The 57,671-nt window shown below is 56.0% G+C and carries 55 protein-coding genes (2 of these 55 cut by a window edge); 30 read left to right on the forward strand and 25 right to left on the reverse strand.

Features of this window, described 5'->3' with window-relative positions:
- From F568_RS0105770 to F568_RS0105795, 6 genes are all read right to left on the reverse strand, one after another.
- Positions 1-1,420, reverse strand: partial view of an ATP-binding protein gene (locus tag F568_RS0105770; RefSeq protein ID WP_019017764.1) — the 5' portion only. Its footprint begins 80 nt before the window's first position; the window shows 1,420 of its 1,500 coding nt (coding positions 1-1,420); the start codon lies at positions 1,418-1,420; its stop codon lies off the left edge, out of view.
- On the reverse strand, positions 1,408-2,124 hold the full coding sequence (locus F568_RS0105775; protein ID WP_026300353.1) for a response regulator: 717 nt from the start codon (positions 2,122-2,124) through the stop codon (positions 1,408-1,410). Before F568_RS0105775 ends, F568_RS0105770 begins: the two co-directional genes overlap by 13 nt.
- Positions 2,125-2,267: 143 nt before the next feature.
- The gene (locus F568_RS0105780; protein WP_156817357.1) at positions 2,268-2,669 is read right to left on the reverse strand and encodes a hypothetical protein; all 402 of its coding nucleotides are present in this window, start codon (positions 2,667-2,669) and stop codon (positions 2,268-2,270) included.
- Positions 2,670-2,866: 197 nt separating this feature from the next.
- On the reverse strand, positions 2,867-3,838 hold the full coding sequence (locus tag F568_RS0105785) for a hypothetical protein (protein ID WP_156817358.1): 972 nt from the start codon (positions 3,836-3,838) through the stop codon (positions 2,867-2,869).
- 338 nt (positions 3,839-4,176) lie between these two features.
- Positions 4,177-4,383 (reverse strand): DUF2795 domain-containing protein, encoded by a 207-nt coding sequence (locus tag F568_RS0105790; protein WP_019017768.1) that lies wholly within the window; start codon positions 4,381-4,383, stop codon positions 4,177-4,179.
- Between the two features lie 115 nt (positions 4,384-4,498).
- Entirely contained in the window at positions 4,499-5,734 is a 1,236-nt protein-coding gene (locus tag F568_RS0105795) for a cation:proton antiporter domain-containing protein (RefSeq protein ID WP_019017769.1), read from the reverse strand.
- Between the two features lie 223 nt (positions 5,735-5,957).
- Here F568_RS0105795 and F568_RS26515 point away from each other — a divergent pair, with 223 nt between their 5' ends.
- A complete protein-coding gene (locus F568_RS26515; RefSeq protein ID WP_083932979.1) occupies positions 5,958-6,293 on the forward strand; it encodes a four-helix bundle copper-binding protein in 336 nt (111 codons plus the stop codon).
- A 69-nt stretch (positions 6,294-6,362) separates the two neighbouring features.
- On the opposite strand, the gene nadE is transcribed toward F568_RS26515, so the two are convergent.
- Complete coding sequence (gene nadE, locus F568_RS0105800) at positions 6,363-7,193, reverse strand: NAD(+) synthase (protein ID WP_019017770.1); 831 nt, start codon at positions 7,191-7,193, stop codon at positions 6,363-6,365.
- Positions 7,194-7,260: 67 nt separating this feature from the next.
- On the reverse strand, positions 7,261-7,767 hold the full coding sequence (locus F568_RS0105805) for a CinA family protein (protein WP_019017771.1): 507 nt from the start codon (positions 7,765-7,767) through the stop codon (positions 7,261-7,263).
- A gap of 789 nt (positions 7,768-8,556) precedes the next feature.
- On the opposite strand from F568_RS0105805, the gene F568_RS22265 reads away from it, so the two are divergent.
- From F568_RS22265 to F568_RS22275, 7 genes are all read left to right on the forward strand, one after another.
- On the forward strand, positions 8,557-10,137 hold the full coding sequence (locus F568_RS22265) for a methyl-accepting chemotaxis protein (protein ID WP_019017773.1): 1,581 nt from the start codon (positions 8,557-8,559) through the stop codon (positions 10,135-10,137).
- Between the two features lie 269 nt (positions 10,138-10,406).
- Entirely contained in the window at positions 10,407-10,925 is a 519-nt protein-coding gene (locus tag F568_RS22270; RefSeq protein ID WP_019017774.1) for a hypothetical protein, read from the forward strand.
- Positions 10,926-11,017: 92 nt separating this feature from the next.
- Positions 11,018-11,452 (forward strand): phage holin family protein, encoded by a 435-nt coding sequence (locus F568_RS0105825; protein WP_019017775.1) that lies wholly within the window; start codon positions 11,018-11,020, stop codon positions 11,450-11,452.
- Positions 11,452-12,516, forward strand: coding sequence for a DUF3618 domain-containing protein (locus F568_RS0105830; RefSeq protein ID WP_019017776.1), 1,065 nt, complete (start codon positions 11,452-11,454; stop codon positions 12,514-12,516). The genes F568_RS0105825 and F568_RS0105830 overlap by 1 nt, the downstream gene beginning before the upstream one ends.
- A gap of 190 nt (positions 12,517-12,706) precedes the next feature.
- Positions 12,707-13,660 (forward strand): glutaminase B, encoded by a 954-nt coding sequence (glsB, locus tag F568_RS0105835; protein WP_019017777.1) that lies wholly within the window; start codon positions 12,707-12,709, stop codon positions 13,658-13,660.
- A gap of 118 nt (positions 13,661-13,778) precedes the next feature.
- The gene (locus F568_RS0105840) at positions 13,779-14,948 is read left to right on the forward strand and encodes a zinc-dependent alcohol dehydrogenase (RefSeq protein ID WP_019017778.1); all 1,170 of its coding nucleotides are present in this window, start codon (positions 13,779-13,781) and stop codon (positions 14,946-14,948) included.
- A gap of 29 nt (positions 14,949-14,977) precedes the next feature.
- Positions 14,978-15,550, forward strand: a complete 573-nt coding sequence (locus tag F568_RS22275; RefSeq protein ID WP_156817359.1) for a hypothetical protein — start codon at positions 14,978-14,980, stop codon at positions 15,548-15,550.
- 80 nt (positions 15,551-15,630) lie between these two features.
- On the opposite strand, the gene F568_RS0105850 is transcribed toward F568_RS22275, so the two are convergent.
- The 5 genes from F568_RS0105850 to F568_RS0105870 all read right to left on the reverse strand — a co-directional run bounded on the left by F568_RS0105850 (position 15,631) and on the right by F568_RS0105870 (position 19,451).
- Positions 15,631-16,233, reverse strand: a complete 603-nt coding sequence (locus F568_RS0105850) for a Yip1 family protein (protein WP_019017780.1) — start codon at positions 16,231-16,233, stop codon at positions 15,631-15,633.
- A gap of 142 nt (positions 16,234-16,375) precedes the next feature.
- Positions 16,376-16,771, reverse strand: a complete 396-nt coding sequence (locus F568_RS0105855) for a hypothetical protein (protein WP_156817360.1) — start codon at positions 16,769-16,771, stop codon at positions 16,376-16,378.
- A gap of 179 nt (positions 16,772-16,950) precedes the next feature.
- Positions 16,951-18,462, reverse strand: a complete 1,512-nt coding sequence (locus tag F568_RS0105860) for a sodium:solute symporter family protein (RefSeq protein WP_019017782.1) — start codon at positions 18,460-18,462, stop codon at positions 16,951-16,953.
- A gap of 10 nt (positions 18,463-18,472) precedes the next feature.
- Entirely contained in the window at positions 18,473-18,643 is a 171-nt protein-coding gene (locus F568_RS25245; RefSeq protein WP_019017783.1) for a hypothetical protein, read from the reverse strand.
- A gap of 139 nt (positions 18,644-18,782) precedes the next feature.
- Complete coding sequence (locus tag F568_RS0105870) at positions 18,783-19,451, reverse strand: GntR family transcriptional regulator (RefSeq protein ID WP_019017784.1); 669 nt, start codon at positions 19,449-19,451, stop codon at positions 18,783-18,785.
- 110 nt (positions 19,452-19,561) lie between these two features.
- Between F568_RS0105870 and F568_RS0105875 the strand changes: the two genes are divergently transcribed.
- From F568_RS0105875 to F568_RS0105900, 6 genes are all read left to right on the forward strand, one after another.
- Complete coding sequence (locus F568_RS0105875; protein ID WP_019017785.1) at positions 19,562-20,131, forward strand: chromate transporter; 570 nt, start codon at positions 19,562-19,564, stop codon at positions 20,129-20,131.
- Positions 20,128-20,658: a chromate transporter gene (locus F568_RS0105880; protein ID WP_019017786.1), complete on the forward strand. Its 531-nt coding sequence runs from the start codon at positions 20,128-20,130 to the stop codon at positions 20,656-20,658. The genes F568_RS0105875 and F568_RS0105880 overlap by 4 nt, the downstream gene beginning before the upstream one ends.
- Before the next feature lie 133 nt (positions 20,659-20,791).
- On the forward strand, positions 20,792-21,769 hold the full coding sequence (locus F568_RS0105885) for a Bug family tripartite tricarboxylate transporter substrate binding protein (protein WP_019017787.1): 978 nt from the start codon (positions 20,792-20,794) through the stop codon (positions 21,767-21,769).
- Positions 21,770-21,840: 71 nt separating this feature from the next.
- Positions 21,841-22,299 carry a tripartite tricarboxylate transporter TctB family protein gene (locus F568_RS0105890; protein WP_019017788.1) on the forward strand — a complete coding sequence of 153 codons (459 nt, stop codon included), beginning with the start codon at positions 21,841-21,843 and terminating at the stop codon, positions 22,297-22,299.
- 16 nt (positions 22,300-22,315) lie between these two features.
- Complete coding sequence (locus F568_RS0105895) at positions 22,316-23,821, forward strand: tripartite tricarboxylate transporter permease (protein WP_019017789.1); 1,506 nt, start codon at positions 22,316-22,318, stop codon at positions 23,819-23,821.
- 23 nt (positions 23,822-23,844) lie between these two features.
- Positions 23,845-25,449 carry a gamma-glutamyltransferase family protein gene (locus F568_RS0105900; protein ID WP_019017790.1) on the forward strand — a complete coding sequence of 535 codons (1,605 nt, stop codon included), beginning with the start codon at positions 23,845-23,847 and terminating at the stop codon, positions 25,447-25,449.
- Positions 25,450-25,522: 73 nt separating this feature from the next.
- Here the strand turns inward: F568_RS0105900 and F568_RS0105905 are convergent, their stop codons facing one another.
- Positions 25,523-25,702: a hypothetical protein gene (locus tag F568_RS0105905; RefSeq protein WP_019017791.1), complete on the reverse strand. Its 180-nt coding sequence runs from the start codon at positions 25,700-25,702 to the stop codon at positions 25,523-25,525.
- A 404-nt stretch (positions 25,703-26,106) separates the two neighbouring features.
- Here F568_RS0105905 and F568_RS0105910 point away from each other — a divergent pair, with 404 nt between their 5' ends.
- Positions 26,107-26,910, forward strand: coding sequence for a class I SAM-dependent methyltransferase (locus F568_RS0105910; protein WP_019017792.1), 804 nt, complete (start codon positions 26,107-26,109; stop codon positions 26,908-26,910).
- Between the two features lie 219 nt (positions 26,911-27,129).
- Here the strand turns inward: F568_RS0105910 and F568_RS25355 are convergent, their stop codons facing one another.
- Entirely contained in the window at positions 27,130-27,285 is a 156-nt protein-coding gene (locus tag F568_RS25355; RefSeq protein ID WP_019017793.1) for a helix-turn-helix domain-containing protein, read from the reverse strand.
- A gap of 290 nt (positions 27,286-27,575) precedes the next feature.
- Between F568_RS25355 and F568_RS0105920 the strand changes: the two genes are divergently transcribed.
- Positions 27,576-29,090 carry an NAD(P)H-dependent oxidoreductase gene (locus tag F568_RS0105920; protein WP_019017794.1) on the forward strand — a complete coding sequence of 505 codons (1,515 nt, stop codon included), beginning with the start codon at positions 27,576-27,578 and terminating at the stop codon, positions 29,088-29,090.
- A gap of 434 nt (positions 29,091-29,524) precedes the next feature.
- On the opposite strand, the gene F568_RS0105925 is transcribed toward F568_RS0105920, so the two are convergent.
- From F568_RS0105925 to F568_RS22285, 8 genes are all read right to left on the reverse strand, one after another.
- Complete coding sequence (locus F568_RS0105925; protein ID WP_019017795.1) at positions 29,525-30,121, reverse strand: HupE/UreJ family protein; 597 nt, start codon at positions 30,119-30,121, stop codon at positions 29,525-29,527.
- A gap of 65 nt (positions 30,122-30,186) precedes the next feature.
- Positions 30,187-30,912, reverse strand: coding sequence for a ribonuclease activity regulator RraA (locus tag F568_RS0105930; protein ID WP_019017796.1), 726 nt, complete (start codon positions 30,910-30,912; stop codon positions 30,187-30,189).
- A gap of 156 nt (positions 30,913-31,068) precedes the next feature.
- A complete protein-coding gene (gene araD, locus F568_RS0105935; RefSeq protein WP_019017797.1) occupies positions 31,069-32,811 on the reverse strand; it encodes an L-arabinonate dehydratase in 1,743 nt (580 codons plus the stop codon).
- 119 nt (positions 32,812-32,930) lie between these two features.
- On the reverse strand, positions 32,931-33,713 hold the full coding sequence (locus F568_RS0105940) for an HpcH/HpaI aldolase family protein (protein ID WP_019017798.1): 783 nt from the start codon (positions 33,711-33,713) through the stop codon (positions 32,931-32,933).
- Positions 33,714-33,749: 36 nt separating this feature from the next.
- Positions 33,750-34,412 carry a nickel pincer cofactor biosynthesis protein LarB gene (gene larB / locus F568_RS0105945; RefSeq protein ID WP_019017799.1) on the reverse strand — a complete coding sequence of 221 codons (663 nt, stop codon included), beginning with the start codon at positions 34,410-34,412 and terminating at the stop codon, positions 33,750-33,752.
- Complete coding sequence (gene larE, locus F568_RS0105950) at positions 34,405-35,223, reverse strand: ATP-dependent sacrificial sulfur transferase LarE (protein WP_019017800.1); 819 nt, start codon at positions 35,221-35,223, stop codon at positions 34,405-34,407. The genes larB and larE overlap by 8 nt, the downstream gene beginning before the upstream one ends.
- Positions 35,223-36,416, reverse strand: coding sequence for a nickel pincer cofactor biosynthesis protein LarC (larC, locus tag F568_RS0105955; protein WP_019017801.1), 1,194 nt, complete (start codon positions 36,414-36,416; stop codon positions 35,223-35,225). The genes larE and larC overlap by 1 nt, the downstream gene beginning before the upstream one ends.
- Positions 36,417-36,452: 36 nt before the next feature.
- A complete protein-coding gene (locus tag F568_RS22285) occupies positions 36,453-37,187 on the reverse strand; it encodes a FadR/GntR family transcriptional regulator (protein WP_019017802.1) in 735 nt (244 codons plus the stop codon).
- A gap of 111 nt (positions 37,188-37,298) precedes the next feature.
- Between F568_RS22285 and F568_RS0105965 the strand changes: the two genes are divergently transcribed.
- The 6 genes from F568_RS0105965 (at position 37,299) to F568_RS0105990 (ending at position 45,990) form a co-directional block, all read left to right on the forward strand.
- Positions 37,299-38,627 (forward strand): nickel pincer cofactor-dependent isomerase, group 22, encoded by a 1,329-nt coding sequence (locus tag F568_RS0105965; protein WP_019017803.1) that lies wholly within the window; start codon positions 37,299-37,301, stop codon positions 38,625-38,627.
- Between the two features lie 46 nt (positions 38,628-38,673).
- A complete protein-coding gene (locus tag F568_RS0105970) occupies positions 38,674-39,642 on the forward strand; it encodes a 2-hydroxyacid dehydrogenase (RefSeq protein ID WP_019017804.1) in 969 nt (322 codons plus the stop codon).
- 174 nt (positions 39,643-39,816) lie between these two features.
- A complete protein-coding gene (locus F568_RS0105975) occupies positions 39,817-40,767 on the forward strand; it encodes a TAXI family TRAP transporter solute-binding subunit (protein ID WP_019017805.1) in 951 nt (316 codons plus the stop codon).
- A 112-nt stretch (positions 40,768-40,879) separates the two neighbouring features.
- Positions 40,880-42,775 (forward strand): TRAP transporter permease, encoded by a 1,896-nt coding sequence (locus F568_RS0105980; protein ID WP_019017806.1) that lies wholly within the window; start codon positions 40,880-40,882, stop codon positions 42,773-42,775.
- Between the two features lie 68 nt (positions 42,776-42,843).
- Positions 42,844-44,526: a thiamine pyrophosphate-binding protein gene (locus tag F568_RS0105985; protein ID WP_019017807.1), complete on the forward strand. Its 1,683-nt coding sequence runs from the start codon at positions 42,844-42,846 to the stop codon at positions 44,524-44,526.
- A gap of 36 nt (positions 44,527-44,562) precedes the next feature.
- Positions 44,563-45,990: an FAD-binding oxidoreductase gene (locus F568_RS0105990; protein ID WP_019017808.1), complete on the forward strand. Its 1,428-nt coding sequence runs from the start codon at positions 44,563-44,565 to the stop codon at positions 45,988-45,990.
- Positions 45,991-46,017: 27 nt separating this feature from the next.
- On the opposite strand, the gene F568_RS0105995 is transcribed toward F568_RS0105990, so the two are convergent.
- Complete coding sequence (locus F568_RS0105995) at positions 46,018-46,767, reverse strand: SDR family oxidoreductase (RefSeq protein ID WP_019017809.1); 750 nt, start codon at positions 46,765-46,767, stop codon at positions 46,018-46,020.
- A gap of 38 nt (positions 46,768-46,805) precedes the next feature.
- Positions 46,806-48,374: a galactarate dehydratase gene (gene garD, locus F568_RS0106000; protein WP_019017810.1), complete on the reverse strand. Its 1,569-nt coding sequence runs from the start codon at positions 48,372-48,374 to the stop codon at positions 46,806-46,808.
- Positions 48,375-49,134: 760 nt separating this feature from the next.
- Here garD and F568_RS0106005 point away from each other — a divergent pair.
- The 8 genes from F568_RS0106005 to F568_RS0106040 form a co-directional block, all read left to right on the forward strand.
- A complete protein-coding gene (locus tag F568_RS0106005; RefSeq protein ID WP_019017811.1) occupies positions 49,135-50,049 on the forward strand; it encodes a dihydrodipicolinate synthase family protein in 915 nt (304 codons plus the stop codon).
- Between the two features lie 45 nt (positions 50,050-50,094).
- Positions 50,095-51,060, forward strand: a complete 966-nt coding sequence (locus F568_RS0106010; protein WP_019017812.1) for a Bug family tripartite tricarboxylate transporter substrate binding protein — start codon at positions 50,095-50,097, stop codon at positions 51,058-51,060.
- Positions 51,061-51,121: 61 nt separating this feature from the next.
- Entirely contained in the window at positions 51,122-51,613 is a 492-nt protein-coding gene (locus F568_RS0106015) for a tripartite tricarboxylate transporter TctB family protein (RefSeq protein WP_019017813.1), read from the forward strand.
- Between the two features lie 3 nt (positions 51,614-51,616).
- Positions 51,617-53,149: a tripartite tricarboxylate transporter permease gene (locus tag F568_RS0106020; RefSeq protein ID WP_019017814.1), complete on the forward strand. Its 1,533-nt coding sequence runs from the start codon at positions 51,617-51,619 to the stop codon at positions 53,147-53,149.
- 15 nt (positions 53,150-53,164) lie between these two features.
- Complete coding sequence (locus F568_RS0106025; protein ID WP_019017815.1) at positions 53,165-53,881, forward strand: FadR/GntR family transcriptional regulator; 717 nt, start codon at positions 53,165-53,167, stop codon at positions 53,879-53,881.
- A 185-nt stretch (positions 53,882-54,066) separates the two neighbouring features.
- Entirely contained in the window at positions 54,067-55,767 is a 1,701-nt protein-coding gene (locus F568_RS0106030; RefSeq protein WP_019017816.1) for a thiamine pyrophosphate-binding protein, read from the forward strand.
- Between the two features lie 38 nt (positions 55,768-55,805).
- Entirely contained in the window at positions 55,806-56,123 is a 318-nt protein-coding gene (locus tag F568_RS0106035) for an NIPSNAP family protein (protein ID WP_019017817.1), read from the forward strand.
- A 213-nt stretch (positions 56,124-56,336) separates the two neighbouring features.
- Positions 56,337-57,671 carry the 5' portion of an NAD-dependent succinate-semialdehyde dehydrogenase gene (locus F568_RS0106040; protein WP_019017818.1) on the forward strand. Its footprint extends 99 nt past the window's final position, so the window shows 1,335 of its 1,434 coding nt (coding positions 1-1,335); the start codon lies at positions 56,337-56,339; its stop codon lies off the right edge, out of view.

Below are 57,671 nucleotides of genomic sequence, written 5' to 3' on the forward strand. Positions count from 1 at the left end.
CCCCATGGGCATTGGCAATGTGCCGCGCAATACTCAGGCCCAGACCACTCCCACCGGTATCTCGGCTACGTGAGGGTTCCAGTCTTACGAAGGGGGCAAAGACGCGTTCGAACTGATTCTCGGGAATGCCTGGTCCATGATCGCGAATCACGATGAGCAGCGCCTTGTTCTCCCGTCGAACCGTCACTTCTGCGCGTTCTCCATGGAAAATGGCGTTTTCCAGAAGGTTGGCCAGGCAACGTTTGATGGATAGCGGCTTGACCCGGAGTGGCGAGGCAGCGCCATATATGACGACTTCGCCCCCCTGCACCTTAAGCTCTTCCGCTAGCGAGACAAGCAGCTGATATACATCGACGGTTTCCAGTGTCTCGTCCAGGTCAAGGCCCCGCACGGAAGCCAGCGCCCCTTTGACCAGGGTGTCCAGCTCATCGAGCGATGCGCAGAAACGCTCGCGCTGAATGGCGTCATCCAGCATTTCGGCTCGCAGACGCAGTCGCGTTATGGGTGTCTTGAGATCGTGGGATATGGCCGAAAAAAGGCGCTCGCGCTCCTTGATCTGGTTATGGATTCGCTCCTGCATGCGATTGAACGCGCGGGCAGAGGCCGCTACTTCACGAGGCCCACGTTCGGACAACGGCGCGACCTGGAGACTATCGCCCAGTTCACGGGCTGCACGCGCCAGGCGCGCCAGGGGGTGGGTCACACTGCGAATGATCCAGAACGACAATCCCAGCACGGTGACCAGGACCATCATCAGTACGAATAAACGATCCTCCGATAGCCAGCTACGTTCGTCGATGGCCATCGGCAGTATGGTTGCCACGTAGAGCCACGCATCGTCTTCGAGTGGCATCTGGATGACCAGGATTGGCGGCGACATGGGCCCCATCAGTAACGTGTGCCGCCCCCATCGCGGCGGCAGATCCTGCAATAGAACCTCGTTGTTGAACACGCGCAGCGTTTCCGGGCTGGAAAATTCTACCAGCGCATCCTCGATGCCCAGCTCGTGCCGCAGCACAGAGCGCACCCGACCTACGACCAGTGACTTGCGCTTCCCCTGACCGATGTCGTCCACAGGAATACGATGCTCATTGACGCTGACGAAAAACCGCGTGCCGCCCATGTCACGTAGCTGTTCCAGCACGATGTGACGGTATTCGTAAGGAAGGGACCGGAAGAATCGGACAGTCGATGAGATGCTGTACGCCAGATTGCTCGCCATGTCGTCGAGCTGCCCCTGCTGGGCCGAACGTGCCTGGGCGGACCAGAGCGCATAGCTGGCCAACTGGGCACTGAGCACACCGACGATCATGATCAGCACGAATCGTCCGCGCAACGTTCCCGGCATGTAACGGGCCAGCCAGCGGCGGCCGCGTCGCCTGAGGCTCAGCCGTTCTTCGCTCGGTCTCACTGCACGCATTCCACCTGCGCAGTCAGGACATAGCCTGCTCCACGGACGGTGCGTATCAGTTGGGAATGCTGCGCATCCTCGCCGAGACGCTGGCGTAGACGGCAGACATGTACGTCGATCGAACGATCTAGCGGAGGCGCGGGCCGCCCCCGACTGAGGTCGAACAGTGCCTCACGGGACAGCACCTGCTCAGGATGATCGAGAAAGACCTGCAGCAATTGATAATCGGCCCCCGACAAGGCACTTCGTTGGCCCTTATCGTCGATCAACTCACGAGTAACGCGATCCAGTTGCCATGACCCGAAGCGCAGCAGGCGGGAATGCTCTGGATGGGTTCTTGCACGGGTGCGACGCAATACCGCCTTGATGCGCGCCAGCAGTTCCCGGGGATTGAAGGGTTTACCCAAATAATCGTCAGCGCCCAATTCCAGCCCCAGAATACGGTCAGTATCGTCGGAACTGGCGGTGAGCATGATGATGGGTATGTCGCTGCTTCGCCTCAAATCGCGACAGATGGTAAAGCCATCTTCGCCGGGCAGCATGATATCCACGATCAGTAGGTCGGGCATTTCTTCGGCCAATAGCCGGCGCAACGCGTCGGCATCTTCGGCCACAAGGGCACGGAATCCATGCCGCCCGAGATAATCGGCCAAGAGTTCCCGAATCTCGATGTCGTCATCGACAACGATCAATGTCGCTGGTGTCATCGTCATGCTCAGGCCCGCCGGCGTTCCCTGGCACAGGGTTGTGCCATGATTCATTACCTTTGCTGCTGTCGAAGCCAGTGACGATGAGGATACTCTCTGGAGGCCAGGCCGCGAACGCGACCAAGGTGTTACATTGTATCTAAAAGCGGTCAGATGGAAAGATGAGGCGAGGTCAGCAAACCCTCCAGTTCGTGGCGTTCCTCCTCGCTGTCCACGACGCGAACGGTGGTGGGGTCGATACCGCAGGCTTTGGCAACGCGTAGCACTTCCGCCTGATGTTCCTGTAGGGCGATCTTTCGCAGATGCCTACGGCTAGGTGTCATGCATTTCAGCAACAACCACAGCAGGCAGGCCACACCAGTCAGCCATAAGCCGTACCGAGCGAGAAAGCCCCACAGAGTGAGGCCGCTAGCAACCCAGCACGTCATTCCCAGCATCGCCGTGGCGACGCCACTCCAAACCGGATTCGCCAGGCCCAGGAATCGGTTGGCACTGATCAACGTCCTCTCGTAATACCGTTGCGAGTAAACCACTGGAAATTTGGAAAGCATGATCGGTCCGTCGAACGGCGCTAAGGAGCAACAGTTTGCCTCGCTTCTCCTCACCACGATCTGACGAACAGCCATGGTTTACGCAATCTATTGATAGACGTGATGCAAAGCATTCACCTCTACTTACCGTTTCTATACCATATAATCACAAACGTAATACAGTTCTGACTGCGTTACCTTGCGTTGCTATCGCCCACCTATAGCCATTGCGAGACGAAAGACTCGAACGCTTCTCTCCCCTTCAGGCGTATCTGCCATATCGGTGCCGACCCCGGAACTCCCAAGCCTTTTCTCAACAGATCCGCCGCCTTGTCATGGCTTCGATCAGTGATGAGTACGTCATGGCTATCGATAGCCGGCGGAACGAAAGGAAGCGTAAGAATACACTGACGGACACCGGTATTGACGGCAATTAGCGTACCCTGCTCGCCAAGCCGCCACAGCTTGAGGCGCAGCCGTGAAATGGTTTTCACCTCACTGGCGGTTGGCTGGCGCTCCAGCCACAACGACGCCATCTTTCCATTGATTTGCCGTGACGGGAGGTTGCGTGCCAGTTTCAAAAAAAGGCAGCGCTGGCGTGTCAACATCCAATCCAGTGCCTGAGGGATCGGCACAAGCCCAGCTTCACTCTGGGACAACTCGCCACGGGATACGGCATTCCTGAGGCTTGTCAGCTTCAGTTCACAGGCGGCGGCAATTTCGTCGTGAGATAGAAAGCCCGCATCGTTGGGTTCCTGGTCCACCTCCTCCTGCCAGTATGATTCGATCTTGTAGCGCACCATTGCCAACCCCAGCAAATGCGGCAAGAGGACGGGTTCGGCGAATCCTTGCAGTCGGCAGGCCGTTTGCGCCATGGCTGAAAAATGGCTGAAATCCCTTAGAACACCGCACACTTCCTCGAGGCCCGTATGAAGAAGCCCGGGTATGTCAGACTGCCCCAGTGCATACTGCCTGAGCTGCATGGCAGCAGTTTCCATGCATCGATCGAAACCATGCTTATGCTGCGCTCTACCTTGCTGCGCTTGTGGCTCGAACAGGTTCAATGTGTTCAGCATGGCCTTGTTGATCAGACGCATCTCTTCCTTGAGCCGCCCAGTGGTCAATACACGATGTGTTGGCTGACCCAGCAGACAAGGCTGTACCCGCCCTCTGGCCCCCTCCTGAGCCATTGAATTGGCAGTCCGTAAGACTTCAAATTGTCGAGACTGTGACACGGAAGGCATTACATCGGCTTTATCTAGCATATTCATTCCCTGAAGATGCGAAGTTAGGTTTCAGATGGCACGTTTCGTGATCACCGCTATGGTAGCCAGAGGCCAAGGCGACGAGCAGGTGACATGAAGAGGCTATTGTAGCGAAGCGTAAGCAGAGTATCTGTAGGAAATCATCCCTTCAGCCCCGGGCCGGGCTTACGCAACCGAGAGGCTGCTTGATGAAGAAACCGTCGTAACACAAAAAGGCCCGGCACATCGGCCAGGCCATCTTCGTCACGTCATTCTTCAGGAGGTCACTCTACCTGCCCGACCCCCTTCGTCACATCAGCCATGCTTTCGTACTGCTCATCGGGGAGTGCACGAATGACTTCCATGACATCGCCTTCAGCATTGTTTTGCTCGGCGCACTTCTCAAGGTCAGACTTGCTCGCAGGAAAATCCACACCCTTGAGATAATGCGTGATGTTGGCCGGTGATTTGCCTCCCAACCCTCGGGTCATGACGTATCTCCCTATCTCGTAGTGGTCAAGACACACAAGCTTCGTGTTCACGATCAAGGTAGGCAACTCTTCGGGGCCCGCCCACCTTTCTCACAGAACGTTACGCCTGACATCTTTAATAATCATGTCCGCTATCGGCGATGCGCCCATAACGCTTGGCTAAAGGTGCTGCGGTAACGCCATGCATAATGATCGAAGCAAACACGACGAGACTGGACACAATCCAGATATCATGATTGCCCGTGTGCCTTGACGAGAGCGCGGCATAAAACAGCGCCGATACACCAATCGGGCCGAACCACCCCATCATCAGAGCGATACGCCACTCCCTTACCGGTTCGAGCATGGGCCTTAGCAGCAAGATGACTGGCAGACGACGTAACAACAGGATCAACGTGATCAATGCCAACCCTGGCCAGCCCAAGGCCAGCCACTCGGCCCAGGGAGCAATCAAACCGAACAGCACGAACACAGGAATGGTAAAGAACATATTGACCGCTTCCTGAACATTATTCTCCTCGGAGCGCTCCTTGCCTCCTACGACCTGGTCGAAGAACAGCCCTGCCGCGAACACAGCCAGTATGCTGTCGGTACCAAACAGTTTGCCCACACCGAGCACGAGAATCGTCAGTGATAGCGTTACCGAGAGGAAAGAAGGCTGATCCACGTACTGCCTGGCCTCGGCCCACTTCAGAGCCCGGCCACTGAGCCAGCCAAGTAGCGCACCGATAACAATACTGCCTCCTACCTCCCACAGCCAGACCTTGAGCACCCATTCTCCCCAGACATTACCCGTAGTGGTAGACAACAGGAGTATCGGCAGGAAAACCAAAGGATAGGCTAGCCCATCATTGGCTCCCGACTCGCTGGAGAGCAAATGACGAAACCCACCCGGAAGGTTCTTCTTGGCTACCCCGCCCGTGACGATCGAAGAGGCAATGACCGGATCGGTCGCACAGACGCTGGCACCCACGAGCAGAGCGACAAGCAAAGGCAGTGGCATTACCCAAAAACTGAGCAGTCCACTGATCAGCCACATGGCCGGCATGCCAATCCCCAACAGAATGACTAACGCCTTCCACTGTCTGACGGGGTACTTGGGGGGCAGCCTGAGCGCAATCCCCATCAGGCTGATCCCTAGTGTAAGGCGGGCAGTTTCCTCCAAGAGAAGCTCAGGGTTTCCCCAGGACGAGGGCGCAAGCCAAGCGAAGCCTTCGGGACCAAGCATGACACCTAAAATGAAAGCCAACAGCGGTGGCGAGAGCCATGACCTATCGATGGGACTCGATAACAGCCCCAAGATAAAAATGAGCCCGCCCAAACTGGCCAGTACGATATTTAAATGCTGCACGTTCGTTAGCCCTCCCTGGCCCATTCCATCTGGATTGCTACTAAGCGTAGCCAAAAAAGCGCCAGGCCAAGCGGCCTCGAGCCCTATCGGGCCGGCGCATCAAATATCACGCAAATAGACAGCGACGGGGTAGAAGGGTTGCTGTACCAGACTCGGGCAGCTAGACCTGAACTAGGCAATTCAATCGCTGTTGTGGCGTAGAACGAAACGGAGGATTACCGACATGGAATTGGACAGACTGAGCGCATGTATCAAAGCGTGTCATACATGCGCTACGCATTGCGAACATTGTGCCGTTGCCTGTCTTAAGGAAGACAACATCCAGGCAAGGCAAGAGTGCATTCGTCTCAATCGACAATGCGCTGAACTGTGTCGCATCGCCGTGTCCTTCATGGCTCAGGGAAGCAAGCAGATGCGGGATATCTGCAAGCGTTGCGCCAAGCTTTGTCAGCGTTGTGCCGAAGCGTGCGGAAAATTCTCAGAAGCCCATTGCCAGCAATGTGCCGAGGCCTGTTACCACTGTGCCGATCAATGCGACCACATGGCCGCCACGGTTTGAATCATTTGCCTTCATGGGGCGTGGCCCGCCCTGTGTGGGCGGACCTATACTGAGAACGACTCACCTCCCTCAGAAAGGCGTTTTTGGCAATTGGCGCTTGTGCTCGGTCCGGCGGTAAGTGTCGACGATGATTTTATAGGCGTCGTCTCCTATTGACTGGCCAGTCAGGAAACGATCGATCTGCTCATAGGTAACGCCCAAGGCGTCCTCATCGGTGCGTTGCGGCCGTAGCGACTCCAGATCTGCCGTGGGCACCTTTTCGACCAGATGCGAAGGCGCCTCCAAGGCGCGACCAATCTCTCTTACCTGCCCTTTGGTCAATCCTGCCAAGGGAGCCAGATCGCACGCGCCGTCGCCATATTTCGTAAAGAAGCCCATCAATGCCTCGGCGGCCTGGTCGGTGCCGACCACCAGGCCAGCACGAGCCCCCGCCACGGCGTATTGAGCGATCATGCGTTGGCGCGCTTTGACATTGCCCATCACGAAGTCGCGTTGCCCGTCACTCTCGAACACCAAGCCTCCCTCCTCGAGGGAATCCAGCATGCTATCCCCGGCTGGCTTCACATTGGTTACCAGTACCTCGTCGGGCTGGATAAAACGAATCGCCTGTTGTGCCTCGTCTTCATCCTTCTGCTCACCGTAAGGCAAGCGCATAGCATAGAAACGCGCTTCGACGCCGCGCTCCCGCGCTTTCTCGACCGCGAGCTGGCACAGGCGACCGGCAATCGTGGAGTCGACTCCGCCACTGATACCCAGTACCAGTGCATGCTGGCCGGTCTCGACAAGCTGGTCGCATAAAAAACCGACCCGCCGTTCGATTTCCTGTTGCGGATCGATGGAGGCCTGTACGGCTAACGCCTTCATGATTTCCTGCTGATCGCTGCTGACTTCAGTTGCCATCAAGCTGCCTCCTTGCAAGCAAATTCGTGTTCAGGTTTACGCTCAAGGCCCCTCAAGGCCGAAATGATCAGGCCGGCGGCGCTTTGCCCTCCAATACCTCACGGTGTAGTTTCGGTACCTGCTCCAAGGCATGGTGTGCCGCAGCAAGCCGTACCTCATTGCGCTCGCCGGAAAAGAGACGAGTTCGGGTATATAGGTACAACTGCCCTTCGTGTCTGAAGGCCCAGGCAAAGCAGACTGTGCCAACGGGAATATCATCCGGGGCTCCCGGCCCAGCGACTCCGGTATTGGCAATCGCGACATTGGCGCCATTGTTGTCTATGGCACCCAACACCATCGCGCGTGAAGTTTCCTCGCTGGTCAGTCCATAGCGCTCGATAGTATCGAAGCTTACCGACAGGTAGCGATTCTTGGCCTCGGGCGAATATACCGCCAGTCCGCAGTCGATGGATTGACCACTCCCCGGCACTCGAGCCAACTCGGAAACGATAAGCCCCGCCGTACAGGATTCGGCGGTGGCCAGTATCAGCTCATTGTCGTTCAGATAACGGGTAACTGTTTCCAGCAGGTCCATTGCTTCGTCTCCATGTGTTCATTTTCACACTCAAGGCTTAGCCTATGACCAGCATAGCCACCCAGTGCGGGAAACGTATATTCCCGTTACCACCCTGCCGATGGATAGCCTACGCTGCAACCAACAGGCAAGGAGGCGGATCACATGCTCTATCAGGAAAGGAAACCGCCGTTAGGAGATGCCAGAGCGCTCCAGGTAGGACAGAGAGTCGAAGTCGGCGCTGCGATAGGACACCGTATTATCGTACTAGAAGTAACGAACGTGCTACGTGAGGGTCACTACCAAGGTGATCAGGTTGCCCCGGATCCGTTGGATCATCGGCCACTCAATGATGATAGCAGGTTGAAGGATCAAACTTTCAGTTGGCGAAATGTTTTGAGAATACTTACATAGCTGTAAGCTTAAATAATTTTTCAAGCTAATCATTTGCCTGATTTATAATTGATACAATGAAGCAGGGTTTATCGCTTGTTATGCGATTTGCTTCAATAAAATTATGAAATTGCCGATATAAACACCAAGCCCTTGTATAGGGTGGTCGTGTCTCAAGAAGACTTAAAAACTAGCACCTGGGCAAAGACTTCCATCGGTCCATAAGGAAGCGGCACTAGACCTGCCAGCCTGCGCGTACCTTTCTACAAGGTACTTGAGGAGTTCTCGGAGAATGATCCATCACCTGCGTAACCTTTCCGTCAAGGCCAGCCTGACTCTCGTTCTGGCAGTCTTTTCGATCTTCCTTATAACCATCGCCTGGCTGGGATATGCTTCCAGTAGCAAGGTGAGAAAGCCTTGGCAGTATTGCATCAAATAAATGTTCAGCAGCTCAACGCCATCAACCTGACTCGGGCGCATCTTACCGACGTGCAGTTGAACTACGAGCTCTTTGTAGATGCGACCCACCAAGGCAAAAAAGAGCAAGCCAGTGCTCACCTGACCGAATCGCAGGCGGCCATGCAGCGCGCCGAGACCAGATTTGCTCAGTATCGGGACGCCCCGAAGACCGAGCGTGGTAAGCCCTTCGCTGACGCTATTGGCGCTGCATACAGTCAACTAATCAACAATATACTGCTACCACAGCAGCAAGCGCTAGAAAGCAATGATTTAACCGCCTTCCGAGCGCTACAGGATGAAGCTATGGCAGGCATGGAGGAATTCAAACGCGTCAGCCAGGAATTCATCGATTATGCCGACGCTCGTGGCGAGTCACTGATTGCCGACTTCGATGCCCAAACTGAGCGCTTTGAAATCATTGAAATCGTCGTGCTCCTGTTAACGCTCGCCATTGTCGTACTGGTGCGTATGGGCATGGTGCGTTCCGTCATCCGCCCGCTCGAAGAAGCCGTCCAGCACTTCGAGTATATCGCCCAGGGCGACCTGTCGAAGCAAATCGCCGATCACGGCAGCAACGAAATCGGCAGGCTGTTCGCGGCCATGCAGCGCATGCAGTCCGGCCTGACCCGTACCGTATTCACCGTTCGCGATGGCAGCAGCTCTATTCATGGCGGGGCACGTGAGATAGCTAGCGGCAATAGTGATCTTTCTTCACGCACCGAGCAGCAGGCTGCATCCTTGGAAGAAACGGCCGCCAGCATGGAACAGCTAACTGCGACGGTACGCCAGAATGCGGACAACGCCCGCCAGGGCAGCTCATTGGCTAGCGATGCCTCAGTCACGGCAGGCCGGGGCGGCGAGGTAGTCGAACAAGTCATTACGACCATGCATGGTATCTCCGAGAGCTCGAGGAAAGTCGTCGATATCATTTCAGTCATCGACTCTATCGCTTTCCAGACCAACATTCTGGCACTGAATGCTTCCGTCGAAGCAGCCCGTGCCGGCGAGCAAGGACGTGGCTTCGCTGTCGTTGCAGGCGAGGTGCGCAATCTAGCTAGCCGTAGTGCCGATGCCACCAAGGAAATCAAGGCGTTAATCGAGGCCTCATCCACGCAGATTGTCAAGGGCTCGACCCTGGTCGAGAGCGCCGGTGCCACCATGCAGGAAGTCGTTGCCTCAGTACGCCGGGTTACCGATATCATGGACGAAATTTCCGCCGCGTCTCAGGAGCAGAGCACCGGAATTGAGCAGGTCAACCTGGCCATATCGCAAATGGATCAAGTCACCCAGCAGAACGCGGCATTGGTTCAACAGGCCTCGGCCGCCACTGCTGCCCTGGAGGAGCAGGCCGAGCAGTTGGAGGCCGCCGTCTCCCAGTTCCGCCTTGACGACAGTGCAAAGGACGCTCAAACGGCTCTGCCCTCTGCCAGCCGTGTGCGTACCGCCATTCCGAACAAGGATGCCCCCCAAGCGATGAAACCTTCGGGAATACATCCAGCTCCGCGCAAACACGCCGAACACGAGTGGGAAGAATTCTAATCCACCAACAATAAAGGGCCAGGGTAAAACCTGGCCTTTTTGTCATCCCCTACTCCGTCATCATTACCTACCTGACCCAATATGATTTCTCTCGCAATTCCTTGAATTAGGTATACCCCTCTGAGACGTTCTACACGGCAAAAGATCATTGACAGACCTGTTACGGGAACTATTTTTCGGAATGAAGCGGATAAAAACACGCACTGTTTAGTCCCTCAGGAAGCAATTTCCGCTACGTTATTTAACGTTATGAAACATGGAGGTGTCATATGATCAACCCGGAAACCCGCGCTAACCCAAGCTTACCTGTTAATGACAACGGGCCTGCTGGAGGTAGCGGTTCTGCGGCGTCTGGAAGTGGATCGTCGCAACGTGACGATTTCAAGCAGCGTGGGCGTGAAACAGCGCAAGAGATCAAGGGCGCAGCGCGTCAACAAGCTGAAGGCCTATTCAGCCAGCAGCGGGATGCGGCGGCTGAGCAGGCGGAAAAGATTTCATCGGCATTTCGCAAGATGGCAGATGAGTTTGATGAGCAGGAACAGCCCCTCTTTTCTGGCTACGCTAAAAATGTGGCGAGCTGCACCGACGATATTTCCCATCGGCTGCGCGAAAAGGACCTGGGCGGGCTGATCGAGCAGGCTCAGGACTATAGCCGCCGCCAACCTGGCCTATACTTCGGTGGCGCAGTAGCTGCTGGCTTCCTGTTGGCGCGTTTCCTGCGCAGCTCGAACGAGCGGCAGACGCAACAGCAACAGCAACCTCGCCCCCAGGAGCCGACTCCCTACTGACCATGCCAGCCCGTCACGGCTTGGCACGGTAATTTGCCTGAATTTTTATCGCTTCAGGCCCTTTTCACTGCATTCTTAGGGAGACTGCTATCATGGACGAAGAAAACAGAAACAGAACGGGAAGTGCTTCGTTGGGCTCGCTCCTGTCGAGCCTGACCCATGAAGTCACCTCCCTCGTCCGGAAGGAAATCGAGCTAGCCAAGGCAGAAATGGGCGAGAAAGGCTCACAAGCCGCAAGCGGTGTCGGCTCCATAGCCGCTGCCGGCGCTATCCTGCTCAGCGGTTTCCTGGTTCTGCTCGCAGCTGCTGTCTTCGGTTTGAATACCGTTCTGCCACCAGAAACCACCCCGTGGCTGTCCGCCCTTATCGTAGGCGGTGTGGTGGTCATCATCGGCTTTATCATGCTGCAGAGTGGGCGCAAGAAGCTGAAAGCGCAGAATCTCATGCCCAACAGAACCATGGCCAGCTTCCGCAACGATAAAGAGCTCGCCAACCAGCATGAGCAACGGGCCAAGGAGCAAGTGTAATGAGCGAGCACACCCCACGTCGCAGTCCCGAAGAGATCGAAACGGATATCTACGAAACCCGGGCGCGACTCGACGATACGTTACATGAACTGGAAGCGCGGCTATCTCCACAACGTTTGGTGGATACTGCCTTCGATTATGTGCGCCAAGGAGGCGCCAACGACGTCATGGCCCGTGTCGGAAGGGTGGTAAAGCGCAACCCGTACCCAGTCGTACTGACTGGCATCGGCTTGGGCTGGCTAGCCGTGTCGCAGTACAACGCTCAACGAAAGACGGAGCAAGCCCACACCAATCTGCCTGTACGCCAGTCCGACGCGAATCTGCCTGTTGCGCAGCCATCCATGCCGGTAACTGACGAGCCTCCTCGGCGTAGCGTTGGTGCGAGTGCCACTGGTCCTGAAACAACGGGAGCCGGCACAACATCGACAGGAAAGGATCCGGCCTCGGTTGGCGCTTCGGCCACTTACTCTTCGGCCACCCCTCCGGTGGGTGAGGCCCCTCCGGATATTGACGACTCCAGCCGCAGGAATGCTGGCAAGGAGAAAGCACGACATATGACGGACAATGTGAAAGGGAGAGCACAGTCTATGAATAATTCGTTTCGCGAACGCGCTTCCAGCGTGCGTAATGGTTCTCAATCAGCCATGCGAAATGCCGGTGCCAGAGCTCAGGGCGCCGGAACACAGTCATTGAACTTCATTCAGGAGCATCCCATCGTAGCAGGTGCCATTGGCGTCGCTATCGGTGCCGCCTTGGGTAGCATGTTCCCAACGACACGCGTCGAGAATGAGCGAGTTGGGCGATACCGCGACCGCGCCATGAACAAAGCTGCAGAGGCGGGTCGGCAGCAGGCAGACATGGCCCAGCACAAAGTCCATGAGAAAGCCGAGCAGGCCAAATCAGGTACCTCTTCCGACCGTGACGAGTCGACAGACAACGATACGCCTTCTTCAACGTCCTCTGATCGTTCGAGCACTACTGGTACTGGTGGCTCTACCGGTACAGGAAGTTCTGCTAATACTGGTGGTTCTGGCAGCGACCATACGCCCACTCGAGGCGGCTGACCCAGCCATCTCGTCAGCCGCAGAAAGGCCGGTACGCCGGCCTTTCTCTTTGCTGGGCAACACAGTATCGGAGCCGGTATGGCGCCGGCCAGGCATAACGAATGCTGCCACCGGAACGTCCCCGCCCTGACGCTCCCGTGTCGTTATATCAAGATTGAAGGAGCGGCTGCTTTATTAATCGTGAGGCAATGTGATCGACTCCCCTTCAACCCCGTTAAGCCCAGGCGAATTACAGGGTCTTCTCGACACATTGGTCAAGGAGGCACCGCGCTGCTTCGGCGAAGGCCGGGTCGCCAGCTATATTCCTGCTCTGGCCGAAGTCGAACCCGATCAGTTCGGTATCGCCATCTGTCACGCCGATGGCCACGTACAATATGCTGGTGATGCAGAAACGCCTTTTTCGATTCAGTCCATTTCCAAAGTCCATGCTCTGGTGCTGGCCATGCAGCGGCTGACACCGGAGGAAATCTGGACACGAGTCGGACGCGAGCCCTCCGGCCAAGCCTTCAACTCGATCGTGCAATTGGAGGTCGAGAATGGCATCCCCCGCAATCCGTTCATCAACGCCGGCGCCCTGATGGTGACCGATATGCTGACGTCACGCCTGGTCATGCCCCAGCATACGCTACGCGAGCAGGTACGGCGCTTAGCAGCGGATCCAACGATCGATTTCGATGAGCGAGTGGCGCGTTCCGAAATGGATCATAAGGCACGCAATGCTGCGCTCGCCTATCTGATGCAGGCTTACGGCAATATTCAGAGCGATGTCGAGCTAGTCCTCGACACCTATTTTCACAACTGCGCCCTGTCCATGAACTGTATTCAACTGGCCAGGAGCTTCGCCTTCCTGGCGAATCGCGGCACGAATCCTAATGATGGTACGCAGGTTTTCAGCGAGATCCAGACTCGCCAGATGAATGCCCTGCTGCTGACGTGCGGGCTCTATGATGCCGCCGGGGATTTTGCATGGCGCGTCGGCTTGCCCGGGAAGAGCGGCGTCGGTGGCGGTATCGTTGCTATCCTTCCACGTCGCATGAGCATCTGCGTGTGGTCGCCACGCCTAGACAGTTACGGTAACTCCATCGCCGGGCGGCATGCCCTCGAGGGGCTGGTGTCAGGCCTGCGCTTCACTCCCATGGGATGACAGCAAGGGCATCATGTAATCATGCATTACCGAAGCACAAACATTGCTTACCTGACGCAGACGTACCCTGAACTATGGTGAGAATGGTTATCTGAGATTCATACAAGGAGGTGGAGCGATGAAAGCGCTTTGTTGGCATGGAAAGAACGACATTCGCTACGAGACCGTACCCGATCCGGAAATCGAAGATCCTCGCGACGCTATCATCAACGTCAGTAGTTGCGCCATTTGCGGTTCCGATCTGCATCTCTTCCACCATTTCATGCCCAGCATGAAGTCCGGCGACATCGTCGGCCACGAGTTCATGGGCGAAGTGATGGAAGTCGGCAGCGATGTAAAGAAGCTCAAGGTCGGTGACCGGGTCGTCGTTCCGTTTACCATCACCTGCGGGGAATGCGATCAGTGCCGTCGGGGCAATTTTTCTCTGTGTGAGCGCTCCAACCGCAACAAGGCCATGGCGGATAAAGTGTTCGGTCATGCTGGGGCCGGGCTATTCGGTTACTCCCACCTGACTGGTGGATATGCTGGGGGGCAGGCCGAATACGTTCGTGTTCCGTTTGCTGATGAAACGCATATTCAGGTTCCCGACACACTGACCGATGAACAGGTCCTGTTCCTTGGCGACATCTTCCCGACCGGCTGGCAGGCTGCCGTGCAGTGCGACATCGAGCCAACGGATACCGTGGTGATCTGGGGTGCCGGACCGGTAGGCCAATTCTGTGTACGTAGCGCCGTGCTTTTAGGGGCCCAGCAGGTCGTCGTTATCGATAACGTCCCCGAACGCTTGTCCATGGCCCAGGCCGGTGGTGCTATTCCCATCAATTTCGATGAAGAGAGCGTCCTCGGCCGGCTTCAGGAACTTACCCATGGCAAGGGGCCCGAGAAATGCATCGATGCCGTTGGCCTTGAGTCGCATGTGCCCCGCTCTCCCGACTCCGTCTACGATCGCGTCAAGCAGTCCCTATGGATGGAAAACGACCGGGCCCATGTATTGCGCGAGATGATCTATGTCTGCCGCCCGGGCGGTGTGCTGTCGATTCCGGGCGTTTACAGCGGCATGGTCGACAAGATTCCCATGGGTCAGTTGATGAACAAGGCGCTTAGCGTGCGCTCCGGCCAGACCCACGTCAGACGCTGGTCTGATGATCTGGTACGACGTATCGATGATGGCCAGATCGACCCTTCTTTCGTCATTACTCACAGCGTGAGCCTTGAGGATGGGCCGGAAATGTACAACGTGTTCAGGAACAAGCAGGACGGTTGCGTCAAGGTCGTACTCAAACCGTAACCGCACAAGGCTCAGGGAGGAAAGAAAGCATGAACAGATCACATTCGTACATGTCACATTCGTTGCATGGTTCGGATCGTCTTGCGCGCGGCCTGGGCTGGTTCAGCCTTGGGCTGGGGTTATGCCAGGTTCTGGCACCACGCAAGTTGACGAAGCCCTTGGGCATGGAAGGCTTCGAGCCGATGGTAATGGCCTGTGGTGCCCGCGAGATCGCGTGCGGTATTGGCGCACTGTCGACAAATCCAACCTTGGCCATCTGGTCTCGTGTAGGTGGAGATGCTCTTGATCTCGCCGCGTTGGCTGCGGCGTTGCGTGACAAGCACAACCCCAAGAAAGAGAACGTTGGGGTTGCCATGGCGGCGCTAGGTGCAGTCACTGCCCTGGACCTGTACTGTGCGACGAAGCTCCAGAAGCGCTACGCCTATCAGGCCGGCCCCACGCCTGACTACAGCGACCGCAGCGGCTTTCCGCACCCTGTCGACTCCATGCGCGGTGCTGCTAGCGATTTCGAAACGCCCAAGGACATGCGAGCGGCACTACCCTCCCCGGCCAAGTCACCGGGTCCGCGCGTTACCCCTACGACTCGTAGCCCGATTGAGTAACGTTCCGGTCGCAAAAAACACAGGAGCCGGCGAATGCCGGCTCCTATTAGCTTCTCGATTATGCCAATTGTCATTGATCATCACACGGAACCGGTCAGCCAACGAGCCCCGTAGCCCCAAAGCAGAACCGTCATTCCCAGCAGGACCTCAAGTACCAAAACCCCTATGCCAAGTGTCGATCCCGTAACAATGAAACCCTCCTCATGGCTGATGCCAAGAAAGGCTGGAATACCAAGATAAAGCAGATAGGCGCTGTAACAGAGCCCGATGGTACCTGCCAGCAAGCATAGCCAGACCAGCGGATATACCGCGACCAACCCTGCCAGAAACATGGGGGTAGCCACATACCCGGCGAAAATGATGCAGCACCGCCGGTCCGGATGGCTCGAATAGCGCCTGGCCAACCAGTAAATGACATTACCCATCAGCCCAACAGCAGCGAGAATGGTGATATAGAAAGCGATTCCCGCCCCCAGCGCATCCAAAGGGGACAGCAGGATCAGCCGGGTGTCGCCAATGCGCCATCCCACCGTAGTGGTGCCGATAAAGGCACAGATGACGGGTACCGCTGCCATCAGGAGAACATGATGAGCGTAGAGGTGTGTCACCGTCTCCCTCTCGCTCTGGATTTGCTTCCATTCCCGATTTGGGTGAGCCATCAAACCCCAGACGTGAGCCAGCATACTAATCCACCTCCTGTCGCCTATGTCTGGACAGTTGGCTGCCGCCTCTGCCCCTAACGGCAGTATAGGCAATGGGGCTCCGGGTGTGGCAAATTGTCACATTTGGCAGTATTCGTTTCTGTCAGGTCGGCGTTATCCAGGATCAGCTCGCCAGATAATCATCGAGATCCTCTATTTTTTGTGGATCTACGCTGCTGAAAATCACTCCGAGTTCTTTTAGGGCGGATAGTGTACCGGCATCGAAAACTGCCAGGTCAGTTTCCGAGTGAAACAATACCCTCGTAACGCCGTGCCGTCTGACCAATGATGAGGCTTCGCTCGGATAGTAGACCCGCACACCGTTGACCAAGGTGCCATGGTTCCACGGAAAGTCATTAATTAGCGCCAGCAGCTCGTAGCGTCTCGATTGCTTCACCAATGCCTGAATCCGATAGTGCTCATAATCCAGGCCGCAGATGATCACTAGCTGGCGGGGCCGATGGTTCCACTGCCCGGTAATGCGCCGCCACGGCGCCAGAAATCGTTTCATCTGTTTCACGAATCTTCACTTCCGTTGGCTACGCTTTAGCCCTCTGCCACTGGTCAGTAATGCCGGTTCAACGCCTGCTTGCTACTGAGTAAGTTCAATCTTTAAGGCTGAATTTATATCTATAAGATAACGGTATAATCCCTTGCGAACTCTAGTGGCGTTCTCCCTTGCCGATTGTCTCGCCAGCTTCAAGAGCGAGGCCCGGCGGGCGCCTCTTGACGGGAGGCCTTGTTCGCTACTGCCTGATAGCGGCTTGCCTCAGTCATGAATTCCGTCGCTCTGTCGACTGGTGCGCTTGTCATCAGGCTAACTACGACGAAAAGCAACGTCGCGACAGGAATGCCCCAGACGCCAGCCGGTAGGCCCAGAACCGAATTGCCGTTGAGATAGACAACTATCACGAAGGTGCCGGCGCCCAGCATACTCACCAAGGCACCGCTTGCCGTGCCCCGCCGCCAGTAGAACGCGCCGATGATGGCTGGGACCATGACGGCCAGACCGGACGATGCCACCACGGACAACACGGCAATCAGACCCAGTTCCAGCTCCGCAAAGCCGAAGGCCACCAGCGCAATCAGCGGGATGACCAGCTTACCGATCAGCAGTTGGCGACGCTCGGTGACCTTCGCTCCGAGATTGGCATAGACGTCACGCGCCAGCATCGAGGACAACGTCAGCAGGATCGAGTCGATGGTGGACACCGCCGCTGCCATGATACCGACCATGACGATCACTCCCAGCACTGGCGGCACATACGACGATGCCAGCAATGCCGGTGTTGCCAGGTCGGCCGTTTCGAGGTCCGGAAAAGCCACCAGCGAAGAAAACCCCCACAGGACCGACACCAGAGTGTAAATGAATCCGAAGCCCAGGAACCCCAACAGCATCTGACGCAACGCGCGCAGTGAGGAAGGCATGTAGAGACGTTGGCTGACCTGCGGATTGGAGAGGCTGAAGAAGAACCAGGGGATCGTCAGCCCCAGAAAGGTCACGAAATTGAAAAAGCCACCTCCGCCCGGTACCGAAAGCGACTCGGGGTGTTCGCGAGCCAGCGTGCCGAACAGTTCGCTAAAGCCGCCTAACTCGTGGATAACCAGCAACGCCACGAGCGTCGAGGCGATCACCATCATGATCGCCTGCAGCGAATCGGTCCACATCACCGACCGGATACCGGCCACCTGGGAGAAGACGATGGCCAGCACCGTGGCAAGCACCACACCCGTGGTGAACGATATCGCTCCGTCGGTCATGCCCTGCAGCAGATAACCGATACCTGACAGCTGGACCGCGGCGTAGGGTATCAGGAATAGACAACTCGCTAGCGAGACCACCACTGCGACCATGCTACTGGCGTAACGATGGCCAAGCATTTCACTAGGCGTGACATAACCGTAGCGCTTGCCCACCGCCCAGAAGCGCGGACCGAATATGGCGACCAGCGACACGCCGGCAAAATAGATGATCTCGAAACCAAGTGCACCGACACCACCGGCGTAGGTCAACCCGGCCAACCCGACCATCATGAATGCACTATAGGTCGTGGCGCTATAGCTCAATGCCGAGACAAAGCCATTCATTTGACGGTTGCCGAGAAAATATCCCGACATGTCAGTCACCCCACGCTGGCGGGACAGTACGGCAATGATCAGCGCCACCAGCAGGTAGCTGACAATGGCGATCCAGATCAACGTTTCGCTCACTATCACCTCCTCAGAATCGACGCGTCATTACGACGTTGAGGACGATCACCAGCAAGCCGACCAGCGTCCAGAACAGGAAGCTTCCGTACCAGGCATGTATGCCACGGAGCAATGTGTAGGGCACGACATAACTGAGAAGTAAAAGTAACCAGACCAGCCAGATTGCATGCTTTCCCTGCATGAAGCGTCTTCCCTCCAAGCGCCGAGCGTGACGGGAAGCTGTCCGTCGCCAGGCAGTGTTGCATGAATGAGTCACCTTCAGCGTAGACAACGTTGCCTGGGTTTCTACGTAATGCCTGATCTTGGCTCTTCAACAGGTATTACGTAGTTTGCTCACCGCAGCTACCCAAGGCAACCCGGTAGGATAGTTGGATATGATCGTCCAGCAGTTCACGCGCCCCTTCGACACTTCGCTCAAGTGCCAGTGTCATCAACTCGCCATGTTGGCGATCCAGTTCACAACGTATCTCAGGGATCGCCGGGGCCAACCGCCGGTAGCGATCGAACTGGTCATGCAATTGCGCGATGAAGCGTAACAACCAGACCGAGCCACACGGTCGCACCAATGTATGGTGAAACTCTGCATGCAGGGCCTCCCATTCATTCCCCGTCAGGCCCGCTTCGTCAGCCCGCTTGAGCCGATGCGCCGCGGCAAGTAAATGCGACTCCCATTCGGCATCGCCCTGCAGGATGGCCCGCTCGAGGGCCATGCCCTCCAGAGCCTTGCGCATCGTCATGATGTCATCAAGCTCTTCGCGGGAGAGACGAGGCACGCGGAAACCGCGCTGGTTCTCCTGCTCCAATAGCCCATACGCGGCCAATCGGTTCAGGGCCTCACGCAGCGGGCTCAAACTGACATCGTAATGATCCCTGAGTGCACTGATGGCGAGCTTGTCCCCTGCCGCAAACCGACCGTCCAGCAGATCCTGTCGCAGCATGTCGAAGATTCGACTGGCCCCCGTCACGCCCACGTTACGGCTCTCTGCCATGGTTCACCTCTCCGCTTCGTCAAGCAACAAGCCTTGACGTGTTTTTCATTCACAATCTATAGTCGAAAAATAATCGATTTTTTAATAAATAACGATCACATGATGAAAAAATGATGTTTGCCACTCAACGTATTCTATTCATGGCCTTCCTGCGTATTGGCCTTCTCGGCTTCGGCGGTGGGCCCGCCATGATCCCCTTGATCGACCAGGAGGTCGTCAAGCGTCATCGCTGGCTCGAAGAAGAAGAATTCGCAGACATCCTGGCAATTGCGAACACCCTGCCAGGACCGATCGCCACCAAGATGCCCGGGTATATCGGTTACCGGGTAGGCGGTGCGCTGGGCTGCATCAATGCCGTCATCGCAGTGATTCTACCGATGATTCTGGTAATGACCCTGATGCTCGGCCTATTCAGTCGCTATCGGGACATTGGCTGGATCCATGGCATGGGCCAAGCCGTCGTCCCCGTCGTCATGGTGATGATGGCGCAACTCACCTGGGACTTCTGGAGCAAGTCGCGGAGTGCGCTGGGGTGGATGATCAGCCTGGGCATGATCATCGTTACCGGCGGGCTGATCTACTGGCTGGGCGTGCATCCGGCCCTGGTGGTTGGCGTCCTGCTGGTCACCGCATTGGCCCTGCCCGTGTCGGCCTTTCGCAGGAAGGAGGCCACGCGATGATCTACTGGCATCTCTTCGTCGCCTTTTTCGTGCCCAACATTGTCGGCTATGGCGGCGGCCCGGCCATCATTCCCCTTATCGAAGCCGAAGTGGTGGGCCGTTACGGCTGGATGACTTCACAGGAATTCGCAGAAACCCTTGCCCTGGGCAATGCGCTGCCAAGCCCGATCGCAACCAAGATGGCGGGTTACGTAGGCTATGACGTTGCAGGTGCCGGTGGCGCCATCATCGCGGTACTGGCCACGGTCGTCCCTACCCTGCTACTCATGCTCGGCGCGCTGGGCATCCTGTATCGCCATCGCGAATCACCTCGCGTAAAGCGCATGAGCCAGTGGGTTCGCCCGGTTATCGCATTGATGATGGCCTCGCTGACACTCGGCTTTCTCACGGCAGGACTGGAGGGTCCCGGCCCGATACATACGGCGATTATCGCCGGCGTTGCCGCCATTGCCCTGATCCGGCTCAAGCTTCACCCGGCACTTGTCGTCCTTGCAGCCGTGATCTACGGAGGGCTGCTTCTCGGCTAACAACGACCAAGACCAAGACCAAGACCAAGAAAAAGAAACGCACGCCACGCGCTCGCATACGGCCCACGGGCCAACCGGGGATTGTCTAAAGGCAATCCAGAACAAGCAGCACCCACAACAACAGGGTACCGACATGAAGCGCAAATTCCTGACTCTGACGTTTGCCATTGCCTCACTGGGCCTATCCAGTCTGACCACAGTTCAAGCTGCCGAAGACGATTACCCGGCCAAGGACATCAAGCTGGTGATTCCGTTTGGACCTGGCGGCGCAACCGACATCATCTTCCGCCTGGTCTCCCAGGAAGCGGAAAAGAACTTCGATCAATCCATCGTCCCGGTCAACATGCAAGGGGCCGGCGCCACACGGGGTTCACGTGAAGTCAAGAACGCCGATCCCGATGGCTACACGCTGCTCGGCAGCCATGACACGATCGCACTGTCGAAACTGGCAGGTATGGTCGATTACTCCTACGGCGCTTTCGAGCCCATCGCGCTGCTCACCCAGACAGTCAACATCCCCACCACCTATGCCGACCATCCGGTCGAGAATGCCGATGGCATCGCTCAGTACGTCAGCGAAAATCCCGGCGATGTTCGTGTCGGCATCATTCCCAGCTCAACGGATCATTTCTTCTGGATCCAGTTCTTCGAATCGGCCGGTATTCCACTCGAAGATGTCCGCCTCGTCAGTTACCCGGATACCGGGTCGCAAGTCTCGGCCTTGCTGGCGCATGAGATCGATTTCTCCATGCTCAACATGCCGTCTGGTGGTTCGTTCTTTGAAGAAGGCTCATTCCGTCCGCTAGGCGTCGCCTACGACGAGCGCCTTGATGCCCTGCCCGACACACCAACCCTGAAGGAACAGGGCATCGACCTGGTCAACGCTACCAGCCGTGGACTGTTTGCCCCCAAGGGCACTCCCGATGACAAGATACAGATCATCGCCGATGCCTATGAAAAAGCGCTCGAGAACGAAACGGTCATCAGCCGTATCGAGAACGAGTTCGGCTCGGTAGTGAACTTCAAGTCACCGGAGGAGTATCAGCAGTTCCTCACTGACAACGAAGCGGCCCTGACGAAAGTCGCCGAAAATATCGACTTCTCCAAGTAACTTTTCCAAGTCACATGGCTCGCCGGGGATGGGCAGTAGGCCCATCCCGCTGGCCTGGAGTTCCAGAACACATGACCAAGGACCGCAGTCTCGCCACGGCCGTTTTGCTCATGGTCGCCGTCCTGTTCGTCGAATCCGGCAACATACCCGAAAAAACCAGCTGGCAGGCCTACGGCTCTGCCATCTATCCGCAGATACTGCTGGGCTGCATCGCTGTCTTTGCCCTGCTATTACTGCTCAATTCGTTCCGTCAGACGTCACAACCGGGTACCAAGGGAGCGACGACAGCCAAACGGCCAAGGGCCAACGTCAAGGTCGTGGGCATCTTCGTGCTGTTCGGCGCCTATGCAGCCCTGCTCCCCGTGCTGGGCTATCTGGCGTCCACCCTGGGGTTCATGGTGGCCACCCAAGCCCTCCTGCTGGGTGTCGACACGCGCAGGAAATGGATTATCAACCTGACCACCGCTGGCATTCTGGTGCCGCTGGTGTACGTCATCTTCGAGTACGGGCTTAACGTCTGGCTGCCGTAATTTCAGGAGCGCAACCATGGGTGAATCATTTCTTCAGGCGCTAACCGAAGTCGGCGATGTGTATACGCTGTCGTTGATAGTGGCCGGTGTCCTGTTCGGCATTGTCGGAGGCAGCATTCCCGGCTTCACCGTGACCATGGCCATTCTGGTCGTATTCCCGTTCACCTTCGCCATGGATCCGGTCAGCGGGATTGCGCTGATGGTCGGAGTCTTCGTGGGTGGCTATTCGGGCGGTATCGTCTCGGGGGTCATGCTGGGTATCCCCGGTACTCCGTCTTCCATCACCACCGTCTATGACGGATATCCGATGGCCAAGAACGGCGAGCCGGGGCGCGCGTTGGGCATTGGTATGCTGGCGTCGTTCTTCGGCACACTGATCAGTATCATCATGCTGATTTTCTTCGGCCCCTTGATTGCCAAATTCAGTATGAATTTTCGTCCCTGGGAGATCACGGCACTGATCGTGTTCGCCCTGACGCTGGTGGCCGGGCTATCCAACGGGGCACTGATCAAGGGGCTCATGGCAGCCGCCATCGGGCTGTTCATCACTACGGTGGGCTTCGACCGAAACAGTAACCTGCGATTCGACTTCGAGCTGGATGTCCTGACCTCCGGGTTCGAAATCCTGCCGGTGATGATCGGCATCTTTGCCTTCTCGCAACTGATGAACAACATCGAGGATCTCCAGGCCCAGGGTGACGCCAAGAAGGTCGACACCAACGTTACGATTCCCTACCGCAAGATCTTCAGCGACATCTCGAGGCAGAAACTCAACACGCTGCGCTCCTCCTTGATCGGCGGGCTGGTCGGCGCCCTGCCGGGTACGGGCGGCACGGTGGCCAACTTCCTGAGCTACGACCAGGCCAAGAAGTTCTCGCGGCATCCGGAGCGGTTCGGCACGGGGATTCCCGACGGTATCATCGCGTCAGAGGCGTCCAACAGCGCGGTTGCTGGCGGTGCATTCATTCCCACGCTCGCGCTGGGTATCCCCGGCGACCTGCCCATGGCCATCATGATGGGCGTACTGATCCTGCATGGCATTACTCCTGGCCCCCTCATGTTCGAACAGAACCCGGTACTGGTGGGCAGCATCTACGTCAGCCTGCTGATCGGCGCATTCATCATGGTGGCCTGCCAGATCGTGCTGGTGCGCTGGTTCGCCCGCGTCTCGAACATTCCCCAGCAGATCCTGGTCCCGGCCGTGCTCATGCTGTGTGCCGTCGGCTCCTTTGCATTGAACAACAACCTGTTCGATGTCTGGGTTCTGTTCGTCTTCGGCATCATCGGCTATCTGCTGTGGAAAGCCGGCGTGCCTCTGACCCCGCTGATTCTGGGCGTCGTGCTGGGCGAGAATCTGGAAAACCAGTTATTCCGCGCGCTCGAACTCGACCCGGACTGGACCACGTTCCTCACGCGCCCGTTCTCGGCCTTATTCCTTGCACTTGCGCTTGCCTCGATCGTGTTTTCGATCCTTCAGAACCGCAAGATTACCCGTACTCTCAAACCTCAGGGCGGCACCTGACCCCCCATCACAGGAGTTTCTCGATGCAACACGATGCGCTCTACTACCCATCGCCTTCGCGACGCATGGTGACCTTCGGTCAGCGTGGCATGGTCGTTACGTCGCAAGGGTTGGCCTCCCAGGTGGGGATGGACATCCTCAAACAGGGCGGCAATGCCGTCGATGCCGCTATTGCGACAGCTGCCGCCCTGACCGTGGTCGAACCGACCTCAAACGGTATTGGCAGCGATGCCTTCGCCATCGTCTGGATCGATGGCAAACTGCACGGGCTCAATGCGAGCGGCCCCGCACCGCAGAGCATTTCGCGTGACGCCGTTCGTGCGCTGGGCCATGAGCAGATGCCCCAGCATGGCTGGATTCCCGTCACCGTGCCGGGCGCCCCAGCGGCCTGGGCCGCCCTGTCCGAACGCTTCGGCAAATTACCGTTCAAGGACCTGCTGGCCCCGGCCATCGATATCGCCGAACAGGGGTATCCGATCTCGCCGGTGGTTCACCAGATGTGGGCCGAGGCGCATGATACCTATAGCGCGTATGAGGATCGGGTATTCAAGCCGTGGTTCGACACGTTCGCCATCGATGGTCGCGCGCCTCACATAGGCGAAGTATGGAAAGCCCCGGACCACGCCCGGACCCTGCGCGCCATTGCCGACAGCGATGCCAAAGCCTTCTATCAGGGCGAATTGGCCGAGCGCATGGCGGCCTATGCTGCCGAGCATGGCGGCTTCCTGAGCCAGGAAGACTTGAGCAGCTTCACTCCCGAATGGGTCGATCCCATCAGCGTGCGTTACCGCGGTTACGATATCTGGGAAATCCCCCCGAATGGGGCGGGCATGATCGCCTTGATGGCGCTGAACACGCTGGAGGGCTTCGAGGCCACATCCGATGCAGTGGAAACCCTGCATCGGCGCATCGAGGCGACCAAGCTGGCGTATGTGGATGGCTTCCAGTACATCAGCGAGCGCCAGCACATGAAGGTCGACGTGAGGGAGCTGCTCTCTTCCGAGTATGCCGCCCAGCGTCGTGCCGAGATTGGTGAAAAAGCCTTGGATCCCAAGCCCGGCGATCCGGTCCGTGGCGGTACCGTCTATCTGGCCACGGCCGATGCCGACGGCAACATGGTGTCGTTCATCCAGAGCAACTTCAAGAATTTCGGTTCCGGTGTCGTCGTGCCCGGGACGGGCATCAGCCTGCAGAATCGGGGCTGGTCCTTCTCGCTGGACCCGGAGCATGTCAACTGCCTCGCGCCGGGCAAACGCACCTACCACACCATTATTCCCGGGTTCATTACCCAGGGCGACCAGGCCATCGGCCCGTTTGGTGTCATGGGCGGCTTCATGCAGCCCCAAGGACACGTGCAGGTGATCACCGGCATGCTCGACGAGCAACTCAACCCCCAGGCGGTACTCGACGCGCCACGCTGGAAGTGGACGGCCGGACGTACCATCGAGGTCGAACCGCACTTTCCCGAGCACCTTGCCCAAGCCCTCATGCGCCGCGGGCATGAAGTGGTCATGCGTACCGACGCGCTAAGCTTCGGGCGTGGCCAGATCATCCTACGCGATCCGAAAACAGGCACGCTCAGCGCCGGTACCGAGCCACGTACCGACGGGTCCGCAGTCGCCTGGTAGCCAATCCTGGCTTCTCGCTAATATTCACTAAACGCACAGCGCCCCGGCATGGTCGGGGCGCTGCTGTTTCTGATCACCAACGCTGCGCCCTGCGGCACTGGCGCTGAATGTGCTGACGCTGCAGCCGCACCCAGCCTTTCTCGGGCAGTCCTGCCTGGACTAGTGCGTCTCGCAAGCGTTCGGAGTCACCCAGCTCCTGTAACTTGACGGCAATCTGGCGCTTGACGAAGGGGTAGCTGAGGCGACATTCCAATGCAAACCACGGTGCTCGGCGCACTACCCAGATGACTGGCGGTGGCCCAGATCGAATGGGTGGCTCGCATCATCAGGATGACAGCTCGGCCTTCAGCAGTGAGATAGAGATATAATGAGTCATGGCAACACGGTACCTGGTGGCTCAGGCGTTGCACTTGGCCATTGAGACCGCCCCTCTTCGGGGGACCGCGAAAATCTTAATTAGCGGTTCCAGACTATTATCCCTCGATTTGTGAGTTAGTGTTTGGAAGCGCATGCCCAAGCGTGCAATCACTGGCTCGCCTGCTACTCTTAATTCTATCAAAAAATAAGCTGTAGGAAGCCTATTGAACTTTCCGGCAATATCGTTCAACGCCAAAGTGGGCCGCTACTCACTGTTGGATGATAATGAGGAAAATTACAATGAATAAACTAAATACCCGACAGCTTGAGACTGTCGCGAAAGCTTATGACACCCTCCTTGTCCCAGTATTATGTGAAAAATGGGCATATCGGTTAGCAGATGTAGCGAGCATTCAGAAAGGCCAACGCATACTGGATGTAGCTTGTGGCACCGGGATTCTCGCGCGAGTCATCGCTGAGCGGGTTGGCTCTGAAGGGTTGGTGTGGGGAATGGATGCAAATCCAAGCATGTTGGCCGTAGCGAACCGCATCGCTCCAGACATTGAATGGCATGAAGGAAGCGCTGAGGCATTGTCCTACGAAAATGACAGCTTCGATGCTGTCCACTGTCAGTTTGGGTTGATGTTCTTTTCGTCCCCCAAGGCCGCTCTACAAGAAATGATGCGTGTTTTAAAGCCCGGCGGTCATTTGGCGGTAGCGGTATTTGGTCCTCTGGACGATATCCCTGCCTATGCAGCTATCGCTGACGTGTATGAGCGCTTGGTCGATAAATCAGTGGGGGACGCGCTTCGTATGCCATTCTCGATGGGAGATACGGACATGCTTGCGTCAACGTTTGCGAACGCTGGGGTTCATTCCGCAAAAATCACGACGGAGAAGGAGGCGGCCTGTTTTTCAAGCGTAAGGAATATGGTGCTTTCGGATGTGAAAGGATGGTTTCCATTCGCCGAGATTCATCTGGGCGAGGATAAGATCGAAGCCGTTACCGAAGAAGCTAAAACAGCACTTCAGGCGTTTCAAACCCCTGATGGAGCCGTAGAGTTTCAGGTTCCTGTACATATCGTGCAGGCAATTAAACCATGACCCTATAGGAAGCCTTCGACAGCGCAGGCCGTGTGAAAGCTCGCAAGCCGTGCTGTAAACACCCTTCGTACACAAAGCTGGGGAAAGTTTGGCATGCGACTGCTTCAGAATCAGCGAGAGAGCACGAGTCTTGATCAATGTTCGAGCGCCAAAGGTTGCCTCGCCAAAGCGTGCCGACACGGCTTTCCCCCTTCCAGACGATAAGCTCATCACGTCGATTCATGATGAGATGCCCTCTGGCGGGTTGGCGTACAGCTCGACCCCGAGCGTGTCGAGTACCCGCATGATGCGCACGAAACTGCACGTCTCACGCCCGTTTTCCAATTCGCTCAGAAAGCGAATGCTCAACCCGCAGAGGCCCGCCAGTGTCTCCAAGGTCAGCCCCTAGTACTTACGAACGCGGCGCACAAGCCTTCCCAGGCTCAGCGCATCATCCAACCGCAACAACGCAACATCATGCTCTATCGTGTTCGGGTTCATAATCTTTGCCCAGCTACTATAGTATTTTCTTGATAAGGAAAAATTATCATCAGACCACCCCGCAACCAATCTTTCCCTTTAGGGAAAGAAACTGCTCTGGCCGAAGATATCTTGCTTTTTATCCCTCTAGGGATAAAAAAAAGCGTAAGAGAATGACAGCCCCAGGTTCCAAGGAAGGTTAAGTGATGCGAGTCTTAATCATTGTGGGACATCCACGCCACGACAGTTTCTGCGGGGCGTTGGCGCAGGCATACCGGGAAGGCGCGGAACAGGCCGGTGTCGAAGTGCGCTTACTGCGGCTCGGCGGGTTGAACTTCGACCCGCACGTACACGTCGAGTCTCCTGAGGAACAGCCTCTCGAACCCGACCTGGAACACGCCAAACAGTGGCTGATCTGGGCAGAGCATCTGGTCTTCGTATACCCGACCTGGTGGGGCACGATGCCCGCTCTTTTGAAAGGCTTTCTGGATCGGCTGGTGATGCCGGGATTCGCCTTTCGCTTCTACGGGCCGGGTACCACGCAATGGGAAGGGCTATGGCAAGGCAAGACGGCTCAACTGATCACCACGATGGATACCCCACCGGCAGTCTACCGCTGGCTCTTTCGCGCCCCCGGCACGCATGCCATGCGCAATGCCACACTGGGCTTCTGTGGCGTCAAACCGGTCCATACTCTGATCGCGGGCTCGATTCGGACCTCGACTCAGCAACAGCGCCATCAATGGCTGGAGCAGGCCCGGGCACGAGGATTCGCTTTGCGCCATGGCGTACACGGCCTTGCAGGACGACTCTGGCAAAGGGCCAGGCCCTGGCTGAAAGCACTTCGGCTGCAGTTCTATCCCATGACCTGGGCGGCCTACACCCTGGGTGCGCTGGCCGCCATGGCGAACAGCCTGGCTTGGGACCCCTACCTCTGGGGCTACCTGTGCCTATTCTTTCTCGAAGCGGCGACGGTTTTCTTCAACGACTATTACGACTACCCGAGTGACAGCCAAAACCGTCATTACGGACCGTTCAATGGCGGTTCACGGGTTCTGGTCGATGGCCTCATCAGTTTCGCGTCGATGCGCCGGGCCATAGGCCTTACGCTCATCGTTGCCCTGGCTGCGGCCGGTCTGGTCCTCAAGACAACGACGGCACCACTTGCCTCGGCGCTCTGGTTGCTGATCGCAGCCATCCTGACACTGGGCTACACCTTGCCTCCCCTGAAACTGAGTTATCGCAGCTTAGGCGAGCTCGATGTGGCCTTTACGCACAGTGCCATGGTGTTATGGCTCGGCTTCGTCTTTCAGGGCGGATCCCTCGGCGCCTCGCTGCCCTGGTTGTTGGCGCTTCCGCTGTTCTTCGCCATCCTGCCCGCGATCATTCTCTCTGGCGTGCCCGATCGTGCCGCGGATGCCATCGCCGGCAAGCACACCCTGCCCGAACGCTTCGGTAATACGGTGGCGTTAGCCTTGGCAGCGGCCTCGGTCGGTATTGCATCCGTGCTGGCGCTGGTCTTCGATCGCACCGGCATGGCGGCGGGTGCCTTCGGCGGGCTGAGTTATTTCGTTCTGCCGCATGCCGCCCTGTGCCTTGCGCTCATATGGGTCGCTTTCCAGCGCGGCGCCGACTGTCTCAGGCGTATCGACGGATTAATGTTCGTCACGCTCAACTACATGGTGTGGTTCGTCGCGGTCCCCTTTTATAACCTGGCGTAGCCAGACGCTGAATAAGCGTTGATGACCGCTTCAACATATTTTCCACCAGCTAGATAGCCAATCTACGTGGCTATTAGACCAAGTTCGGCGCACTTATCCTTCCGTCCAAATCCGAAATGGGACCCGGTCAGCCTAGCGACCCCTTAGACAGCACCGATGCTGACCTGAGCAGAGATCTTAAGCTGAAGCGTATTAAGGCAACCATTGAGCGGTAGCCAAGTCTGACTAAAGGCGGAGCTATTGGACTTACCAGCCTCGGACGATATGGGCTGGATTATTAAACACTGCGTGTCCTAGCCTCACTACCACGGCTGTCCTGTGCCTCCTTGTGATCTCTTCAAAAGTACCATCGGCACTGAGCAGTCTTATTACTGAATTCGGCGTGAAACTAATCAGACAGTCCGCCTAGCCACGTGCACGCATTCTCGCCTGTATCAACCTATGACGAACGAAGCGCCAAGCGCAGCAATAGCGACGCCTATCCCTTTAAGCAAATGCTTGTCGCGTGCTGCCATCAATGAACCAGCGCGCCTGGCCAAATAGATGATGCCTAGAGTAGCAACAGTAAAGCCCGCCAAATAAGCCCATGGCGCGATGCCAGAAGGCATTTCGGAGCCATGTGCCTGTCCATGACAAAACAGAAACAGTACGACAATGAGTGAACCAAGCGAAGTGGGCATCCTGGCGAGGGTAATCAGCAGTAACCCCATCAGTAAAACTGACATCGCCACCCCAAACTCCATGCCGGGGATGACTAGTCCAGCCCAAGCAGACAGCGCGCCCAGCAACATACCTAGCATGGCTAGGAGCGGGATCATAGACCGAAACTTCGGTACCTGACTCAAGCTCCACAAACCAACAGCCACCATCGCCACGATGTGATCCAATCCAAGCAAGGGGTGGGTCAACCCAGCCAGAAACCCACCGCCAACCCCCTCAAGCCCCGGATGTGCATAGACAGTTCCTGACGCCAATAAAGTTAGAGTTGCCAATGCCAGCATCCCGGCTAGGAAGTTGAAAGGCCGTTTCATAATATTCCCCTTGTCATTATTCGATACCAGAAGTTGGCGATGCTCTTCAGTAGCGGCAGATATACTTACTTTTCATGGCGCTGTTTCCACTTTTCGAAATCATCCTTGCTCTCCTGCTTCGTCGGAGGATAAAGGCCGATGATTGAGCGACCCGCCAGCACCTCCTCAGTGACAAAGTCTTCGAAGGCCGTCATCTCAACGGCTTCATCTGCAATGTCATCGGCCAGATGCGCCGGTATAACGACCACTCCCTCGCCATCGCCGACGATTACATCCCCGGGAAAAACGGGTACATCGCCACAGCCAATCGGCACATTGATGTCGACCGCTTGATGGAGCGTCAAGTTAGTCGGTGCGGAAGGACGCTTGTGATACGCCGGGATGTCCAATTTAGCAATCTCAGGTGAGTCGCGAAAACCACCATCCGTCACGACCCCAGCCACACCTCGCACCATCATCCTTGAAACAAGAATGGACCCAGCAGAAGCCGCTCGAGGATCACGACGGCTATCTATAACCATTACCGCACCTGCAGGACACTGCTCGACAGCGGCTCGTTGCGGATGCTGGGGATCCTGAAAAACTGAGATGGGGTTGAGGTCCTCCCGGGCGGGAATATAACGAAGCGTGAACGCTTCCCCCACCATATTGGGTTTCTCAGGATCGAGAGGACTCACTTCCTGAATAAACTGATTGCGCAAACCACGCTTGAATAGCGCAGTACTCAAGGTTGCTGTACTGACTCTCTTCAACTTTTCACGTGTCTGTGCGTTAAGAGTAGTTTCTGACATATCAATTTTTCTCCTTATGCATTGTCCGAAACGTCAGCGAGCAATGGCCTGACAGGGTAAAATCCTGAAAACAAACGAAGTTTATGAATGCTAACTCAGCCCTTTACTCAACTAGTTGATGCGCATAACCCTGTTCAGGCGCTTGATTGCTATAACCTAGTAAATGTCGGGCTCACCCACGGCAGGCCCAAAACCGGTTTCCAAAAAGTCGAAATCACAACCTTCATTCGCTTGCTTGATATGCTGAGCAAACATCCAACCATAGCCCCGGGAAAAGGCTGGTTTGGGCGGGGTCCATTCAGTGCGACGTCGTGCCAACTCGTCATCCGAGACCTCCATGGAAAGACGCCGCTCTGCGATATTGATATGAATCAAGTCTCCGGTTCTCAAAAGTGCGAGCGGCCCCCCGGCGGCGGCTTCAGGAGCGGCATGCAGTATGCAGGCGCCATAACTCGTACCGCTCATCCGAGCATCGGAGAGACGCAGCATATCGCGTACGCCCTGTTTCACGAGCTTGGTCGGTATCGGTAGCATTCCCCACTCGGGCATCCCTGGCCCACCCAATGGCCCTACGTTGCGCAGGACCATCACATGGTCGGCCGTGACATCCAGGTCTTCGTCATCAATGGCGGCCTTCATTTCAGCGTAACTATCGAATACCAAGGCAGGCCCAGTATGATTATGGAACCTTGGATCGCAAGCGGCGGGCTTGATCACACAACCGTCGGGCGCCAAATTGCCTCGTAATACGGCCAATGATCCTTCCCGATACACTGGATTTGACAAAGGCCGTATCACCTCATCGTTAAAGACTTCAGCGCCCTGCAACGTCTCCCCCAAGGTCTCTCCGGTCACGGTCAAGGCATTGAGTTCCAGATAGTCCGTCAGACGGGTCATCAACGCACGCAGGCCACCCGCGTAATAGAAGTCCTCCATGAGATAGTGCTTACCACTTGGGCGTACATTGGCAATGACAGGAATATCACGGCTGGCCTGATCGAAATCCTCGAGAGTCATGTCGATACCCGCTCGGCGAGCCATGGCGATCATGTGAATGACCGCATTGGTGGAACACCCCGTCGCCATGGCCACGGTGACGGCATTGTTGACCGCCGATGATGTGATGATTCGATCAGGAGTCAGTTCTTCCCAAACCATGGAGACTATCCGACGCCCCGAGGCCGCACACATGCGTATATGGTTGGCGTCTGCAGCGGGAATGGAACTCGCCGCCGGCAGTGTCAAACCCATGGCTTCGGTAATGGCGGTCATCGTGCTGGCCGTTCCCATCGTCATGCAATGGCCATAGGAACGCGCAATTCCTCCCTCAATAGCAATCCAGTCGTCCCGCGAAATGTTGCCAGCACGTCGCTCATCCCAATACTTCCAGGCATCCGAGCCACTACCCAGGACATTTCCTTGCCAGTTACCACGCAGCATAGGTCCAGCCGGCACGAAGATCGCTGGAAGCCCTGCACTGACAGCCCCTAGCACCAGCCCCGGAGTGGTTTTATCGCATCCGCCCATCAATACCACGCCATCCACAGGGTGCGACCGCAGTAACTCTTCTACCTCCATAGCCAGCATATTGCGATACAGCATGGTGGTCGGTTTCACGAAGTTTTCGGCGAGGGAGAGCGCGGGTAACTCGATGGGAAAGCCGCCGGCTTCAAGAATCCCACGTCGAATATCTTCTACGCGGTGTTTGAAATGCGTATGACATGGATTAATGTCAGACCAAGTATTGATGATGGCAATCTGTGGCCTGGCTTCCCAATCACTGGGTTCCCGCCCCATTTGCATTGCCCGTGAACGGTGTCCGAAGGCTCGTAGGTCATCGGGCGCATACCAGCGGGCGCTACGTAAGCTATCAGGACTCTTGCTCTTATTCGTTGTCATAATATTTCCTGTGCAGCTTGGGGAAGCGACACATAGGCCTACCGACCATCCATCACATGCTGAACATGGCCAGAGTAATGTCGCTCCCTAGAAAGATTAGCTATGCAATGTCGAGAGGTTTATTGTTTGCCGATAAACGTTTTGAAATGTTCTGCCTTGGCATCGGCCTGGTGAGTTAGCAACCCCATATCCGAGGCCACAGCAACAAATGTAAATCCGGCCTTTAGCCAGTGTTCCGCCTGCTCCTGCACGGGAGCAAGAATGCCCGCTGGGATGCGTTGCTCTCGGCACAGTTCCAGTGCCCTGGTAATTTCTCGCTGAACGTCGGTATGAACAACTTCTCCTATATGCCCCAAATCAGCGGCGAGATCGGACGGGCCGATGAAGATCGCATCGACCCCCTCCACCGCGGCGATTTCGGGAATATTGTCGATCGCACTTAACGTCTCGACTTGCACGATCAGGCAGAGTTCTTCATTGGCACGGTGAACATAGTCACGAATGCGGCCATAACGGTTGGCACGATGGGCAGCCGCAACGCCGCGAATACCATGGTTAGGATACCGAACTGCCGCGACCGCGTATTCGGCATCCTCTGCATTCTGCACAAAGGGAATCAGTAAGGTCTGTGCCCCGATGTCGAGGAAACGCTTGATGAGCACCGCATCGTTCCAAGCAGGGCGTACGACAGCCGCCGTTTCTGTCCCCGCCAGAGCCTGCAATTGTGTCAAGACGTTAGATATTTCATTCGGAGAATGTTCGGTATCGAGCAACACCCAATCGAACCCAGAATCGCTAAGGGCATCGATCACTATGCTAGAGCACAAGGTGCTCCATATGCCGATCTGTGTCTGTTTGTTTAGCAACGACTTGAAGCGATTGTGTGGTAGCGTGGCAAGCATAGCGTCTCCTTAGATTGGTTTTGTTATTGTCATTAACTAAGACTGACGTCCTAGAATCCGGATAGCGGCACAGGCGGCGCCATATCCGTTATCAATATTGACCACGGTTACGCCCGGAGCGCAGCTGGACAACGCTGAATCCAGTGCCGCTCGTCCGCCGTCAGCCACTCCGTAGCCGACTGACGTCGGAACCGCGATGACGCTTCCTGAGACCAAGCCCGCAAGGACACTGGGCAAGGCCGCGTCCATGCCGGCAAACACCAGTTTGATGGGGATGGCTTCCAGGCGCTCGACATGCTCAAGAAGCCGCCACAGGCCGGCCACGCCCACGTCGCTAATCACCTCGACAGCATAACCGTTATATTCCAGGGTGCGCCGCGCTTCGGCAGCGACTCGCGCATCCGCCGTACCGGCCGTCACAATGGCGATCGCCGGGGCTGCCTGGGGGGAAGGCATCTCCCCCAGTACTGCCGTACTGGAGAGAGCATCGTAATCGAGCACTTGCTTTATGCGAGAAGGTTGAGCTTCCCAGCACTCGGGGCCGATGCGCGTAATGAGCAAGCGGCGCTCTTCAGCGACGGCCTCATCGACAATAGCGGCAATACGATCTGGCGTCTTGAACTGGGCAAAAACGGCCTCCTCCAGCCCGATGCGGGAAGCACGGTTGCGATCGAAACGGACAACTTGTTCATCAGCCATGAAGAAAGGCGCTCCCTTGTTGATAGGCCTCTAGGGTGACAGGCGCTTCACGCCCATGATCCGCCACGATTTGTCTGGCGTATGAAAGCAATTGCCGCTCCGTGGCCGAGTCCAGCGACTCGAATAACGAGCTCTCCAGCTCAATACAATATCCCGAATGGCGTATCCGGCACCTAACCGTGATATTGCCCAACCGGCCACGAACGGCGTTTTCGATCGCATCGACCATCAATAGCGTGTCGGCTTCGACTGCAAGCCCCGTCTCGATACGGCTTGATAGGCAGGGCGCGGCAGGAAGGCAGGCGATGTCAGTCAAGCCAAGAGAACGCGCCAGTTCACGAACTGCCGCTTTGTCCATTCCTGCTTTTACAAATGGGTGGAAAACCCCATGCTCACTCGCAGCAATGAGACCGGGACGATAGTCCCCCAGGTCGTCGGTATTCGTTCCAGACGCCATTGTCAGCTGAGCTCCTTGATAATGCGCCTGCAGCCGCGACATGGTTTGATACAGATGGGTTTTGCAGTAATAACAGCGGTTGATGGGATTGCTGAGATAATGGGGATCGTCGAACTCTCCCGCATCGATGATTTCTAGCCGCAACTGCCACCGCTCGGCAAGGCCCCGGACCCGGGCAGTAGCATCACCCGGTACGGCTGGCGACAGCGCATGACAGAGCATTAGCCCTTCCCGCCCACGGACCTGAAAAGCTGCTGACGCCAAGGTCAAGCTATCCACGCCACCGCTGACAGCGATGACCAGCATCTCAGGAGCTCGCAATGCGGTATGAAGCTCGGCAGGTATTTTCGTCATTACTCCTCCCTTACCTGCTCGGCTTCAATCCTGACCTGCTGACGTTGCTGGTGAGATTCAGTGAATCGCGCGATGTCATCCGCCTCGGCTTTACGGGTTGTGCCTGTCGGTCGGGCTGCGGATTTGATGCGGACACGCCCTTGGCTTGTAGCGGCCTTGCTATGCTCTCTTGCCAAAAGCTTCCGCTCGATCTCGTGATAGCGAATGCCAAGGGTCGTGGTCTGGCGAAAACATGCTTCTAAGACATCGTCAAAATACTCGGGGATCGTGAGCAATTCGATCTGGAAGCCAATCCGGCCCTTTTTCGATGCACGGGTAGCTTGTGTGACATCCAGCACACCGGTCATGTCACGCAGGAGGTTGACGGCAATCGCGATGTCTTCAGGCGTCTGATCATCAATATCGAACGCCGCATGTATAACCCGGTCATGTAAAAAGTCAGCGCCGTTGCCCGCCGCTTCGAGCACCAGGAGGCGCAAAGCGTTGGCTCTGTCAGGCAGTTCTCGACTTCCAAATCCCATGCCAGATTTAAGCATCCGCCCGCTACAGCGGGTATCGAAGCGGCAATCGAGATGACGGAGAATCGCAGCTCCTGTAGGAGTTATGCGCTCTCCTGACAGTCCATCGTCATGAACCGGCATCCCTGCCAAGAGCTCGGACGTAGCGGGGGCCGGAACTGGTACCCACCCATGATCGGTATGAACCTGGCCACTCCCCATGGGGAGCGAGCCACACAACCAGTCCACTTCCCCGATAGCTTCGAGCAGCGCAGCCACCGCAACAACATCAATCACCGAGTCCCAGGCACCGACTTCATGGAACGCTACCTGTTGGCGGGTCGCCCCATGAACGGCTGCCTCGGCATCCGCAAGTAGCTCGTAGATTGCCAGTGCCCGGCCTACGACACCCTGCGATAGGCCACAATGACTGATGAGCGCCACGAGATCAGTATAGTGATGGTGGCTATGGGCCTCATGCTCGCTCTCGGCCTCGACATAGAAACGCTTACCACGAAACCCCGAAAATGCCCCTTGCTCTATGCGCCAGCTCACGGATGCCGGTAACGGCAAACGATTCAGAGAATCCCTCAGTGCTGGCTCATGCTCTGGATATATATCAAGCAGCGCGGCGACCATCATGTCTCCGGCTACCCCTCCGAGTGGATCAATCCGAATCAAGCGTTTTCGCTGCATGGCAAGCTCCGTTCTTGTTATTGCGTAGGCACGCTACTAATCCTTGACGTCGTAGTACGTCTGCAGACGGTGCTTATTGCACTCGATGTGGTATCTCGCCGCAGACCGAGCGGCATCAACATCCTGATTGGTAATGGCATCGATTAGAGTCTGGTGCTCGGCGATGGGTGCCTGCCCGCCATCGACGCGAGTCGCCGCCTTACGCCGGGAAACCAGGATGGTTTCCTTGAGATAACTACTCAGGTAGTTGAAGAATTCAAGATACAACTCATTATCGGCCGCGGTGCAGACAGCTCGATGGAAGGCCATGTCCGCGTCGACCCCGGCCTGGATATCTCCCGAGGCTACCGCCTCGCGGAACGACTCCTGCGCGTCAAGCATCATCGTCAGGTCATGCCGAGTACGCCGTTCGGCGGCCAAGGCCGCGGCCTCAACCTCGAACCCCATGCGCAATTCCACCATGCGCAACACATGCTCGATGCTCTGGGCATCATGGTCACGAAGGGAGAACCCCCGATTCGGACGCGTCGATACGACGAACACCCCTCTCCCCTGCTGACTGCTCAGTAGACCATCCATTTTCAAGCGAGACACGGCTTCACGAACCACAGTGCGGCTAACCCCCAGCTCCTTGGCCAACGCACTCTCGGACGGGAGTAGCTCCCCTACCTCAAGGTCCCCGGAGGTCACCATGCTTCGGAGTTCATCTGTCACTTGATCGCTCAGACTGACGGTCTTCCGAACTGCACGGAATGCAGATGGCTCTTTCATTCTCTCTCACTTATGACTTACAAAACGCGATTTATATTCTTATCATACAAGATACACTCACAACAGCAAGCGCGCGATTAACGTCATCAAACAACACTAAAGGACATCGATATGAGCCAGCATGCCTGCTTTCCTGCCGTCGAATTTCCCCACTTAGCCGATGTCAGGCTGCCAAGAGTCATTCCTGTTCGGCTTAATCACCGGCTGGGTACGCCAGTTACGGATATCGATCAGCGTACCCGCCAAGTGATGCGAGAGAGCAAACACGTTGCACAGCTCGCCCCCGGCAGCCGTGTGGCGGTCGGTGTGGGAAGCCGGGGCATCGCCTCGATCGTAGAAGTGGTTACAGCGGTCGTGTCAGAGCTTAAAACCCTGGGTCATGTGCCCTTTATCGTACCGGCCATGGGCAGCCATGGCGGTGGCACGGCTAATGGCCAGGAAGCTGTGCTGGCCAAGCTGGGCATCACTGAGGCCACCGTGGGTGCCCCCATTCGCGCCACGATGGACGTCGTCGAATACGGCAAGACGGCTGAGGGCATCGAATGCAAGTTCGATCGCAATGCCGCCGAGGCGGATGGCATCATCATCATCAACCGCATCAAGTCCCATACCACGTTTGACCGCCCCATCGAAAGCGGTCTGACCAAGATGATCGCTGTCGGACTCGGCAAGGCCGAAGGCGCGCGCCGTGTGCATAAACTGGGCCCGCGCGGCCTTTCCGAGGTTCTGCCCAATCTGGCACGAATCGCTCTGGCCAATGCCCCTATCACATTGGGCATCGGTCTGGTCGAAAACGCCAACAAGGATATCGTACATCTCGAAGGCGCCGAACCTGACCAGATCATGGCGACCGACGAATGGCTGCTCAAGGAAGCCAAATCCTATCTTCCTCGCCTTCCCATCACTCAGGCTGACGTGCTGATTGTCGAACGCAGTGGCAAGGAAATCAGCGGCACGGGGATGGATTTTGCCGTCACGGGACGCACCGATATTCGAGGCATCGATAATCCTACGACTCCGTTCATCCATAAATTGGGGCTGCTTAACCTGACGAAGGAGACCGCAGGAAACGCCGTCGGTATTGGCATGGCCGACTTCACAACGCGGGCGGCCGCCGAAGCCATTGACTTCAAGGCCACATATATGAACGCCCTGACGGCAACGCTGGTGGAAAAGTCACGCATACCCATCGTCTTGCCAACCGAACGGGATGTGATTGCAGCAGCAGTCACCACCTCATGGTCGCTCAATGACGAAGATGCCCGCTTTTGCATGATTGCGACCACCCTGCATCTGGATCGAATCATGGTATCTCCATCCCTGCTGGAGGACATCCCCGAAGGTATGGCGGAACCAATAGGGCCGGCTCAGGAACTTCGGTTCAACGAACAAGGCCAACTGATGACCTCACTCTGGCTTCAGTGTTTCGAAACTCATTAGCGCTTCTTCTCTGACGACATTCACGCCTGGAAAATAAGGATAACAAGTGAAGACAACCTATGATCCCAAGCCTGAAATCCTTCTGTTGCAACGCATCGCCGACCCCGGCATGGAAAGGCTCGAGAAGCACTTCAACGTAGTCGATATATGGGACAGCCCGGCACCCGAGCGCGATGTGCAGAGTCATGCGGAAACAGCCAGAGGTGTTCTGGTAGGCGCTCAAAAGGGACTAACCCCTGCACAAGTGGAGCAGATGCACTCACTTGAAATTATCTCGCTGCACGGTGTCGGTCTGGATCGGGTCGATATCGATCATGCTCGGCGCAGGGGGCTACGAATCGCTTACACCCCGGATGTACTGACAGCGGATGTCGCCGACATGGGCGTCGGACTGATGATGTCAACGCTTCGGCGTTTGCCACAAGGACATCACTTCGTCAAAGCTGGCCACTGGGCGGATGGCAATCAGCCTCCCTTGACCCGAAGCCTGACGGGCAAGCGTCTCGGTATACTCGGACTCGGCCGTATCGGCCATGCCATCGCGACGAGAGCGGAAGCCTTTGGTATGGAAATCGCCTATACCAACCGATCCCCAAGAAAGGATTTGCCCTATCGCTATGAGCCGAACCTGCATCGATTGGCCGCCTGGAGCGATGTCCTGATGGTGGCGGCAGCCAGCTCCCCCGGCATGCAGGCCTTGGTCGATGATAGCGTGCTGGCCGCCCTTGGTTCGGAAGGCGTTCTCGTTAACGTGGGACGTGGCGTCCTTGTCGATGAGAACGCGCTGATCGCCAGACTCGAACGTGACGAACTGCTAGGAGCAGGTCTCGATGTGTTTGCCAATGAGCCCCGAATCAACAATGCCCTGCTGCTACTTGATAACGTCATTTTGTCAGCTCACCAGGCGAGCGCCACCGTCGAAACACGCAATGCCATGGCCGTACAGAGCGTGGAGCACCTTATACAGCATTTCTCCGGAGCCCAGCCAGACCACTTGGCGACGCCAGAAAACTAAAAATAAACTCATTTATAAACAACAGGATACAAACTTGTAATATAACCAGTTGACATGTCCTGTCAGCGTTATTACTTTGAAATTGCCTTATTCCACGAGGCTTACCGCTGCACTAACAGAGCGGCATACAAAAAGTGCAGTAACGAACTAAGACAATAAAAGAGGAATAACATCATGTTAAAACTGGGTAAGCACGCCTCCCTGACAACAATAGCTACCCTCTCTGTCGCTGCGGTATCAATGGCCCAGGCCCAAGATTTTACCCTTTCGACCGGGTCACAAGGGGGATCTTGGTACCCCATCGGAGGGGCGCTGAAAGCTGCCGTTGAGAAAAAACTCGATGATGTTTCCATTACGGTGACTCCTGGTTCAGGCCTCGCCAATGTCCAGGGTGTGGCTGTTGGGCGCTTCCCGATTGCCTTCGCCAACTCCATCTCTACTGTGGATGGCATCAACGGCAGAGCCCCCTTTAAGAAACCCATAGATAATGTATGTAACCTTGGCACGCTCTATCCACAGTATTTCCAAGTTATGGCCCTTGACGATGCCGGCGTTGAGTCAGTGACGGATTTCGAAGGCAAGAGCCTCACCACGCAACAGAACGGTCATACAGGCGAGATGTTGACTCGGCGTCTGCTGGAAGCAAACGGCTTGAGCTACGAGGACCTTGAAAGTGTCAGTCACCTGTCATACTCCGATTCGGTCGTCGCCATGAAGGATGGCCATGCCGAAATTTTCACGCTCGGTACCGCCCTGCCCGCCGGCTCGGTCATGGATCTGGCTAACAGCCGCGACATTAGCTTTGTGCCGATAGATGACGAAACCTTCAATCAATTTAAGCAGCAGAACGCTGCCTTTCAGAAACGCATGGTCACTGCGGGCAGCTATCCGGGCGTGAATGAGGATGTGCCTGCGATCACCTATGACACGCACATGATCGCCCAATGTGATTTCGATGACGAGATCGTTACCGCCTTCCTAGAGGCCGTCGTCGAGAATACGGATTCCCTCGGCAACATCAGTCGGGCCATGAAGGACCTGACCCCTAAAGAGATGGCTACCGACATTGGTGTGCCACTGCATCCCGCCGCGGAAGCGTTCTATCGCAAACACGATGCACTCTAACACCACCTTGCGACAGCTGCCCTTGTCCGGTTCAACCGGGCAAGGGGGCAAATTTCCCATTGGCCGATAGGCCCGTGGTGAAGAACAGTAATAATAAAATCGGGAGTTCACCGTGCGCCACTCCTCAACGTCGCTTTATGCTCAGGTATTCGGACTATCGATCAAGGCCGTCCTGGTCGGTATGGCCCTGTACCATATCTACATTGCTCTGGCCGGAACGCCAGGCCCTTATATACTACGCGGCATCCATGTAGCGCTGGCCGTTACCCTGATATTCCTCACCAGCAACTATCGACGCGAGTCGGTTCGCACGCCTCATTGGTATGACATGATACTGGCGGTCTTAGGGCTGTTTTCCGCACTCTACCCCAGCCTGCACTTGGACTACATTTTCTCACGTTTCATTTATGTCGACCCTCTCACCACACGCGATATCATCGCTTCTGTCACCCTAGTGGTTCTTGTACTGGAAGCCGCCAGAAGGGCGCTCGGGGCGGCACTGCCGATTACGGCCATCTGCTTTTTAATCTACGCCTTCACAGCAACCAATACGCTACCAACCGTTGTTCTCGAACAACTCGCCATGACCACAGAGGGCATCTTCGGTATCCCTATTGCCGTCTCGGCAACCTACATGGTGCTGTTCATAATTTTCGGTGCACTTGTCGAACGCATGGGCATCGGTCAGTTGTTTATGGATTTTGCCGTAGCACTAACAGGCCGACAGGCCGGAGGGCCCGCCAAGGTCGCCTGTGTCACCAGCGGCATGTTCGGTTCAGTGTCTGGCTCGGCCGTTGCCAACGTTATGACCACCGGCACTTTTACCATCCCCTTAATTAAGCGCATGGGGTTCCGTCCCGCCTTTGCTGGCGCTACAGAAGCCGTCGCATCGACAGGCGGCCAGATCATGCCACCAGTCATGGGTGCGGCTGCCTTCGTCATGGCCGAGTATCTCGGCATCGGTTATCTCAAAGTGGCGATGTATGCCATTACCCCCGCCCTTCTGTTCTATGTTGCCCTGTTCTTTGGCATCCATTTCGCGGCCAAACGCAACAATGTCGGCAGTGTGCCTAAAGAGGATCAGGTGCCGCTGGGACGAGTTCTCAAAGAACGCGGCCACCTGTTCATTCCGCTACTCGTCATCATCGGTGCCTTGGTACTCGGGTACTCTGCGCCTTATTCCGCCATGTGCGGTATCGCCTCGGTGATTCCCACTGCGCTTCTGCGCAAGACGACCCGGCATTACGTCACCCTGCGCAATATCATCGATGCACTGGAAAACGGCGCCAGGAATGTATTACCAATCGCCGCAGCCTGTGCTTGTGCCGGTATCGTGGTCGGGGTGATCGATATCACTGGCATAGGCTTGAGCTTTTCCAACTTCGTCATTTCAGCCTCACAGGATATCTTGGTACTGGCTCTGCTCCTCAGTATGGTAGCGGGCATTATTCTTGGCATGGGCATGCCGACCACACCGGCCTATATAGTTCAGGTTGCTCTCTTGGTACCGGCTCTGACCAAACTCGGCGTACAAGCGGAAGCAGCTCATCTGTTCGTCTTCTACTTTGCCATCCTGTCTGCCATTACCCCGCCGGTGGCCATGGCCGTCTACGCCGCTAATACATTGTCTAAAGCCAAGATCTGGGAGTCGAGTATCGAGGCTCTCAAACTGGGCGCAGCCGGTTTTATCGTGCCATACATGTTCGTCTACGAACCGACAATCCTGCTGCAGGGCGAGCCGCTGAGAATCGTCTACGTGCTGATCCAAGCTACCCTCGGCGTTATCGTGCTGGCCGCGGCCCTACAGCGCTATCTGTTCGCGCCTCTTGCGCGCTGGCAGCAGCTTGTGTTGTTCGCCGCAGCGATCAGCTTCATCTATCCGGATTGGCGGGTCACCCTCATAGGATGCAGTTTCCTGCTTGTCAGCCAGCTGCCCGTGCTGCTCAACCGACAGCGTAACCGCTTAGCCGCCGACAAGCGCAAGCGCTACGAGTCGTCTGGCCAATGATTTCTGCCCCCGGACCGGTTGTGATGACCGGCCCGGGGCCAGACACTACCTTTCTCGGAGTTTCCGCCATGTCCCAGCCCATCAGCCCTCGCGCTCGTTCCGGTGGCCAGATCCTGGTCGATCAATTGCTGATTCACGGTGCCGAGTGCGCCTACTGCGTTCCCGGTGAAAGTTATCTAGAGATACTCGATGCCCTGCACGACGCCCGAGATCGCTTCACGCTCTACAATGCCCGTCATGAAGCAGGAGCGGCCAACATGGCGGAAGCCTATGGCAAGCTGACCGGCAAACCCGGCGTGTGCATGGTGACGCGCGGTCCTGGTGCCTGCCATGCTGCCATCGGCGTGCACATCGCCCAGCAGGATTCCACCCCCATGATTCTGCTGATAGGACAGGTCGACCGGCCATCGAGGGATCGCGAGGCCTTCCAGGAGATCGATTACCGCCAGATGTTCGGCAGTGTCGCCAAGTGGGTCGCCCAGATCGACGACGCCACACGCATCCCGGAATACATGGCCAGGGCCTTCCGTGTCGCGACGTCGGGCCGCGCCGGTCCGGTCGTGCTGGCCCTGCCAGAGGACATGCTCACCGATGTCGTCGAAACGACCGACGCCACGCCCTATACAGCCACGCGTCCCGACATCGGTGAGCATGACCTCGAGCGCATTCGCACCGCGCTATCAACGGCACAGCGGCCCATGCTGCTAGTCGGTGGGAGTGGTTGGGACGATGAGGCATGCCGTGCCATCACCACCTTCGCCGAAACGAACGATTTGCCGGTGGCGTGCTCGTTCCGCCGCCAAGATATCGTGGATAACCGCTCCGAGGTCTATATCGGCGACTTCGGAACCGTGAGCTCACCCAAGTTGATTCAGCGTATCGCCACGGCGGACCTACTGCTCGTGATTGGCGCACGACTCGGGGAAATGACCACAAAAACCTACACGACCCTGACGCCACCCGTTGCCAGCCAGCAACTGATACATATTCATAGCGACGCCGATGAAATCGGACGCGTCTACAGTCCTGAGAACGGGATAGCGGCAGCGCCTGAACGGGTTGCTCGCGCGCTGGAACGTTGCCAGTGGGATCTTTCGGGGCGTTGGAGCGACTGGCGTCAACAAGCTCGCCAAGAATATCTAGACGATATCAACGCCTCGGATGAAGATAGCGCGCTCAATATCGGTCAGGCTTTGATGGACATGCGTGATCGGCTCCCAGCCGACGCGATCGTCACCCTAGACGCTGGCAACCATACCGGCTGGGCACAGCGATATCTGCGATACGGCCGTCCCGGACGTCAACTGGGGTCCACGTGCGGTGCGATGGGCTACTCGGTACCGGCCGCAGTTTCGGCCTCACTGCACGATCCTGAACGGGTAGTTCTTTCCTTCGTCGGCGATGGCGGGTTCATGATGAGCGGTCAGGAACTGGCAACCGCCATACAACATGGTGGGCGCCCGATCGTGCTGCTCTTTAATAACGGCACATATGGCACCATCCGAATGCATCAGGAGCGCGAACATCCCGAACGTGTGGTCGGCACCGACCTGGTCAACCCCGATTTCCTGGGTATGGCCCAAGCCCTGGGCGCCCATACCGAATCCGTTACCCGCACCGAGGAACTCGGTCCCGCGCTGACCCGCGCCATCGAGTCCCGGCGGCCCGCGGTGATTGTGCTGAAAACCGATCCCGAACGCATCTCGACGAGAACCACCATCGCCCAACTGCGCCTCAGCAAGCGCGGCTGACCTCATGTATTGATCACTCACCCATTGGAGCTTGATATGCCCGATGCCCTGAACCGACAACCAATCGCTGAAGAATTGCTCGACACGCTGGTTTATCGACTCGGGGCAGACTACGTACTGACCGAGGCATCAGACATGCTTCCCTACGTCCAAGAACAGCGCAGACTGTATCCAGGCCATGCATTGGCCGTGGTGATGCCGGCGTGCACCGCTGATGTTGCCTACATCGTCAAGCAGTGTCGCCATCATGGCGTTGCGCTGGTACCCCAAGGCGGAAACACCGGGCTGGTCGGAGGCGGTGTGCCGCATCAGAGCATCGTCGTTGCCCTGGGACGCATGAACCGCATTCGTGATATCGACCCCACCAATGCCACCATCACAGTAGAGGCGGGCTGCATCCTCCAGGCAGTGCAGGACGCCGCCCATGACGCCGGACGCCTGTTTCCTCTGTCGCTGGCCGCAGAGGGATCGTGTCAGATAGGGGGAAACCTGGCCACGAATGCTGGCGGCATCAATGTGCTGCGCTATGGTAATGCCCGTGACTTGGTGCTGGGGTTGGAAGTGGTACTGGCCGACGGCCGTGTCATGAACGGTTTGACCGCGTTACGCAAGGACAACACCGGCTACGATCTTAAACACCTCTTCATCGGCTCCGAGGGCACGCTGGGCATCATCACCGCCGCCGTGCTCAAGCTGTATCCCATGCCCCGAGGCAAGGCGACTGCCCTGGTCGGTTGCGACTCGCCTCACCAGGTACTGGCATTATACGACCAGTTGCGGAGCCGACTTAGCGATACGCTGACGGCCTTCGAATTCCTGCCACGTTTTGCAATGGATGCCGTGCTTTCCCATGTTCACGGGACACGCGCCCCTTTCAACCAGAGCTTCGCATCATACGCGTTGATTGAACTGACGACACCGGATGCCGACCTCGATCTGAATCCACGACTGGAAGCGGCCCTGGCCGATGCGTTCGAGAATAATATAGTATGCGATGCCATTATTGCGACGAGCAGCAAGCAATCCCAGGAGTTATGGCGGTTGCGTGAAGGTGTCGCGGAAGCACAAATAGCCGAAGGCGCATCGATCAAGCACGACATCTCCGTCCCGGTGTCACGTATCGCTGATTTCATCGAGGCCGCCAGTGCCGCCTGCCTATCGATCCTTCCCGCCTGCCGCATTTGCGCCTTCGGTCATGTCGGTGACGGCAACCTTCATTTCAACGTCAGCCAGCCTGTCGACATGGAGGCTAACGACTTCATGGACTTGACCCCCCGGTTCAATCGTGCCGTACACGACCTGGTCGCTGACATGAATGGCTCGATTTCGGCAGAGCATGGTATCGGGCTCGCTAAGCGGACCGAATTGCGCCGCTACCAGGATCCCGTGGCCTTGGCCCTGATGGAAGGCATCAAGACGGCGCTGGACCCTCAAGGGCTATTCAATCCCGGCAAGCTACTGTGAGCGTGGCTGGAAGAACTGGGTGTCGTCTCAGCCGCGCCCGACATAGGGCATCTTGGTCGCCATCATAGTCATAAATTGCACATTCGCGTCTAATGGCAGGCTGGCCATGTGCACGATCGCCCTTCCCACCTCCGCAGCATTCATGCGCGGCTCGGGTACGACATCACCATTGGGCTGCATAACCCCATCGACCATTCTGGCCGTCATGTCAGTATCGGCGTTACCGATGTCTATCTGGCCGCAGGCAATGTCGAAGGGCCGGCCATCCAGAGACAGTGACCGCGTGAGCCCGGTTATTGCGTGCTTGGTGGCCGTATAGGCCACGCTTAATGGCCGGGGCACATAGGCGGATATCGAACCGTTATTGATGATCCGGCCCCCACGCGGCGACTGCTCGCGCATGAGACGAAACGCGGCTCGGGCGCATAGGAAGCTTCCGGTCAGGTTGGTGTCGACGACATCTCGCCATACAGATACCGGCAACTCATCTGGAGTAGCCGGTGGTGCGCCTCGTCCCGCATTGTTGAAAAGAAGATCTACCCGGCCCCAGGCAGCGACGACCTGATCGAATGCCGCATCCACCGAAGCCTCATCACCGACATCGGCTACCACGACTAGCGTGGCCGTGGGGCAAGTGGCGAGACTCGCCGTTTCCTCAAGACGATCACGCCGTCTCCCCACCAACGCGACCCGGTACCCTTCCTTAACCAAAGCCAGCGTTGCCACCCGACCGATACCGCTCCCCGCTCCTGTCACTACCGCAACGCTGCCTGCCATGTTGTGCTCCTCAATAATTGCTCATCGCTGATGGGGTATTATGTAACGGGGGCTGGATTGAACAGTGCCAGATCGTTATGGATCCCCAGCCTTTCAACCGCCGCCTGTTCACGCCCACTGGCAATATCCAAGATAAGATGGAAAAGTTCCCACCCCATCGCTTCGATCGTGTCATCGCCGGAAGCGATGCGGCCGGCATCGAGGTCGATGAGGTCATGCCAGCGTCGGCTTAACGTTGTGTTCGTCCCGACCTTGATCACCGGGACCATGGACAATCCATAAGGGGTACCGCGCCCGGTCGTGAACACATGCATGTTCATGCCCGCCGCCAACTGCAACGTGCCGCAGATAAAGTCGCTGGCCGGAGTTGCGACAAAATTCAACCCTCGCTTCCTGATCCGCTCTCCAGGCCCAAGCACATCGATGATGGGACTTGTACCTGATTTGGCGATGGAGCCCAGCGCCTTTTCGATGACATTGCTCAACCCGCCGCTCTTGTTGCCCGGTGACGGGTTGGCACTTCTATCCGCCTGGCCCTGTGCCAGATACTCGTCATACCAGGCCATTTCTCGGATCAGTTTCTCCCCCACCTCCGCATCGATGACTCGTGGCGCCAGCAGATGGATTGCGTCGCGCACCTCCGTCACCTCCGAAAACATGACTGTACCGCCGGCCCGCACGATCAGATCCGCTGCAAAACCGACGGCCGGGTTGGCCGTGACCCCCGAGAACGCATCACTGCCACCGCATTGCGTGCCCACCACCAGTTCCGAGACGGGACAGGACTCGCGACGCCGCTGATCTAGCTTGGCGAGATGCTGCTCGGCCATGGCCATGATACCGGCCATCATTTCCGAAAAGCCGACAAAACGCTCGTCTTGTAAACTGAGAATGTGACCGCTGGAGTCTGCCTTTTCATTCGCGCCGTAAATCTTGACGGGCTGCTCTGATACCAACGTCGACGGCTGTAGCTTCTCGCACCCCAGGCCAACGACCATCACCTCCCCGCCGAAGTTGGGGTTGAGCGTGATATTTTTGAGGGTACGAATAGGAATGATTGCGGCAGGCGCATTGATGGCAACACCGCAGCCATAGGTATGCGTCAGCCCAACGACGTCATCGACATTAGGATACTTGGGTAACAATTCCGCCTTGATACGTTTGACGGCATGCTCAACGGTACCAGCGACGCATTGCACGCTTGTCGTGATTCCAAGCACGTTCCTTGTGCCCACACTCCCATCGGCATTGCGATAGCCCTGAAAGGTATACTCTGCCAGCGGTTCTGCCGGCCCATATTCACGGGTAGCCACTTCAAGCTCTTGTAAAGAGGGTGGCTGGCGCAACGCGATATTCCGCTCATTGACGTGGCCACCCAATGGGATCGTCTCAGTCGCCGTACCGATGACTTCGTTATAACGAATGACCTCGGCTCCCGACGGGATATCTGACAAGGCAATTTTATGCCCTTGTGGAATATCTACGATAGCAACCAGACCGGCTTGTAGTTGCGTTCCGGCCGCCACCCCGCCTTGCCCGATGACGATGGCTACATTATCGCTGTCATGGACCTTGATTACCTTCTTGTTATCTGTGGACCGCGTCATTGTTCTACCTCTTGGATGGCCAACATAAACCGTAGGCTTGTCCGTGATGTCTCCGAGCTACGGCTCGACAAAGGCAAAAATTTACGTGATTTGGAGCTTACGCTTGCAGTTGAGCTGAGTTGGCTGCCGCGTACTCAAGCGTAAGTGGCATCGGGCATAACCTAGGCCCGAGCGCCCTGCAGCTATCGCCTCAGCGCCTTGGAGCTCATGTACTATTGCAACATATCATATAACATGAGCTATTACAGAAACCGACGGCAGCAACCTCCTCCAGCGAGTCAAAGCCACTGACCTATGGCCTCATGGCCCGGTCAGGAACCGAGCACCCCGTCTCTCTGGAGTACAACCAGACGCACGACGAGCTTAGTCGCTACACCTCCCTCCCATCCGATGCATTAGCTGTGTTCGCTTGCCGGCTATTTGCATGTCTTTTGCAGTCCGTTCCCTGCTCTGGACCGGAAGTTGGCTGGGTCTGTCTTCTGCGCGGCTTGGCCTCCTGCGGCGAAAGACGAAAACACACGTAAATTTGTAATACTACTTTAGTAGCCAAGCCCCCTGCACTGGTTCATCTCGCTTGGAAGCATATCTTTGTTTTAAAAGAATAATATATGATTAGCCAACGATAGTGCAGTTTTACAACCTTGAAAATAGGTTTGACAACATTACAGGTTAATACCTAGTCTCCTAGGCAAATAAGCACTTCAGCCCACAACAAGACAAAAGCCGGTCATTACCGGAAACACGAGAAGGAGTGTGCTTGATGGCAATACAAGAGGCGTCTATGCGCGTCAAACAAGCCTTGCTGGGTGTATCGGGGGTACATGTTACTCCTTATCTCGCTGACGGTCGGATCAACAACGATTTGCTAGCGGAGGTCATTGATGACATCACCAACGCCGGTGTGCAAAACATCGTCACTGGCGGCAATACCGGTGAGTTTTATGCTCTTACGCTCGGCGAAATCGAAAATATTTACAATGTTGCTGTCAATAGCGTGTCTGGCAGGACCACCGTAACGGCAGGCGTTGGTCGAAGTATCCATGAAGCGGTACATCTTACCCAAGCTGCCGAGAAGGCAGGCGTAGACGCCGTAATGGTACATCAGCCACCGGACCCCTTCGCTTCACCCCGCATGCTCTACCACTATATAGAAGAGATATCACGTAATACCGATCTGCCAGTAATCGCATATGCCCGCAATCCAGGGCTCACTCCAGAGCATTTCATCAAGTTGAGCGAAATCGACAATGTGGTGGCTGTTAAATACGCCGTGCCGGATCCACTACGCTTGGCCGAATGTATTCGTGCTACCAAAGGCTCCTCCCTACAATGGATCTGCGGGCTCGCTGAGAGCTGGGCATTGCCGTTTTATGCCTATGGCGCACGGGGGTTCACATCTGGCCTTGTAAACATAAACGCACAACTGTCTATGCGCTTTTATCAAGCTCTGGAACAAGCTAACTGGGAAGAAGCACGGCACTTAGTGGATCAAATCGCAGGCTTTGAAGAGATGCGTACTTTTGAGCAGAACGGTACTAACGTGACTGTAGTAAAAGACGCGATGAGATTGAGCGGAAAGGATGTAGGCCCTGTAAGACCTCCCGGAGTCGACCGGTTAGACGACGGCAACTTGCAGCGCCTACAACTAATTTTAGAACAATGGAAGAAGAAGTAATCTGCAACATATAAGCAGCTTGTCAATAAGAAAACTGGAGTCAACATGCCAATCACAAAATTAAAGAAGAGTATGGTTGCTGCCTTGGGCGCCATGACCTTGGCGTCTAGCGTAGCAGCGGCAGACTTTCCTATGCGAGACATCCGGCTAATCGTACCGTGGCCTGCGGGAGGCGGCACCGATGCGATAGCGCGAAAAATCAGCAATCTCGCCGAAGAACAATTACCTGTTTCGATTTATGCCGAAAATATTTCTGGGGCGGTTAGCGCAACTGGGCTGATGCAAGTGATACAGTCTCGCCCAGACGGACATACATTAGGCGTCTTAACCTATGACAGCGTAATTACAGTTCCGCGTAGTGAGCTAGTGCCTGGTTATGATCTCGACAAGCTGTCATTTATCGCCCGTATTACTCAGGAGTCTGACGCTCTTGTCGTGTCGTCACGCTCAGGCTTCACGAGTTTCGAAGAACTTATCAATGCCGCAAAGGAGAATCCCGGCGAGGTGCGCATCGGGGTAATGCCCGAGGGTTCGGGTCCCTACCTTGCGGCCCTGCGTATTGAGAAGGCTACCGGGGCGGACTTCAACATTATCACCTACCCCGGCGCCGCTGCCGAAGAGGCAGAAGCCATGCTTTCGGGAGAAATAGATGGTGCTATTGCCAGTTTGGGAGATTTTGCAGGGCTGATCGAGTCGGGTGATGTCCGAGGCGTAGCCGAACTCTCATCCGAGCAGAACCCCTCTTACCCAGATGTGCCCCCGATTAGCGAGCTGGGGCATGAGCTGGAATCGGGCAGCTTTGTCGTACTTGCTACTCCTGAGGGTACGCCTGACGATTCCATACAGATTCTGGAAAATGTCTATAAGCAAGCCTTCGAAAGCGAAGAGTTCCAGAAGTGGGTGGCTCAGGTTGGCGTAACACCAAGCTGGTTGGGAGCTTCTGAAGTCGAAGGCTGGCTGAGCGAGCGGCAATCTGAAACCTATTCGCTGATGGACGAGCTCGGACTTTAAGTTCGAGTGGCATACCCATCACCCCAGGGGTGTCCCCTGGGGTACGGCCGAGGATAAGGTCATGTCATTCATACCTATAACCAAATCAAAGAGGCTTGTCTTCCCTCTTTTCCTATTGGCGTTCTGCCTCCTTTATTTTATTTCTTCCATATCTTTAGGTGTACCCTTGGAAGATGGACGCTTAACGCCTGCCTTTTTCCCTCTTACCCTGGGAGTAATTTCGACTGCCTTTGCTGTCATTTTTCTGGTTCGCACGATACGTAAAACTCACAATGAGGAAGGAAGTGAGCCCCCCCAGAGAGAGCTGGCAGAAAAGAACATAGAAAGGCTGCGTCCTTTTTTCGTCATAGGTGCTACCACTATATACATTATTCTTTTTCCTGCCGTTGGCTACTTCTTGTCTTCACTATTTTACGTGTTCTCGATTATCGTCATCTTTTCCGACTTTAAAAAAATATTCACTAAGTCAACTTTAACAACAGCCGTGGTGATTTTAGGGTACCTTCTATTCGAGCAGGTTTTCCGCGTTCGGCTACCGGCGTTGTGGGGATGATCCATGGACTTCATATTACTTGTTATTAGTAGCTTTGAGCTGTTACTCAACCCGGTTACACTCACTTATGTAGTCTTAGGGTTTCTGATAGGGACCATATTTGCTGCTATTCCAGGCCTCACAGCCACACTGGCCTTGGCGTTGCTGCTTCCACTGACTTACAGCTTGAATGTCACTACGGCCCTCATGGCATGTGCCAGTATCTATATGGCAGGGATGTGTGGTGGGAGCATTACCGCGACGACAATTAACATACCGGGTGCCCCTTCTTCCATGATGACAGCACTCGAAGGCTATCCAATGCAGCAACGCGGACAAGGGGCCTTGGCTCTTGGTCATGCCTCGCTTGGCTCGATGCTGGGTGGCGGCTTGGGCGCCATCCTGCTAATCATCCTTGCTCCCTTCATTGCAAAGGCATCGTTGTTGGTCCAGACACCCGGAAAGTTCTCCTTGATTGCTTTTGCGTTGATCGTAGTGGTAGCTGCGCAACGTGGAAAAATCGTCAAGGCAGCTATTGCCGCCTGCCTTGGGCTTATGTTGGCTACCATTGGTTTGGATTCCATGGTTCCCATCGCCCGTTTAACCTTTGGGGTCCCTGCGCTTACGGCTGGCATCGACCTTATGCCAGTTATCATTGGTACTTTTGCCATCAGCGAACTATTGATACAGGCTGGCTCAATAGCCGAGCATCGGAGAATGTCTAAAGAAATTCTCAAGGCACAGCCCATTAAACGGCGGGATTTTATCCCACCTCTGTCTTCTGTTCGTGAAATTGGGTTATGGTGCTACCTAAAATCTTCAGTTATAGGTTACCTTGTGGGCACGCTGCCTGGCGCCGGCGGATCAATGGGCAGCTTTCTCGCCTATGTCGAGGCTGTACGAACCTCAAAAAACCCAGAAAGCTTCGGCAAAGGTAATCCTAAAGGCATCGCTGCAGCAGAAAGCGCCAATAATGCGGTTTGTGGTGGCGCGTTGGTTCCCATGCTGACATTTGGAATCCCTGGCGATCCGATCACCGCTATCGTGCTGGGCGTGCTAGTTATTAACGGCATCCAGCCAGGCCCCCAATTACTGGCCGATCAAGCAGGATTGGTTGCTCCCATGCTTGCCTCTCTGCTCTTTAGTGCTGTGATCCTCATTCCCCTCACCTTGTTCTTGTTGGGGCCATATTTCATTAAGATTGTCTCTATACGTAAAGATGTTCTTTACGGCTCTATCGCCCTTCTCGCTGTTGTTGGCAGCTACGTAGCAACCTATTCAGTCTTCCAGATGTATTTAGCGATGGTATTGGGTATCTTGGCCTATTTTCTTAGAAAAAACGGCTTCCCTGTTATTACGCTATTGCTAGGCTTCATTCTCGGGCCTAATCTAGAAGACTTTTTGAGACGTTCCCTGGCGCTCTCGAATGGCAACCCGCTAACTTTTATAACGAGCCTCGACAGCCTATTCTTTATCATGCTGACGCTATTTTTTGTTTACTTCCTCGCCATCAGGAAGCCTTTAGAAAATCCTGCGACTCCTATTAAATCCAGTTGAAAAAGTTGAGTGATTATGAAATCTTTCTTGGAGGCCTCACCGAAGCGGGAAAAGCTTGCAGACCAACTTTATGGCATGCTAGCGCAAGCTATCATTGACGGTAATTATAAAAAAGGCGAGAAACTGCCTTCAGAAAATAAAATTTGTGAAATGTATTCTGTTTCGCGGCCTGTGGTAAGGGAGGCGCTAATGCGCCTCCAGGCAGATGGGATCGTCGTTTCTCGCCAAGGGTCGGGTACGTATATTCAGCACACCCCGCCAGCAGGGCTTACGCAGTATGCAGATGCTGCCGATATTTCCGTCCTCCTTAAAAGCTATGAGGTACGTATCGCTTTGGAGTGTGAGGCTAGTTCTTTAGCGGCCATGCGGCGTAGTGAAAAACAGCTGATACAGCTCTATCAGGCCTTAACCAAGATGGAAGAGGATGTTCTACAAGGACGCATCGCTACGGTATCAGACTTCCAGTTTCATATGGTTATTGCCCAATCCACGGGCAATGACATGTTTCCTGAAATTCTCCAGTCCATACACATTAGCGTCGAAAAAGCTATGACCATGGCTTTAAGCATTACAAGAAGTGCCAGCCAAGAAAGAATACAGAAAGTATTGAACGAACATCGTGTTATCTATGATGCTATCAAGCAAGGAGATCCAGAGGGGGCCCGGTTAGCCATGCGTTATCATATCAGCCGTGTCCGTCAGCGGGTCACTGATAACTTAAGTGATGCATGAACCACGCTGGGACTTACAAGTATTTTTTATATATATTAGTTGGCTTTTTATTAGCGTCTGACTGAGGCTTTTTCGGCTATGGCCTTGCCATCCAGGCCATGAGCTTGGGCGCAATGCGAATGAATTAGCTCAAAGAGCCAAGATTTCCAGTTGTATAAAAGATCATAAATATCAGGAGAACTCGCATGCTTCAGGCCAATAGCTTCCGCTCCCGCAGCGGTGGGCAAGCTCTAGTCGACCAGCTGCTCATTCATGGCGCGGACTGCGCATATTGTGTACCAGGCGAAAGCTACCTTGAAGTACTGGACGCACTGTATAACGTACGCGACCGTTTTACGCTTTATAACGCCCGCCATGAGGCCGGGGCAGCTAACATGGCTGAAGCCTATGGCAAGCTAACCGGTAAACCAGGCATCTGTCTGGTGACCCGGGGCCCTGGAGCGTGCCATGCGTCCATTGGGGTTCACATCGCCTACCAAGATTCAACTCCCATGATCTTGCTGATCGGTCAGGTTGACCGTCCCTCGATGGATCGCGAGGCTTTTCAGGAAATTGATTACCGCCAAATGTTCGGCGGCATAGCAAAATGGGTCGCTCAGATCAATGATGCTACGCGGGTGCCAGAATATATGGCCCGCGCTTTTCGTATTGCCACGTCGGGCCGCCCCGGACCTGTTGTTCTAGCCCTTCCTGAAGATATGCTGACCGACATCGTGGAGGTTACGGATGCTCCCCCCTATACATCGACTGCTCCGGATGCTTCCCTGGCTGCCATTGAAGATGTTCGGTCTCTTTTGACAACTGCTCAGCGTCCGTTAATGCTCGTGGGGGGGAGCGGATGGAGTGACGAAGCGTGCAGGGACATTACCCGTTTCGCTGAAGCGAACGGTGTGCCAGTAGCTTGCTCGTTTCGTCGGCAGGATATCGTTGACAACCACTCAAAGGTTTATGTCGGCGATTTTGGCACTGCCGGCCCGCCACAACTCGTCAGGCGTATTAAGGAAGCAGACGTGCTTTTGGTTGTAGGGGCTCGCCTCGGGGAAATGACTACCAAGACTTATACGACTCTATGTTCGCCTGCGCCGCAACAACGCCTGATCCATATCCATGCCGATGCTAATGAAATAGGCCGTGTTTACAGCCCTGAACTCGGGCTTGCGATTGCTCCTGAGAGCTTTGCTCGCGCTGTAGCCGATTGCCGATGGGTGGATACACACCGCTGGCAGGAGTGGCTAAATGCAGCACGTCAGGACTACCTTGACGACACCAAAGCACCTGCCTATGCAGGCGAACTTGATATGGCTCAAGCGCTAATCAACGTTCAGGAAATTCTGCCGGAAGACGTCATCGTCACCCTAGATGCCGGCAACCATACTGGTTGGGGACAGCGATTCTTGCGCTATGGGCGCCCCGGCAGGCAGATCGGCTCGACCTGCGGTGCGATGGGCTATTCCGTACCCGCGGCCGTTGCTGCTTCGCTACGCTTCCCCGAAAAGGTCGTTCTCTCTTTTGTTGGCGATGGCGGCTTCATGATGAGCGGGCAGGAAATTGCCACCGCCGTACAACATGGCGGCAAACCGATTATTCTGCTCTTCAACAACGGTTCTTACGGCACCATCCGTATGCACCAAGAACGCGAACATCCCGAGCGCGTGGTAGGCACCGACCTTGTAAATCCTAATTTTGTCAGTATGGCAATATCGCTTGGCTTATATGCAGAAACCATTAATCAAACTCAGGATTTCAAACCGGCACTAGAGCGCGCCATCGCCGCTAACCGCCCCGCTCTGCTCGAAATCAAAACAGACCCTGAGCTAATCTCAACCCGCACAACCATTGACGCTCTGCGCCATGCTGCGCATAGGCGCCGTAAAGCGTTAGGTTAATTGACTGTTTTCAGCCGCAACTAAAATAAGGAAAAGCCATGATCGTCGATCTTCGCACCTACACCATGTTTCCTGGCCGCCTCAATACCTTTCTGGACCTTTATGAGCGTGAGGGCCTGCCAATACAGAAAAAGCACTTGGGAGAGCCGCTGGGCTATTTCGTAACTGAGACAGGAACCCTGAACCAGGTGGTGCATATGTGGGGGTATGAAAGCGCTGCGGATCGGGAGCGTCGACGCCAAGCGATGGAGAGCGATCCTGACTGGATTGCTTATCGCCGTAAAAGCGCAGAAGCTGGCAATGTCCAGCACCAAACCAATAAGTTGCTGCGATCGACAAGCTTTTCTCCGCTTTGACATTAACCAGGCCAAGCAGCCTGGGTAGAACATAGTGGGCTACTCGTGAACAAGGTTGGCTCTAGGCGCTTCGAATGCGAAGCGCCTAGGCCCCACAACTGTACGTCACGCTGTAATGCTTTTACCTCAACCCCCTTGTTAATCAAGCTAGCTTCCAAGAGTAAGTCTGGTAACGCTAGCTGGCGCTCAACTACAAACATATAAGAGGTAACCATGTACCCTGATGTTCAGCTTTTTATTAATGGCGAGTGGTGTAATGCGATCGCCGGCAAGACGATTCCAGTAATTAACCCGGCGACAGAGGAAACTATCGGCCATATTGCCCACGCCGAGCAGGCTGACCTCGACTTGGCGATCAACGCCGCGGAGCATGGCTTTAGCGCTTGGAAGGCAACCCCTCCCTTTGAGCGTAGCAAGGTGATGCGCCGAGCCGCGGAGCTGTTACGCGAGCGTGCTGATCAGATTTCTAAAATCATGACCATCGAGCAGGGTAAGCCGTTGGCACAAGCGCGTATTGAGACGTTGGCGGCAGCCGATACCATTGACTGGTTCGCCGAGGAAGCGCGACGCACCTATGGGCAAATAATTCCTTCGCGGCAGACAAACGTGCAGCAATTGGCAGTAAAAGTGCCCGTGGGTCCAGTTGCTGCTTTTACACCTTGGAATTTTCCGATTAACCAGGTAGTTCGTAAGCTATCTGCTGCGCTGGCTGCGGGATGCTCCATAATCGTCAAGGCGCCGGAGGATACTCCCGCGGCTCCCGCCGAGCTGATCCGTGCCTATGTTGATGCTGGCGTGCCGGCAGGCGTGGTCAACCTGGTCTACGGCGTACCGGCTGAAATCTCGGAGTATCTGATTTCGCATCCTGCTATCCGCAAAATCTCGTTTACTGGGTCAACCGCAGTTGGCAAGCATCTTGCGGCATTAGCGGGCCAGCATATGAAAAAGGCAACGATGGAGCTTGGCGGCCACGCGCCGGTACTCATCTTCGAAGATGCGGATCTTGATGCTGCCGTTAAGCAGCTTGCTGGCGCTAAATTCCGCAACGCCGGCCAAGTATGCATCGCGCCGACTCGCTTACTCATCCAAGAGAGCATCTACGAGAGTTTTATTGATAAGTTCGTTGCCGCTGCTAGCGAAATCAAAGTGGGCAATGGCCTCCATGAAGGTACGACGATGGGGCCGATAGCTCATCAACGAGGGCTTGAATCGCTAGAGCTCTTCGTGAATGACGCAATAGAAAAAGGCGCCAATGTCCGCCTTGGCGGCAAGCGCCTAGGGGGCAAGGGCTTTTTCTTCGCGCCCACCGTCCTTTCCGAGGTGCCAATGGATGCCCGTGCGATGAGCGAGGAACCCTTTGGTCCGCTGGCCCTGCTGGTACCCTTCTCGACGTATGAACAGGCTGTTTCAGAAGCTAATCGATTGCCCTATGGTCTTGCCGCGTACGCCTATACGCGCTCCAATGCAACTGCTATGGCACTGGGACGTGATATCGAAAGCGGTATGTTGACCATCAATCACATTGGCTTCGGTCTGCCTGAAACGCCA

This window comes from Modicisalibacter luteus DSM 23508 (assembly GCF_000378505.1).
In the GTDB taxonomy this organism is placed as follows: Bacteria; Pseudomonadota; Gammaproteobacteria; order Pseudomonadales; family Halomonadaceae; genus Modicisalibacter; species Modicisalibacter luteus.

Excerpts from the sequence above, each read along its gene's own strand:
- F568_RS0105775 (WP_026300353.1), bottom strand. The coding sequence starts at position 2,124 with ATGACGATGACACCAGCGACATTGATCGTTGTCGATGACGACATCGAG.
- F568_RS0105780 (WP_156817357.1), bottom strand. The coding sequence starts at position 2,669 with ATGCTTTCCAAATTTCCAGTGGTTTACTCGCAACGGTATTACGAGAGG.
- F568_RS0105785 (WP_156817358.1), bottom strand. The coding sequence starts at position 3,838 with ATGGCTCAGGAGGGGGCCAGAGGGCGGGTACAGCCTTGTCTGCTGGGT.
- F568_RS0105790 (WP_019017768.1), bottom strand. The coding sequence starts at position 4,383 with ATGACCCGAGGGTTGGGAGGCAAATCACCGGCCAACATCACGCATTAT.
- F568_RS26515 (WP_083932979.1), top strand. The coding sequence starts at position 5,958 with ATGGAATTGGACAGACTGAGCGCATGTATCAAAGCGTGTCATACATGC.
- nadE (WP_019017770.1), bottom strand. The coding sequence starts at position 7,193 with ATGGCAACTGAAGTCAGCAGCGATCAGCAGGAAATCATGAAGGCGTTA.
- F568_RS0105805 (WP_019017771.1), bottom strand. The coding sequence starts at position 7,767 with ATGGACCTGCTGGAAACAGTTACCCGTTATCTGAACGACAATGAGCTG.
- F568_RS22270 (WP_019017774.1), top strand. The coding sequence starts at position 10,407 with ATGATCAACCCGGAAACCCGCGCTAACCCAAGCTTACCTGTTAATGAC.
- F568_RS0105825 (WP_019017775.1), top strand. The coding sequence starts at position 11,018 with ATGGACGAAGAAAACAGAAACAGAACGGGAAGTGCTTCGTTGGGCTCG.
- F568_RS0105830 (WP_019017776.1), top strand. The coding sequence starts at position 11,452 with ATGAGCGAGCACACCCCACGTCGCAGTCCCGAAGAGATCGAAACGGAT.
- F568_RS0105840 (WP_019017778.1), top strand. The coding sequence starts at position 13,779 with ATGAAAGCGCTTTGTTGGCATGGAAAGAACGACATTCGCTACGAGACC.
- F568_RS22275 (WP_156817359.1), top strand. The coding sequence starts at position 14,978 with ATGAACAGATCACATTCGTACATGTCACATTCGTTGCATGGTTCGGAT.
- F568_RS0105850 (WP_019017780.1), bottom strand. The coding sequence starts at position 16,233 with ATGCTGGCTCACGTCTGGGGTTTGATGGCTCACCCAAATCGGGAATGG.
- F568_RS25245 (WP_019017783.1), bottom strand. The coding sequence starts at position 18,643 with ATGCAGGGAAAGCATGCAATCTGGCTGGTCTGGTTACTTTTACTTCTC.
- F568_RS0105870 (WP_019017784.1), bottom strand. The coding sequence starts at position 19,451 with ATGGCAGAGAGCCGTAACGTGGGCGTGACGGGGGCCAGTCGAATCTTC.
- F568_RS0105875 (WP_019017785.1), top strand. The coding sequence starts at position 19,562 with ATGATGTTTGCCACTCAACGTATTCTATTCATGGCCTTCCTGCGTATT.
- F568_RS0105880 (WP_019017786.1), top strand. The coding sequence starts at position 20,128 with ATGATCTACTGGCATCTCTTCGTCGCCTTTTTCGTGCCCAACATTGTC.
- F568_RS0105885 (WP_019017787.1), top strand. The coding sequence starts at position 20,792 with ATGAAGCGCAAATTCCTGACTCTGACGTTTGCCATTGCCTCACTGGGC.
- F568_RS0105890 (WP_019017788.1), top strand. The coding sequence starts at position 21,841 with ATGACCAAGGACCGCAGTCTCGCCACGGCCGTTTTGCTCATGGTCGCC.
- F568_RS0105895 (WP_019017789.1), top strand. The coding sequence starts at position 22,316 with ATGGGTGAATCATTTCTTCAGGCGCTAACCGAAGTCGGCGATGTGTAT.
- F568_RS0105900 (WP_019017790.1), top strand. The coding sequence starts at position 23,845 with ATGCAACACGATGCGCTCTACTACCCATCGCCTTCGCGACGCATGGTG.
- F568_RS0105910 (WP_019017792.1), top strand. The coding sequence starts at position 26,107 with ATGAATAAACTAAATACCCGACAGCTTGAGACTGTCGCGAAAGCTTAT.
- F568_RS0105920 (WP_019017794.1), top strand. The coding sequence starts at position 27,576 with ATGCGAGTCTTAATCATTGTGGGACATCCACGCCACGACAGTTTCTGC.
- F568_RS0105925 (WP_019017795.1), bottom strand. The coding sequence starts at position 30,121 with ATGAAACGGCCTTTCAACTTCCTAGCCGGGATGCTGGCATTGGCAACT.
- F568_RS0105930 (WP_019017796.1), bottom strand. The coding sequence starts at position 30,912 with ATGTCAGAAACTACTCTTAACGCACAGACACGTGAAAAGTTGAAGAGA.
- araD (WP_019017797.1), bottom strand. The coding sequence starts at position 32,811 with ATGACAACGAATAAGAGCAAGAGTCCTGATAGCTTACGTAGCGCCCGC.
- F568_RS0105940 (WP_019017798.1), bottom strand. The coding sequence starts at position 33,713 with ATGCTTGCCACGCTACCACACAATCGCTTCAAGTCGTTGCTAAACAAA.
- larB (WP_019017799.1), bottom strand. The coding sequence starts at position 34,412 with ATGGCTGATGAACAAGTTGTCCGTTTCGATCGCAACCGTGCTTCCCGC.
- larE (WP_019017800.1), bottom strand. The coding sequence starts at position 35,223 with ATGACGAAAATACCTGCCGAGCTTCATACCGCATTGCGAGCTCCTGAG.
- larC (WP_019017801.1), bottom strand. The coding sequence starts at position 36,416 with ATGCAGCGAAAACGCTTGATTCGGATTGATCCACTCGGAGGGGTAGCC.
- F568_RS22285 (WP_019017802.1), bottom strand. The coding sequence starts at position 37,187 with ATGAAAGAGCCATCTGCATTCCGTGCAGTTCGGAAGACCGTCAGTCTG.
- F568_RS0105965 (WP_019017803.1), top strand. The coding sequence starts at position 37,299 with ATGAGCCAGCATGCCTGCTTTCCTGCCGTCGAATTTCCCCACTTAGCC.
- F568_RS0105975 (WP_019017805.1), top strand. The coding sequence starts at position 39,817 with ATGTTAAAACTGGGTAAGCACGCCTCCCTGACAACAATAGCTACCCTC.
- F568_RS0105985 (WP_019017807.1), top strand. The coding sequence starts at position 42,844 with ATGTCCCAGCCCATCAGCCCTCGCGCTCGTTCCGGTGGCCAGATCCTG.
- F568_RS0105990 (WP_019017808.1), top strand. The coding sequence starts at position 44,563 with ATGCCCGATGCCCTGAACCGACAACCAATCGCTGAAGAATTGCTCGAC.
- F568_RS0105995 (WP_019017809.1), bottom strand. The coding sequence starts at position 46,767 with ATGGCAGGCAGCGTTGCGGTAGTGACAGGAGCGGGGAGCGGTATCGGT.
- garD (WP_019017810.1), bottom strand. The coding sequence starts at position 48,374 with ATGACGCGGTCCACAGATAACAAGAAGGTAATCAAGGTCCATGACAGC.
- F568_RS0106005 (WP_019017811.1), top strand. The coding sequence starts at position 49,135 with ATGGCAATACAAGAGGCGTCTATGCGCGTCAAACAAGCCTTGCTGGGT.
- F568_RS0106010 (WP_019017812.1), top strand. The coding sequence starts at position 50,095 with ATGCCAATCACAAAATTAAAGAAGAGTATGGTTGCTGCCTTGGGCGCC.
- F568_RS0106015 (WP_019017813.1), top strand. The coding sequence starts at position 51,122 with ATGTCATTCATACCTATAACCAAATCAAAGAGGCTTGTCTTCCCTCTT.
- F568_RS0106020 (WP_019017814.1), top strand. The coding sequence starts at position 51,617 with ATGGACTTCATATTACTTGTTATTAGTAGCTTTGAGCTGTTACTCAAC.
- F568_RS0106025 (WP_019017815.1), top strand. The coding sequence starts at position 53,165 with ATGAAATCTTTCTTGGAGGCCTCACCGAAGCGGGAAAAGCTTGCAGAC.
- F568_RS0106030 (WP_019017816.1), top strand. The coding sequence starts at position 54,067 with ATGCTTCAGGCCAATAGCTTCCGCTCCCGCAGCGGTGGGCAAGCTCTA.
- F568_RS0106035 (WP_019017817.1), top strand. The coding sequence starts at position 55,806 with ATGATCGTCGATCTTCGCACCTACACCATGTTTCCTGGCCGCCTCAAT.